Source organism: Mariniflexile sp., from assembly GCF_041583155.1.
Taxonomy (GTDB): Bacteria; Bacteroidota; Bacteroidia; order Flavobacteriales; family Flavobacteriaceae; genus Mariniflexile.
Genome location: NZ_JBFHGK010000007.1, coordinates 57,672 through 115,342 on the forward strand (window position 1 = coordinate 57,672; position 57,671 = coordinate 115,342).

At 33.4% G+C, this 57,671-nt stretch carries 51 protein-coding genes (2 of these 51 cut by a window edge); 34 read left to right on the plus strand and 17 right to left on the minus strand.

Annotation, left to right across the window (positions count from 1 at the left end; all coding sequences use genetic code 11):
* From ABYI63_RS04025 to tsaB, 25 genes are all read left to right on the plus strand, one after another.
* Window positions 1-505, plus strand: partial view of an OmpA family protein gene (locus tag ABYI63_RS04025; protein WP_372753694.1) — the 3' end only. 1,385 nt of this gene lie to the left of the window's left edge; the window shows 505 of its 1,890 coding nt (coding positions 1,386-1,890); its start codon lies beyond the left edge, outside the window; the stop codon is at window positions 503-505.
* A gap of 213 nt (window positions 506-718) precedes the next feature.
* On the plus strand, window positions 719-1,741 hold the full coding sequence (ruvB, locus tag ABYI63_RS04030; RefSeq protein WP_372753697.1) for a Holliday junction branch migration DNA helicase RuvB: 1,023 nt from the start codon (window positions 719-721) through the stop codon (window positions 1,739-1,741).
* A 48-nt stretch (window positions 1,742-1,789) separates the two neighbouring features.
* The gene (gene queG, locus ABYI63_RS04035; RefSeq protein WP_372753699.1) at window positions 1,790-2,710 is read left to right on the plus strand and encodes a tRNA epoxyqueuosine(34) reductase QueG; all 921 of its coding nucleotides are present in this window, start codon (window positions 1,790-1,792) and stop codon (window positions 2,708-2,710) included.
* Between the two features lie 185 nt (window positions 2,711-2,895).
* Window positions 2,896-4,098 (plus strand): ATP-binding protein, encoded by a 1,203-nt coding sequence (locus ABYI63_RS04040; RefSeq protein ID WP_372753701.1) that lies wholly within the window; start codon window positions 2,896-2,898, stop codon window positions 4,096-4,098.
* Between the two features lie 169 nt (window positions 4,099-4,267).
* Window positions 4,268-6,568, plus strand: coding sequence for an NADP-dependent malic enzyme (locus ABYI63_RS04045; RefSeq protein ID WP_372753703.1), 2,301 nt, complete (start codon window positions 4,268-4,270; stop codon window positions 6,566-6,568).
* A gap of 50 nt (window positions 6,569-6,618) precedes the next feature.
* A complete protein-coding gene (gene ruvA / locus ABYI63_RS04050; protein ID WP_372753705.1) occupies window positions 6,619-7,200 on the plus strand; it encodes a Holliday junction branch migration protein RuvA in 582 nt (193 codons plus the stop codon).
* 6 nt (window positions 7,201-7,206) lie between these two features.
* Complete coding sequence (sprA, locus tag ABYI63_RS04055) at window positions 7,207-14,433, plus strand: cell surface protein SprA (protein ID WP_372753707.1); 7,227 nt, start codon at window positions 7,207-7,209, stop codon at window positions 14,431-14,433.
* Window positions 14,434-14,500: 67 nt separating this feature from the next.
* A complete protein-coding gene (gene gcvH, locus ABYI63_RS04060; RefSeq protein WP_372753709.1) occupies window positions 14,501-14,881 on the plus strand; it encodes a glycine cleavage system protein GcvH in 381 nt (126 codons plus the stop codon).
* Complete coding sequence (locus ABYI63_RS04065; RefSeq protein ID WP_372753711.1) at window positions 14,853-15,248, plus strand: VanZ family protein; 396 nt, start codon at window positions 14,853-14,855, stop codon at window positions 15,246-15,248. Before gcvH ends, ABYI63_RS04065 begins: the two co-directional genes overlap by 29 nt.
* A 63-nt stretch (window positions 15,249-15,311) precedes the next feature.
* Window positions 15,312-16,034, plus strand: a complete 723-nt coding sequence (locus tag ABYI63_RS04070) for an energy transducer TonB (protein ID WP_372753713.1) — start codon at window positions 15,312-15,314, stop codon at window positions 16,032-16,034.
* Between the two features lie 131 nt (window positions 16,035-16,165).
* Window positions 16,166-18,265 carry a gliding motility protein RemB gene (locus tag ABYI63_RS04075; RefSeq protein WP_372753715.1) on the plus strand — a complete coding sequence of 700 codons (2,100 nt, stop codon included), beginning with the start codon at window positions 16,166-16,168 and terminating at the stop codon, window positions 18,263-18,265.
* Between the two features lie 149 nt (window positions 18,266-18,414).
* Entirely contained in the window at window positions 18,415-19,308 is an 894-nt protein-coding gene (gene cyoE, locus ABYI63_RS04080; protein WP_372753717.1) for a heme o synthase, read from the plus strand.
* 2 nt (window positions 19,309-19,310) lie between these two features.
* A complete protein-coding gene (locus tag ABYI63_RS04085) occupies window positions 19,311-19,892 on the plus strand; it encodes a heme-copper oxidase subunit III (protein ID WP_372753719.1) in 582 nt (193 codons plus the stop codon).
* Window positions 19,893-20,032: 140 nt separating this feature from the next.
* Window positions 20,033-21,013, plus strand: a complete 981-nt coding sequence (locus tag ABYI63_RS04090; protein WP_372753721.1) for a cytochrome c oxidase subunit 3 — start codon at window positions 20,033-20,035, stop codon at window positions 21,011-21,013.
* A gap of 21 nt (window positions 21,014-21,034) precedes the next feature.
* Window positions 21,035-21,415 (plus strand): cytochrome C oxidase subunit IV family protein, encoded by a 381-nt coding sequence (locus ABYI63_RS04095; protein WP_372753723.1) that lies wholly within the window; start codon window positions 21,035-21,037, stop codon window positions 21,413-21,415.
* Between the two features lie 85 nt (window positions 21,416-21,500).
* The gene (locus tag ABYI63_RS04100; RefSeq protein ID WP_372753725.1) at window positions 21,501-22,217 is read left to right on the plus strand and encodes a hypothetical protein; all 717 of its coding nucleotides are present in this window, start codon (window positions 21,501-21,503) and stop codon (window positions 22,215-22,217) included.
* 51 nt (window positions 22,218-22,268) lie between these two features.
* The gene (locus tag ABYI63_RS04105; protein ID WP_372753727.1) at window positions 22,269-23,012 is read left to right on the plus strand and encodes an SCO family protein; all 744 of its coding nucleotides are present in this window, start codon (window positions 22,269-22,271) and stop codon (window positions 23,010-23,012) included.
* Window positions 23,005-23,541: a DUF420 domain-containing protein gene (locus ABYI63_RS04110; RefSeq protein ID WP_372753729.1), complete on the plus strand. Its 537-nt coding sequence runs from the start codon at window positions 23,005-23,007 to the stop codon at window positions 23,539-23,541. The genes ABYI63_RS04105 and ABYI63_RS04110 overlap by 8 nt, the downstream gene beginning before the upstream one ends.
* Before the next feature lie 42 nt (window positions 23,542-23,583).
* On the plus strand, window positions 23,584-23,802 hold the full coding sequence (locus ABYI63_RS04115; protein ID WP_372753731.1) for a hypothetical protein: 219 nt from the start codon (window positions 23,584-23,586) through the stop codon (window positions 23,800-23,802).
* A gap of 77 nt (window positions 23,803-23,879) precedes the next feature.
* A complete protein-coding gene (locus tag ABYI63_RS04120; RefSeq protein ID WP_372753733.1) occupies window positions 23,880-24,581 on the plus strand; it encodes an ABC transporter ATP-binding protein in 702 nt (233 codons plus the stop codon).
* Window positions 24,574-25,803 (plus strand): ABC transporter permease, encoded by a 1,230-nt coding sequence (locus tag ABYI63_RS04125; protein WP_372753735.1) that lies wholly within the window; start codon window positions 24,574-24,576, stop codon window positions 25,801-25,803. Before ABYI63_RS04120 ends, ABYI63_RS04125 begins: the two co-directional genes overlap by 8 nt.
* A gap of 2 nt (window positions 25,804-25,805) precedes the next feature.
* Window positions 25,806-27,050, plus strand: a complete 1,245-nt coding sequence (locus ABYI63_RS04130) for an ABC transporter permease (RefSeq protein WP_372753737.1) — start codon at window positions 25,806-25,808, stop codon at window positions 27,048-27,050.
* Between the two features lie 15 nt (window positions 27,051-27,065).
* Entirely contained in the window at window positions 27,066-28,190 is a 1,125-nt protein-coding gene (locus ABYI63_RS04135; RefSeq protein ID WP_372753739.1) for an efflux RND transporter periplasmic adaptor subunit, read from the plus strand.
* Entirely contained in the window at window positions 28,168-29,544 is a 1,377-nt protein-coding gene (locus ABYI63_RS04140) for a TolC family protein (protein WP_372753741.1), read from the plus strand. Before ABYI63_RS04135 ends, ABYI63_RS04140 begins: the two co-directional genes overlap by 23 nt.
* Window position 29,545: 1 nt before the next feature.
* A complete protein-coding gene (gene tsaB / locus ABYI63_RS04145) occupies window positions 29,546-30,217 on the plus strand; it encodes a tRNA (adenosine(37)-N6)-threonylcarbamoyltransferase complex dimerization subunit type 1 TsaB (RefSeq protein ID WP_372753743.1) in 672 nt (223 codons plus the stop codon).
* 69 nt (window positions 30,218-30,286) lie between these two features.
* Here tsaB and ABYI63_RS04150 read toward each other — a convergent pair whose 3' ends face one another.
* The 3 genes from ABYI63_RS04150 to ABYI63_RS04160 all read right to left on the minus strand — a co-directional run bounded on the left by ABYI63_RS04150 (window position 30,287) and on the right by ABYI63_RS04160 (window position 32,595).
* Window positions 30,287-31,102, minus strand: a complete 816-nt coding sequence (locus tag ABYI63_RS04150; RefSeq protein ID WP_372753745.1) for a mechanosensitive ion channel family protein — start codon at window positions 31,100-31,102, stop codon at window positions 30,287-30,289.
* 151 nt (window positions 31,103-31,253) lie between these two features.
* Window positions 31,254-31,607, minus strand: a complete 354-nt coding sequence (locus ABYI63_RS04155; protein WP_372753747.1) for a DUF1304 domain-containing protein — start codon at window positions 31,605-31,607, stop codon at window positions 31,254-31,256.
* A gap of 85 nt (window positions 31,608-31,692) precedes the next feature.
* Window positions 31,693-32,595, minus strand: coding sequence for a NifU family protein (locus tag ABYI63_RS04160; protein WP_372753749.1), 903 nt, complete (start codon window positions 32,593-32,595; stop codon window positions 31,693-31,695).
* A gap of 170 nt (window positions 32,596-32,765) precedes the next feature.
* On the opposite strand from ABYI63_RS04160, the gene ABYI63_RS04165 reads away from it, so the two are divergent.
* Together ABYI63_RS04165 and ABYI63_RS04170 are read left to right on the plus strand one after the other, a co-directional pair.
* Window positions 32,766-33,767: a type IX secretion system membrane protein PorP/SprF gene (locus ABYI63_RS04165; protein WP_372753751.1), complete on the plus strand. Its 1,002-nt coding sequence runs from the start codon at window positions 32,766-32,768 to the stop codon at window positions 33,765-33,767.
* Between the two features lie 14 nt (window positions 33,768-33,781).
* Complete coding sequence (locus ABYI63_RS04170; RefSeq protein ID WP_372753753.1) at window positions 33,782-34,297, plus strand: gamma carbonic anhydrase family protein; 516 nt, start codon at window positions 33,782-33,784, stop codon at window positions 34,295-34,297.
* Window positions 34,298-34,617: 320 nt separating this feature from the next.
* On the opposite strand, the gene ABYI63_RS04175 is transcribed toward ABYI63_RS04170, so the two are convergent.
* The 9 genes from ABYI63_RS04175 to ABYI63_RS04215 form a co-directional block, all read right to left on the minus strand.
* Window positions 34,618-35,931, minus strand: a complete 1,314-nt coding sequence (locus ABYI63_RS04175) for a hypothetical protein (RefSeq protein WP_372753755.1) — start codon at window positions 35,929-35,931, stop codon at window positions 34,618-34,620.
* A gap of 383 nt (window positions 35,932-36,314) precedes the next feature.
* Window positions 36,315-37,094, minus strand: a complete 780-nt coding sequence (gene murI / locus ABYI63_RS04180; RefSeq protein WP_372753757.1) for a glutamate racemase — start codon at window positions 37,092-37,094, stop codon at window positions 36,315-36,317.
* 158 nt (window positions 37,095-37,252) lie between these two features.
* Window positions 37,253-37,759 (minus strand): OmpH family outer membrane protein, encoded by a 507-nt coding sequence (locus tag ABYI63_RS04185; protein WP_372753759.1) that lies wholly within the window; start codon window positions 37,757-37,759, stop codon window positions 37,253-37,255.
* A 29-nt stretch (window positions 37,760-37,788) separates the two neighbouring features.
* Window positions 37,789-38,844 carry an OmpH family outer membrane protein gene (locus ABYI63_RS04190; RefSeq protein ID WP_372753761.1) on the minus strand — a complete coding sequence of 352 codons (1,056 nt, stop codon included), beginning with the start codon at window positions 38,842-38,844 and terminating at the stop codon, window positions 37,789-37,791.
* A 164-nt stretch (window positions 38,845-39,008) separates the two neighbouring features.
* Window positions 39,009-41,600, minus strand: a complete 2,592-nt coding sequence (locus ABYI63_RS04195; RefSeq protein WP_372753763.1) for an outer membrane protein assembly factor — start codon at window positions 41,598-41,600, stop codon at window positions 39,009-39,011.
* Window positions 41,572-42,312, minus strand: coding sequence for an isoprenyl transferase (locus tag ABYI63_RS04200; RefSeq protein WP_372753765.1), 741 nt, complete (start codon window positions 42,310-42,312; stop codon window positions 41,572-41,574). Before ABYI63_RS04200 ends, ABYI63_RS04195 begins: the two co-directional genes overlap by 29 nt.
* A 1-nt stretch (window position 42,313) precedes the next feature.
* A complete protein-coding gene (locus ABYI63_RS04205; protein ID WP_372753767.1) occupies window positions 42,314-43,000 on the minus strand; it encodes a DUF6089 family protein in 687 nt (228 codons plus the stop codon).
* A gap of 99 nt (window positions 43,001-43,099) precedes the next feature.
* A complete protein-coding gene (locus ABYI63_RS04210) occupies window positions 43,100-43,984 on the minus strand; it encodes an NAD kinase (RefSeq protein WP_372753769.1) in 885 nt (294 codons plus the stop codon).
* Window positions 43,985-44,077: 93 nt separating this feature from the next.
* Window positions 44,078-44,737 (minus strand): acetoin utilization protein acuB, encoded by a 660-nt coding sequence (locus ABYI63_RS04215; RefSeq protein ID WP_372753771.1) that lies wholly within the window; start codon window positions 44,735-44,737, stop codon window positions 44,078-44,080.
* A gap of 89 nt (window positions 44,738-44,826) precedes the next feature.
* On the opposite strand from ABYI63_RS04215, the gene ABYI63_RS04220 reads away from it, so the two are divergent.
* From ABYI63_RS04220 to clpX, 6 genes are all read left to right on the plus strand, one after another.
* The gene (locus tag ABYI63_RS04220) at window positions 44,827-45,540 is read left to right on the plus strand and encodes a pyridoxine 5'-phosphate synthase (RefSeq protein ID WP_372753773.1); all 714 of its coding nucleotides are present in this window, start codon (window positions 44,827-44,829) and stop codon (window positions 45,538-45,540) included.
* Between the two features lie 34 nt (window positions 45,541-45,574).
* A complete protein-coding gene (locus ABYI63_RS04225; RefSeq protein ID WP_372753775.1) occupies window positions 45,575-46,336 on the plus strand; it encodes an alpha/beta fold hydrolase in 762 nt (253 codons plus the stop codon).
* Between the two features lie 36 nt (window positions 46,337-46,372).
* Window positions 46,373-46,732 (plus strand): phage holin family protein, encoded by a 360-nt coding sequence (locus tag ABYI63_RS04230; RefSeq protein ID WP_372753777.1) that lies wholly within the window; start codon window positions 46,373-46,375, stop codon window positions 46,730-46,732.
* A gap of 133 nt (window positions 46,733-46,865) precedes the next feature.
* The gene (gene tig, locus ABYI63_RS04235; RefSeq protein ID WP_372753779.1) at window positions 46,866-48,194 is read left to right on the plus strand and encodes a trigger factor; all 1,329 of its coding nucleotides are present in this window, start codon (window positions 46,866-46,868) and stop codon (window positions 48,192-48,194) included.
* A gap of 176 nt (window positions 48,195-48,370) precedes the next feature.
* Window positions 48,371-49,045, plus strand: a complete 675-nt coding sequence (gene clpP, locus ABYI63_RS04240; RefSeq protein WP_372753781.1) for an ATP-dependent Clp endopeptidase proteolytic subunit ClpP — start codon at window positions 48,371-48,373, stop codon at window positions 49,043-49,045.
* A 75-nt stretch (window positions 49,046-49,120) separates the two neighbouring features.
* Window positions 49,121-50,353 (plus strand): ATP-dependent Clp protease ATP-binding subunit ClpX, encoded by a 1,233-nt coding sequence (gene clpX, locus ABYI63_RS04245; protein WP_372753783.1) that lies wholly within the window; start codon window positions 49,121-49,123, stop codon window positions 50,351-50,353.
* A gap of 218 nt (window positions 50,354-50,571) precedes the next feature.
* On the opposite strand, the gene ABYI63_RS04250 is transcribed toward clpX, so the two are convergent.
* Window positions 50,572-52,173, minus strand: coding sequence for an OmpA family protein (locus ABYI63_RS04250; RefSeq protein WP_372753785.1), 1,602 nt, complete (start codon window positions 52,171-52,173; stop codon window positions 50,572-50,574).
* A gap of 129 nt (window positions 52,174-52,302) precedes the next feature.
* Complete coding sequence (locus tag ABYI63_RS04255) at window positions 52,303-53,832, minus strand: GH3 auxin-responsive promoter family protein (protein ID WP_372753787.1); 1,530 nt, start codon at window positions 53,830-53,832, stop codon at window positions 52,303-52,305.
* 43 nt (window positions 53,833-53,875) lie between these two features.
* Here ABYI63_RS04255 and ABYI63_RS04260 point away from each other — a divergent pair, with 43 nt between their 5' ends.
* Complete coding sequence (locus ABYI63_RS04260; protein WP_372753789.1) at window positions 53,876-54,670, plus strand: DUF2797 domain-containing protein; 795 nt, start codon at window positions 53,876-53,878, stop codon at window positions 54,668-54,670.
* Between the two features lie 59 nt (window positions 54,671-54,729).
* Here ABYI63_RS04260 and rpsU read toward each other — a convergent pair whose 3' ends face one another.
* From rpsU to ABYI63_RS04275, 3 genes are all read right to left on the minus strand, one after another.
* Window positions 54,730-54,924: a 30S ribosomal protein S21 gene (rpsU, locus tag ABYI63_RS04265; protein WP_372753791.1), complete on the minus strand. Its 195-nt coding sequence runs from the start codon at window positions 54,922-54,924 to the stop codon at window positions 54,730-54,732.
* A gap of 38 nt (window positions 54,925-54,962) precedes the next feature.
* Window positions 54,963-55,826 (minus strand): RNA polymerase sigma factor RpoD/SigA, encoded by an 864-nt coding sequence (locus tag ABYI63_RS04270; RefSeq protein WP_372753793.1) that lies wholly within the window; start codon window positions 55,824-55,826, stop codon window positions 54,963-54,965.
* Between the two features lie 112 nt (window positions 55,827-55,938).
* Window positions 55,939-57,671, minus strand: partial view of an AsmA-like C-terminal region-containing protein gene (locus ABYI63_RS04275; RefSeq protein ID WP_372753795.1) — the 3' portion only. Its footprint extends 961 nt past the window's final position; 1,733 of the gene's 2,694 nt are visible here — the last part of the coding sequence; its start codon lies beyond the right edge, outside the window; it ends in the stop codon at window positions 55,939-55,941.

Below are 57,671 nucleotides of genomic sequence, written 5' to 3' on the forward strand. Positions count from 1 at the left end.
ATATAAGATTAGAGGAACTCGAAAAGCTTATATACCTCAGGATGTAGAGTTTTCAACAGATAGCAAAGGCAAAATTCAGCATAATATCTATTTAACTTTAGAATCGTTTGATGATGCTGAAGAACGCGTAAAACAAAACGAAAAAGGCGATGTACAAGTGGAATTGGATAAAATTTATTTCGACTTTAATAGATCTAAAATTCGAAAAGACGCTGCAGTTACCTTAGATGTCTTGGTAGATTTAATGAAGAAATATCCATCAATGGAAATAGAGGTGTCCGCACATACTGATGTTAGAGGTAAGGATCAATATAATTTAGACTTATCTAAACGCCGTGCTGCTTCAACTCTAGAGTATTTAGTAAGTAAAGGAATAGACAGAAGCCGTTTAAAAAGTATTGGTTATGGTGAAATGCAGCCAATTAATAAATGTGTAAAGGTAGGAATTTGTACGAAAGAAGAATATGAAGAAAATCGTCGTTGTGAATTCACGATTTTAAATTAATTTATCACCCTTAGCCTAGTCTAAAGACAGCAATTAATTATCAAGACCTTTGTAGTGAAATAGCCATTACAAAGGTCTTTTTCTTTATATTTGTCATTCCTGTGAAATCAAAGATTTACGAATGCCTTAATTTAAAAAGCATTTTTTTGATGGAAGCAGGAATCCACTTTGAAACGAATTATCACCCTGAGCGCAGACCAAAGGTCTTTAAATATGAACGAAAATCTAGACCCTACAAACCAAAATTTCTCACCCGAAGAACTTGATGTTGAAAAAAAGTTAAGACCTTTAGCTTTTGATGATTTTACAGGGCAAGACCAAGTGTTGGAAAATCTTCAAATTTTTGTTCAGGCAGCCAATTTTCGTAATGAAGCCTTAGATCACACTTTGTTTCACGGACCACCCGGACTTGGAAAAACAACCTTGGCTCATATTCTTGCTAACGAATTAAATGTAGGCATAAAAATAACTTCAGGTCCCGTTTTAGATAAGCCAGGAGACTTGGCAGGTTTGTTAACAAATTTGGACGAACGCGATGTGTTGTTTATTGATGAAATCCATCGATTGAGCCCTATTGTAGAGGAATATTTGTACTCTGCCATGGAGGATTATAAAATTGATATTATGATAGAGTCTGGACCCAATGCTAGAACTGTTCAAATTAATTTAAATCCATTCACATTAGTTGGAGCAACCACTCGCTCTGGATTGTTAACTGCGCCCATGCGTGCACGTTTTGGAATTCAAAGCAGATTACAATATTATAATACAGAACTTTTAACAACCATTGTTCAACGAAGTGCTACTATTTTAAACGTGCCAATTTCCATGGAAGCAGCCGTAGAAATAGCTGGTAGAAGTAGAGGAACACCACGTATTGCAAACGCTTTATTGCGTCGTGTTCGCGATTTTGCTCAAATAAAAGGTAACGGAAAAATTGATATAAAAATTTCGAAATATGCCTTAGAGGCATTGAATGTGGATGCCTTTGGTTTGGATGAAATGGATAATAAAATCTTAACTACCATCATCGAAAAATTTAAAGGCGGACCTGTTGGAATTTCTACTTTGGCAACTGCAGTAAGCGAAAGTGCCGAGACCATTGAGGAAGTTTACGAACCTTTCTTAATCCAGCAAGGGTTTATTATGAGAACCCCTCGCGGTAGAGAGGTAACAGAACTTGCCTATAAACACTTAGGCAAAATAAGAGGAAATATTCAAGGCGGTTTGTTTTAAATTTTGTTTAAAACCTAATGTGAGGCTGTGCGCTAATCAAGCCATAATATGAACAATAAGTCGAATTACTCTCAAAAAATAAAAGAAGAGGCCAAACGCCTCGGTTTTTTATCATGTGGAATCAGTAAAGCGGCATTTTTAGAAGCAGAAGCGCCTCGACTGGAAAATTATCTAAACAAAAACATGCATGGCGAAATGCGATACATGGAAAATCATTTTGATAAGCGTTTAGATCCAACAAAACTGGTTGAAGGCTCAAAATCGGTTGTTTCATTACTATTAAATTATTATCCGGAAAAGACTCAAACACAGAATAGCTTTAAGCTATCCAAATACGCATATGGAACGGATTATCATTTCGTAATAAAAGATAAATTGAAATCCCTTTTACAATTTATTCAAGATGAAATTGGCGAAGTTCATGGACGTGCTTTTGTAGATTCTGCACCGGTTTTAGACAAAGCCTGGGCGGCAAAATCTGGTTTAGGTTGGATAGGGAAAAATAGCAACTTATTAACTCAGCAAGTTGGGTCTTTCTATTTTATTGCCGAATTAATTATTGATTTAGATTTAGAATATGATTCGGTTACAACCGACCATTGTGGTACTTGCACCAAATGTATTGATGCCTGCCCAACGCAAGCCATCACTGAACCTTATGTGGTTGATGGTAGTAAATGTATTTCTTATTTCACTATAGAACTAAAGGAAAGCATTCCAATAGAATACAAAGGTAAGTTTGATGACTGGATGTTTGGTTGCGATATATGTCAAGATGTTTGTCCTTGGAATCGGTTTTCAAAACCACATAACGAGCCACTTTTTAATCCGCATCCAGAATTATTAGCTATGTCTAAACAAGATTGGAATGAGATTACCGATGATGTTTTTAAAAAGTTATTCAAAGGTTCTGCTGTAAATCGCACTAAATTTTCCGGTTTAAAAAGGAATATCGATTTTTTAAAATAATCATATACTGGAAACTACTTATTAAAAGAAAATCCAAACATATAAGCAAATTGACTCAAGCAGACGTGTATTCTTTAAGTGGTTTAGGAAGTTTATTACAGGTTAAAAATAAAAATGCCATTATCGGTTTATGTTGGTGAAAATTAAATTAAATTATTTATTTTAACGAGAATAAACCAAATTGAATGATAGAGCCTGAAGTACCTGAGAATGAAAATGAAAGAATTAAAAGTTTACAATCCTATTCAATATTAGATACCCTACCCGAAATAGATTATGACAATTTAACCACTATAGCTGCTGAAATATGCGGCACACCAATTTCTCTTGTTAGCCTTATTGATGATAAACGTCAATGGTTTAAATCGCACCATGGTTTAGATGCTACCGAAACCCCAAAAGAATATGCGTTTTGTGCACATGCTATTAATCAGCCAAAGGAAGTGTTTGTAGTTCAAGATTCTCGGTTAGATAAAAGGTTTTTTGATAATCCACTGGTAACAAGTGACCCACGTGTTATTTTTTATGCGGGTGTTCCTTTGGTAAATAAAGAAGGCTTTTCTTTGGGTACTTTGTGCGTAATAGATCACAAACCTAATTCCCTTACTCAAAGTCAGATTCAATCGTTAACAGCACTAACAAATCAAGTAATGAATTTGTTAGAATTACGAAAAAACAAATTACTGTTGGAGCGTAATTTAATAGAGTTAGAAGAGAAGAATGAGGAATTAGAACGATTCGCTTTCATAGCCGCCCACGATTTAAAATCACCTCTATTAAATATATCTAGTTTAACTCAGCTATTTTTAAATGAATATGGCGAAAATGTAGATAAGGAAGGCGAAGAAATGTTGAAGTTAATCATTAATTCCTCCGATAGTCTTGCTAACTTAATAGATGGATTACTGCGTTACAGCAGAAGTGAAAGTGTTTTAAAAGAAAGAAAAACCGAAATTAATTTAATAGAATTAAAAAATGAAATAGCAGGTTTGTTTAGCTTTGAATATGCTTGTAATATAACGTTAACAACATCATTAAATAGTATTTTTCTTAACAAGACCGCAATCACCCAAATTTTGATTAATCTCATTACCAATGCCATAAAATATAATGACAAAGAATTAGTAGAAGTTCAGATTGGAGTTTTTGAAACTAATTCCCATTATGAGTTTTACGTAAAAGATAATGGGCCAGGAATAGCAGGAAAATTTCAAGAAAAGATATTCAATATTTTTGAAAAAATTGACATAACGGATAAATTCGGACGTGCGGGTAATGGAATTGGATTGGCAACTGTGAAGAAAATGGTTAAAAAATTAGGTGGCTCAATTTATGTAGAATCTACATTAGGTAAGGGAACAAAATTTATTTTTACTCTAGAAAAATAAATTTGTATTTTAAGTTTCTATAGTGTCATATTATCTCAATTTTTAAAATATTAGTAGTTTCAAAAAAAGATTGGAAACTTCCTTAGAAATATAGGAGTTTCCAGAAAAAGAATAGTGTTTACTATTATAGGATTATTATCTTTGTTCACTTAGTCAAATAATAATTCCAATGAGCGAAGAAAGTAAACGTAGAGAGGCTCTTATATACCATGCCAAACCTACTCCAGGTAAAATAAAAGTTGTTCCAACAAAAAAATATTCAACTCAGCGCGATTTAGCTTTAGCGTATTCACCAGGTGTTGCAGCACCATGTTTAGAGATTGAAAAAGATAAAAATAATGCCTACAAATATACTGCTAAAGGTAATTTAGTCGCAGTAATTTCCAATGGTACAGCAGTTTTAGGTTTAGGAAATATTGGTCCTGAAGCCTCTAAACCTGTTATGGAAGGTAAGGGTTTGTTATTTAAAATTTTTGCTGATATAGATGTCTTTGATATTGAGGTTGATACAGAGAATGTTGAAGAGTTTATTGAAACGGTTAAAAATATTGCTCCAACTTTTGGTGGTATCAATTTAGAGGATATAAAAGCACCAGAAGCATTTGAAATTGAAAGACGTTTAAAGGCAGAACTAGATATTCCTGTAATGCACGACGACCAACATGGTACTGCCATTATATCCGCGGCAGCCTTAATTAATGCAGTTGAGATAGCAAAGAAAAAACTAGATGAAGTAAAGATTGTAATTAGTGGAGCAGGGGCTGCAGCTATCTCATGTTCTCGTCTGTATCAGGCTTGTGGTGCTAAGCGAGAAAATATGGTGATGTGTGATAGTAAGGGGGTTATTCGAGATGATAGAGAAAACCTTTCTGATGAAAAGGCCGAATTTGCTACCCATAGAAAAATTGATACGCTAGAAGAAGCTATGGTTGATGCCGATGTATTTATTGGTTTGTCCATGGCTAATATTGTAACTCCAGAAATGTTATTGTCCATGGCAGAGAACCCTATTGTGTTCGCTATGGCAAATCCCGATCCAGAGATAAAATACGATTTGGCTATAAAAACACGTAAAGATATTATTATGGCAACGGGTCGCTCAGATCATCCTAACCAAGTAAATAACGTGTTAGGGTTTCCATTTATTTTTAGAGGAGCCTTAGATGTTCGTGCTACAAAAATAAATGAAGCCATGAAAATGGCGGCGGTTGAAGCTTTGGCCAAATTGGCTAAAGAGCATGTGCCAGAGCAAGTAAATATTGCATATGGAGAAACTCGATTAACATTTGGTAAAGAATACATCATTCCGAAACCTTTCGATCCGCGTTTAATTTCTGAAATTCCGCCGGCAGTTGCCAAGGCGGCGATGGAAAGTGGTGTTGCTCAAGAGCCAATCTTAGATTGGGAAAAATACAAGGACGAATTAAGAGAACGTTTAGGGAATGATAACAAGCTTCTTAGAATGTTGTTTAACCGTGCTAAATCAGATCCAAAGCGAGTTGTTTTTGCTGAAGCAGATCAATTGGCGGTTATAAAAGCGGCACAAATAGTTTATGAAGAAGGTATTGCCATTCCTATTTTGCTTGGTAGAATTGAAACCATAAAAGAACTAATGGCCGAGATCGAATTTGAAGCAGATGATGTTCTTATTATCGATCCAAAAGTTGAAGAAGAAAACGATAGAAAAAGCAAATATGCTAAAGTATATTGGGAGCAACGTAAGCGTCGTGGTGTTACTTATTATTCGGCGCAACGCCTTATGCGAGAGCGTAATTATTTCGCAGCGATGATGGTAAATGAAGGTGATGCTGATGCTTTGGTTGCTGGATACTCAAGAAACTATCCTTCAGTTGTAAAACCAATTTTGGAACTTATTGGGATGGCCGAAGGTACCTCGCGAGTGGCAACTACGAATGTAATGATGACCAAGCGCGGACCAATGTTTTTAAGTGATACTTCTATAAACATTAATCCGTCGTCAAAAGAATTGATAAAAATTGCTCAGATGACCTCTCAAATTGTTAAAATGTTTGGAATGGAACCAGTTATGGCAATGATTTCATACTCCAATTTTGGGTCTTCTTCCCATGAAAACGCCTCAAAAGTTCGCGATGCGGTAGCTTATTTACACCGTCATTATCCAGATTTGATTGTAGATGGTGAATTACAAACCGATTTTGCACTAAATGGCGAAATGCTTCAAGAACGTTTTCCGTTTTCAAAATTAGTTGGCAGAAAGGTGAATACCTTAGTGTTTCCAAATTTAGATTCGGCAAATATCACTTACAAATTATTAAAAGAGCTAAATGAGGCGGTGTCTATCGGGCCAATCATGATGGGAATGCGTAAACCAGTTCATATCCTTCAATTAGGAGCTAATGTAGATGAAATTGTAAATATGACCGCTATTGCAGTAATTGATGCTCAACAAAAAGAAAAGCAAGAATTAGAAAAGGGAAATACTAGGTAATTCTGTTGAAAATAATTTTATTACATTTGATTTTTAACCAATTGCTATAAATGATTACACATATTCAAGGTAAACTTGTAGAAAAAAAACCGACCGACGTTGTTATAGATTGTAACGGCGTCGGTTATGTTTTAAATATCTCTTTACATACTTATTCCCAAATTCCAGATCAGGAACATTTAAAATTATATACCCATCTTCAGGTTAAAGAAGACTCACATACGCTTTACGGTTTTTCATCATTAGTAGAACGCGATATTTTTAGATTGTTAATTTCAGTGAGTGGAATAGGCGCTAGTATTGCACGCACCATGTTATCTTCATTAACCCCAAAACAGGTTATCGAGGGGATAGCTTCAAGTGATGTAGCCTTAATCCAAGGAATAAAAGGAATTGGAGCTAAAACCGCACAACGCGTTATTATTGATTTGAAAGATAAAGTGTTAAAGATTTATGATGTTGATGAAGTTTCTATTGTAAAAGGCAATACCAATAAAGATGAAGCGTTATCTGCTTTGGAGGTGCTTGGTTTTATAAGAAAACAGGCGGAGCGTGTTGTGGAAAAAATTGTCGCTTCCCAACCAGATGCTAGCGTGGAAACTATTATTAAACAGGCTTTAAAAAATTTATAATAGATTGTGAATATAACTAACCCTAACTTTTATAAATCAAATAAAAAATGCATCGCTTTAATAGTTGTATTTTTGTTTTCCGTAACAGCTTGGTCTCAACAACCTGTACCTCAAGATAGCATAAAGACGGGATTTAATTTAGGCAGTATTAAAACGCCAAATCCTAATAGTATAGAATCTAAATATACTTACGATGCATTAACAGATCGTTATATTTACACTGAAAAATTAGGAGATTTTAATATTAATTACCCGGTTATATTAACACCTAAAGAGTACTATGCGCTTGTTGCTAAAGAAAGCGTAAAGGCATATTATAAAGAAAAAATAGATGCTTTTGATGGTAAAAAACAAGGTGCAGATGATGCTCAGAAAAATTTATTACCAGAGTTTTACGTAAAATCAGATTTTTTTGAATCCATTTTTGGGGGTAATACCATTGAGGTAATCCCTCAAGGATCGGTAGAAATGGACTTAGGAGTATTATTCTCAAAACAAGATAACCCAACATTTTCACCAAGAAATCGAAGTAATTTCACCTTTGATTTCGATCAAAGAATTAGTTTAAGTTTAATGGGTAAGGTTGGAACTCGTTTGCAAGTAACCGCAAACTACGATACTCAATCTACATTCGATTTTCAAAACCTTATTAAATTAGAGTACACACCAACGGAAGATGATATCATTCAAAAAATAGAGGTTGGAAATGTGAGTATGCCATTAAACAGTTCCTTAATTACTGGGGCACAAAGTTTATTCGGTGTTAAAGCGCAATTACAATTTGGTAAAACAACGGTTACAGGGGTGTTTTCCGAACAAAAATCGCAAGCAAATACAGTTGTTTCTCAAGGAGGAGGCACCTTAGAAGAGTTCGAATTGTTTATTAGAGAATACGATGAAAACCGCCATTTCTTCTTAGCGCATTATTTTAGAGATAACTATGATAAGGCACTTGCTACTTATCCGTATATTAACAATGGAGGTTTACAAATTACTAGATTGGAAGTTTGGATTACTAATAGAACAAATAAAACCGATAATGTTAGAAATGTTGTGGCATTGCAAGATTTAGGTGAGTCGAATCCAGATAAAATAGCTTCTTCAGTAACAGTAACCGCGGCCGCTTCAGCATATCCGAACAATAAAAATAATGCCTTTGATCCCACAAATATTGGTGGTTCTGGTTCTCAAATTAATGATGCTATTAGAGATATAGCAACGGTACAATCTGGTATAGCTATATCCGGAGTTAAAGAAGGTTATGATTACGCTAAATTAGAAAATGCTCGCAAATTAACAAGTGGACAAGAGTATGTACTAAACACTCAATTAGGATACATATCGTTAAACCAAAAACTGAACAATGATGAGGTTTTGGCAGTTGCCTTTCAGTATACTTTAGGAGGAAAAGTATACCAAGTAGGTGAATTTGCCAATGATGGGGTAGATGCAACAAGTGTTACAACGAATACTTCGGGAGAAGTTACATCGGTAGTTAATAGTAATTTAATTTTAAAATTATTAAAAAGTAGTATCACCAACGTAAGTCAACCTGTTTGGGATTTGATGATGAAAAACATCTACGACACCGAGGCATATAATTTAAGTTCGGATGATTTTAAACTGAATATTTTTTACAATGAAGCATCTCCGTTAAACTATATTACACCTGTTGGTACAACGGCATTTCCAGAAGCAGCAGCCAATGAAGATCCATTAGAAGAAACGCCTTTGTTGCGTGTATTTAGTTTAGATAAGTTAAATTATAATAATGACCCACAATCAAAAGGTGATGGTTTTTTTGATTATGTTGAAGGAATAACTGTTTTATCAGAAACTGGAAAAATAATTTTCCCAAGCGCGGAACCTTTTGGTGAATATCTTTTTAACAAGTTAGCATTGGGAGGTGAAGATTATGAAAATGAGGCTTCTTACAATGAAAATCAGGCCAAGTATGTTTATGATGTACTTTACAAACAAACAAAAACCAAGGCTTTAGAGGCAGTAGAGAAAAATAAATTTAAACTTAAAGGTAGCTACAAATCTACGGGAAGTGACGGTATTTCTATCGGTGCGTTCAATGTGCCTAGGGGTTCTGTTAGGGTAACTGCTGGTGGACGTGTTTTGGTTGAAGGAATTGATTATACTGTAAATTATCAGTTAGGTCGTGTTCAAATTTTAGATGAAGCTTTAAAAGCATCCGATACCCCAATTGAAGTTTCAACAGAAAATAATGCTGTATTTGGTCAGCAAACGAAACGATTTACCGGAATAAATGTTGAGCATAAATTTAATGAAAACTTTGTGTTAGGTGGTACGCTTTTAAATTTAAACGAGCGTCCTATAACTCAAAAAGCTAATTACGGTACAGAATCTATAAATAATACTATTTTTGGTTTTAATGGTAATTACTCTACTAAGGTGCCATTTTTAACTCGACTGGCAAATGCATTACCAAATATTGATACAGATGTAGAGTCCAATTTATCATTACGTGGTGAGTTTGCATATTTAGCACCAGGCGCTCCAAATGCTACAAACTTAAATGGGGAAGCGACTTCGTATATCGACGATTTTGAAGGCACTCAAAATGCCATCGACTTAAAATCACAACAATCTTGGTATTTGTCTAGCAGACCTCTAAATTTAACTTTGTCTCCAGGTGATGATAACAATGGCATTCAAAATGGCTACGGTCGTGCTATGTTAAATTGGTATAGCATCGATCCTATTTTTTATACAAGTCAGCGACCAGATGGTATTTCAGATAATGACTTATCTAGTTTATACACGAGTCGTGTTTTTATTCAAGAATTATTTCCGGATAGAGATTTAGTACAAGGCCAAAATACTGTTTTAAGCACATTAGATTTAGCATATTATCCAAATGAAAGGGGAGCTTATAATTTTGATCCTTCAACAAACAATGACGTAATAAGTAATCCAACAACTTCTTGGGCAGGTATTACAAGACAATTAACCTCTACAGATTTTGAACAACAAAATGTAGAGTATATTGAGTTCTGGCTGCAGGATCCATTTCAAGAGAATCCTTCAAACCCTGGCGGGAAGCTGGTTTTTAACTTAGGTAATATCTCTGAAGATATCATTAAGGATGGAAGAAAAATGTATGAAAACGGATTGCCTAAAGATGGAAATATAGATTTACTTCCTGTAACCTCCTGGGGTAGTGTAGTGCCTCAAAATCAGTCATTAATTTATGCCTTTGATAGTACAGGCGAGGAACGTACAAATCAAGACGTTGGATATGATGGATATGATGATGCTCAAGAAATAGCTGCTTTTGGTACTAATTTTGGAAGCGACCCCTCAAAAGATAATTATTCTTATTTTTTAAATACGGAAGGTGACATTTTCGAACGCTATAAGAAATATAATGGTGTAGAGGGAAATACACCCGATACTTTTTCAGACACAAACAGGGGCTCTAACACGCAACCGGACGTGGAGGATATAAATCGTGATAATACAATGAATACTATTGATAGTTATTACGAATATGAGTTACCAATTACCAGACAAAATTTACCATTATCCGAAGTAGATTTTAATAACCTTTCTAGTTCAAGCAACCCATTAAAAGAATATATTGTAGATTTTAAACAACAAACTCGTACGCTCGCAAATGGGCAAACACCAGAAGTTAGATGGTATTTGTTCAGAGTTCCTTTAGAAGGAAGCCTTGCAAAGGCAGTTGGTGGTATTGAAGATTTACGATCTATTCGTTTCACGCGTTTGTATCTTAAGGAGTTTTCTGAACCTACAGTGTTCCGTTTTGGAACTTTAGATTTAGTACGTAGTGATTGGAGACGTTATACACAAACGCTTCAGGTTAATAAAGATGATCCGAGTGATGATCTTACCGAATTTTCAGTAGGAGTTATTGGTACTTTAGATAACGAAGGTAGCTATGCTACACCGCCAGGAATAGAAGCTGAAGAATTGTATAATAACAATACTGTTGTAGAACAAAATGAACAATCATTGGTGGTTAATGTTTGTGAATTAGAATCACAAGACTCTAGAGGTGTTTATAAAAACATCGATATAGATATGCGTCAGTACAAACGCCTACGTATGTTCATGCATCTACAAGAAGAAGGGTCGGGTATTGATGAAAACAATAGTACCGTTGTAGGGTTTATTAGAATGGGTAATGATTTAACTGAAAATTATTATCAAATAGAGTTACCATTGGAAGTTTCTACTTCAAGCTCCAGTGAAGGGCTATGGCCAACATCTAATGAAATTAACCTTCCTATAGAAATTCTAGGACAAATTAAGGCTTTGGAAATTGCAAATCCCACATCAGCCACTGAAAAACAAAAGTTTTATAATGTGATTGATGGCAAATTAGTTGAAACGCCTGTAGATGAATTTTCAGAATATACTTTAGGACAACATAGGGTTACCATAAAAGGAAATCCGAATTTTGGCGACATAAGAACCTTAATGGTAGGCGTGAAAAATGGTGTTAAAGACGGGCTAAATGATACAGCAGCATTACCTTCTCCTGTATGTGCGGAGGTATGGTTCAATGAATTACGATTGTCCGATATGGATAACGAAGGAGGATGGGCGGCCGTAATGAGTTTGGATACGAATATAGCCGATTTCATGACGGTTAGTGCCACAGGAAGCCAAAGTACTGCGGGGTTTGGAACCATAGAACAAGGACCTAGTGAGCGCAGTTTGGAAGATGTAAAGCAATATGATGTTGTTACTAATATTAATATTGGACAATTATTCCCTAAAAAATGGGGTGTTCAGCTACCATTCAATTATGGGCAAAGTGAAGAATTAATAACACCCAAATATGATGCGTATTATAATGATTTAACTTTGGAATCTCGTTTGGACGCGGCTAGTACGGACGCACAACGTGAAACTATAAAAAATCAATCAGAGGATTATACAAAACGTCAAAGCATCAATTTCATAGGTGTTAGAAAAACTAGAACTTCCGAAGAAAAACCACGTTTTTATGATGTTGAAAATGTAACAGTAAACTACTCCTATAATAAGGTAGAACATCGTGATTTTGAGATTGAAAATTCATTAAATCAAAACATAAGTGCAGGAGCAAATTATGCTTTTAATTTCAATCCATTAACGGTTGAGCCTTTTAAAAAGAACGATTCGTTGTTTACTGGTAAGTATTGGAAACTTTTAAAGGATTTCAACTTTAACTTATTGCCTACTAGTTTTGCGCTAAATTCTGTTGTGAATAGACAGTTTACTAAACAGAAATATAGAGACGTAGATTTAACTGGAGATAACATCAGTATAGAAGAGTTGTTTCAAAGAAACTATACCTTCGATTTTCAGTATACCATTAATTACAAACTTACCGAATCATTAAGTTTCAATTTTACGGCTGCAAATAATAATATCGTTAGAAATTATTTTATTAACGATAATATTTTAAATGGTGAACAAGATAAAACTTTAGATGTTTGGGATGGATTTTTCGATTTTGGTGATCCGAATAGACAAACACAAAACCTAGGAGTTACTTATCAATTACCATTCAATAAAATGCCAACGTTCAATTTTATAAATGCAACCTACCAATATAATGGTAATTTTCAGTGGCAAAAAGGATCTGATTTATATGGTGAATTGGAGATAGACGGCGAAACTTACGATCTTGGAAATACCATTCAAAACGCCAATACACACAATATCAATACAACCTTTGATATGAATAAGTTTTACCGATATATAGGTTTGGTTAAAAAGCCACTTACCAGAGTTAGAACTCGTACTGCTATTGGTGGGCCTCCAGGTGCAAGCCAAAATAGAGGTAATCAACCAGAAGTTAAAAACCAGTCGGTTACGAAATTATTAAATGCAGGTGTTGATATTTTAACAAGTATTAAACGTGTTCAAATTAATTATTCCGAGAATAATGGTACATACTTACCGGGTTATTTGCAAACACCAGGATTTATTGGAACCTTAAAACCAACAACCGGCTTCACCTTTGGTAGTCAAAATGATATTAGGTATTTGGCCGCAGAACGTGGTTGGTTAACTTTGTACCAAGATTTTAATGAACAATTTACAACCACCAACACGAAGCAATTGGATGTATCGGCTAGTTTAGAACCCGTAAAAGATTTAAAAATAGATTTAGTTGGTAGTAGAACTCTTTATGAAAATTTCACTGAAAACTATAACGTAACGGACGGCGTTTATAATTCTTTAACACCAAGTACTTTTGGTAATTTCAATATTTCAACTGTTTTAATTAAAACGGCGTTTAATAAAAGCGATGAAACATCTTCGGATGCGTTTAACGATTTTAGAGCTAACCGCCTTATTGTTGCACAACGTTTAGCACAAGAAAAAGGTGTTGATATTAATGATGTTGATGAAGAAGGATTCCCTAAAGGTTTCGGTAAAAATAGTCAGGCCGTATTATTGCCATCATTTTTAGCAGCTTATTCGGGTCAGGATGCAAACAATGTTAAAACTTCTGCATTTCGAGATATCCCAATTCCAAACTGGGATTTAAAATACACAGGTTTTATGAAGTTTGCTTGGTTTAAAAAGCGTTTCAAGCGTTTCTCATTAACCCATGGCTATCGTTCAACTTATACTATTAATCAGTTTCAAACCAATTTAGATTATGTGAAACCAGATTTTGATGAGCTTTATGACGATCAACCTTCCGATGTATTGAATCAATCAGGAAATTATAAAAATGAAACTTTATTTAGTAATATCAACTTAACAGAAATGTTTAGCCCTTTAGTTCGTATTGATTTGGAAATGCAAAATTCGGTTAAAATACTAGCTGAAGTACAAAAGGACCGTTTACTTTCATTAAGCTTTGATAATAATTTAATGACCGAAGTGTTAGGTATGGAGTATGTTTTAGGATTGGGTTATAGAATTAAAGATTTAAGAATTAATTCAAATTTAGCAGGTCCGAGTAAACGCATAGTGAGTGATTTAAATATGAAGGCCGATATCTCAATTCGAGACAATAAAACCATTATTCGTTATTTAGATCTTGAAAACAACCAAGTAACCTCTGGGCAAACTATTTGGGCTTTAAAATACACCGCAGATTATGCCTTTAGTAAAAACCTAACAGGTATCTTTTATTTCGATTATACATTTTCGGAATATGCCATTTCAACAGCATTCCCACAAACAACCATTAGGTCTGGCTTTACCATTAGATATAATTTTGGGAATTAACACATAATATGTTTGAATTTAAAGTTTGAATAAATACATTTGCTAAGTACTAACTTAAAATAATAAAATGAACATTCCATCAGAATTAAAATATACAAAAGACCATGAATGGGTAAGTATTGAAGGTGATATAGCAACTATTGGTATTACAGATTTTGCACAAAGTGAATTAGGTGATATTGTATATGTAGAAGTAGAAACTGTTGATGAAACTTTAGATGCCGAAGAAATTTTTGGTACTGTTGAAGCTGTAAAAACGGTTTCGGATTTATTTTTACCTTTATCAGGAGAAATTATTGAATTTAATTCGGCTTTAGAAGACGAACCAGAAAAAGTAAACTCCGATCCTTACGGAGCTGGTTGGATGATAAAACTTAAATGTTCAGATTTATCACAAATAGAAGGATTAATGTCTGCTGATGACTATAAAACACTTGTTGGTGCTTAAAAAGGTATTAATTTTAATAAGCATACTTTATTCCATAGCGTTAACAGTGGTATGCTTAATTAAAATTAATAATTTGCCAAATGCAGGTGTCTCTTTTGGAGATAAAATTTTTCACGCCCTTGCATATACATTGCTGTCCTTCTTGTGGTATGTTACCTTAAAGCATCGCTTTCTTCTAACAAGAAAAAGAGCTTTAATATACGCATCCTTGTTTTCAATTATATTTGGTATAGTTATTGAGGTACTACAAGGAACTCTAACAGCATCCAGATCGGCCGATATATATGATGTTGTAGCAAATACAATAGGGGTTTTTATTACAATTTTAGTCGTATTATTAAAAAAAAATATTCCTATTAAAAATTAATAAACAACTTGTTTATTTGATAAATAAATAGTTATTTTACCAATCTTGAAAAACAAATAAATTATGGAACTTAAAAAAAATCCTAAAGCAAATGTTGGACGTAACAGTTCACTTTATTTCGCTGTTGGTTTAGCATTAATGTTATTTTTAACAAATTTCGCTATCAATTTCAAAACATATGATAAAGAAGTTATCGACATAGGTCAGATAGAAATGGGTGAAGAAATTGAAGAGGAAATTCCAATTACACAACAATTAGCAACGCCACCACCACCACCACCACCACCAGCTGCACCCGAAGTTATCGAGATTGTAGAAGATGAGGTAGAAGTTGTAGAAACTGTAATAGAATCAACAGAGTCTAATCAAGAACAAAAAATTGTAAAAGTGGAAGCAGTTAGAGTTGCTCCTGCAATTGAAGAAGATGTAGAGGTTCCTTTCGCAGTTATTGAAAATGTGCCTGTTTTCCCAGGTTGTGAAGGCGGTGATAACAATGCGAAAAGAGATTGTATGTCTAAAAAGATACAAGACTTCGTAAATAGAAAGTTTAATACTGATTTAGCTAGTGAGTTAGGTTTGTCAGGGAGACAACGAATCAACGTTATATTTAAAATTGATAAATCAGGTGAAGTTACTGGTATTCGTGCTAGAGCACCGCACCCAGGTTTAGAAAAAGAAGCTGCGCGCGTTATAGGAATGCTTCCTAAAATGCAACCAGGTAAACAACGTGGTAAAGCGGTAACTGTGCCTTATTCATTACCTATCGTTTTTCAAGTACAAGACTAAAATGCACTTGCTTTAAAGCAAAATTTATAAAAATAGAATCCCGTTACAAACTCTGTAACGGGATTTTTTTATGCTCACATTATTAAAAATGTGGTATCTTTCAAGCCTAATTTAATCCTCAAAAAACGCACATGAAACGTTTCGTTGTACTAGTCCTACTTATAGTTCAATATCAATTGTATTCACAAAGCAATCCGTATAAGGAAAAACCACCTGTGTTTTCAAGTTGCGATACGGTAACTATAGATTCATTGCAAAGGTGTTTTGATAGTAATGTATATAATCACATCCATGAAAACTTTAAGATACCCGAAAAAGTAACTAAAGAAAATTATAATGGAGATGTAATTGTGCTTTTTGAAGTAGATACAACAGGCCGGTTTAAAGTGCTTTATTCCGAAGCCATGTATGAGGAGTTGAAGAGGGAAGTGAATCGAGTGTTTACTTTATTCCCAAAAGTGAAGCCAGCAACTTACAATGGTAGAAACACATATAAGCAATATTCCGTTTCTATTAAAGTACCTTTAGTAAAACCATCGGAAGTAATTCAGAAGGAAGAGAAATTAAATGCTATTTCAAAAATTGAACAACGGTCAAAAGCAGAGTATGATAGCATAAATCAATCCATAAAAGCTTTTGAGGATAAAGCCTTTTCCAGTCAATTAAATATTCCGTTTACGCATAACGATTATGCTAAGTTTGATAGGCAAATGAATAGTGTTGGAACCAATAGTCATACTGCTTCTAAACCATTTGTTTATGAGGAGGTTTCAAAGTATTACGATTTTAAAGCAGAAAAAGATAAACTACAAAAAGAAACCAGTTCTTGGGTAGGTAGAAAACTTTGGAATGAACATTTAGTGCAATTGGAAGGTCAAGATTATTGGTTCACAGTAGACCCTATATTCGATTTAGAATTGGGTAAAGATAGCGATGCAGATTTTAATTCAACCTACAATAATACAAGAGGTTTGTTGGTTCGTGGTGGTTTGGGCAATAAGCTTAATTTTTACACATCCTTTTTTGAAAGTCAAGGACGCTTTGCAGATTATGTAAACCGATATGCGGAAAGTTTAAAAGCCTTTGGTCCCGATCCTGCGATTATTCCGGGTAGAGGTATCGCAAAACGATTTAAAGAAGATAGCTACGATTACCCTGTGGCTGAAGCTTATTTGTCATATGCACCTTCTAAATTTTTAAATATTCAATTTGGTCATGGTAAAAATTTTATAGGAGATGGCTACCGTTCATTGTTGTTGAGTGATGTTGCGAGTCCTCATACATTTTTAAAGTTAAATACGTCGTTTTGGAAAATTAAATACACTAATACATGGATGTGGTTAAAAGATGTAAGGGATGAAGTTGTAGAGGATAAAGCATTTTTAACCAAATTTATGGCCAATCATTATTTGAGCTGGAATGTGTCAAAAAAATTAAATATAGGTTTGTTCGAATCGGTGATGTGGACCAATAGCAACGGCCGAGGTTTTGATGTTAACTATTTAAATCCAGTCGTGTTTTATCGCGCTATCGAATTTGAATCTGGACAAGGTGCAGGAAACGCAATAATGGGGGCTTCTGCAAAATATAAATGGAACGATAATATTAATCTGTACAGCCAGTTTATTTTAGATGAGTTTTCTCTGAGTGATATTAAGGCAGGGGAAAAAAGCTATAAAAATAAATTCGGATATCAGTTAGGTGTTAAATATTATAATGCATTTAAGGTGGATAACTTGCTGCTTCAGTTCGAGTACAACCGTGTGCGTCCTTATACGTATTCACACAATACCATTGTGTTAAACTATGCGCATAACAATCAATCTATGGCACATTTATGGAATTCAAATTTCAGTGAAGCCATAATTATTGGTAGATACCATTATAATCGTTGGTTTGCAAACGCCAAATTAATTTTTGGAATTAGAGGTTTCGATATTAATAGTAGTACTGATTCTTATAGCTATGGCGGTGACATTTACAGAAACTATTTTGAAAGACCTTTTGATACAGGTGTAGAAATAGGGCAAGGAATTAAAACCAAAATATTTAATGGTAATTTACAAGCAGGATACTTAATAAATCCAGCTTCAAATCTAAAAATATTTACTGATATCACCGTTAGAAATTTTGATCCAGAAGTTGAAAATGCTACCATTTATAAAAATAATACGGTTTGGTTTAACTTTGGTTTAAGGACCGATTTATTTAACTGGTATTTCGATAATTAATTCATTCCACTAAATTTAGAATCTTGTAAATGAAACATTTTGAACAAGGATTTTTTGCTATAATAAATTTAGCTGTAAAAAGCGTTGTTCAAAATATTTTATAAAGTATCTTTGCACTCGCATTACAAAAACCATTAGGTAACAAAACATTGGGTAACTCAAAAACGTCATTAACAGCATCTTTAGTAATTTCAGATTTTAAAGAAATTACTAAAATGCGTCTCGCTTTAAGTGTTGTGTTTTCATCGATAGCCGGCTATTTGCTAGGTGTAGACACAGTGAATTTTAAAACCTTAATTTTATTGGCATTTGGTGGCTATTTTATGGTAGGTGCATCAAACGCATTCAATCAAATTATTGAGAAAGATTTGGATGCGCTAATGTCTAGAACCAAGAATAGACCAATTCCGTCTGGACGTATGTCGGTTACAACAGCATTTATAATTGCTAGTATATTTACACTTTTAGGAATTATTATTTTATACTCCATTAATAAGCAAACAGCCATGTTTGGTGCTATTTCAATATTTTTGTACGCTTGTGTGTATACGCCTTTAAAAACAAAAACGCCGCTAGCCGTTTTTGTAGGTGCCATCCCAGGAGCTATTCCTTTTATGTTGGGCTGGGTAGCCGCTACAGATCATTTTGGTATTGAACCAGGAACCTTATTCGCATTACAGTTTTTTTGGCAATTCCCTCATTTTTGGGCCATTGGTTGGTTTTTGTTTAAAGATTATGAAAAGGCAGGATTCTTTATGTTGCCAACAGGAAAGCAAGATAGAGGCACAGCTGTACAAACCATTATGTATACAATTTGGACCATTTTAGTCTCAATAATACCAGTGTTTGGATTTACAGGTAAATTACAACTTTCTATCGTTTCTGCTGTTATTGTATTTGGTTTAGGTTTGTGGATGTTATATTACTCGGTTCGGTTGTTTAAACTAATGACTGAAAAAGCGGCTAGACAATTAATGTTAGTTAGTGTGTCGTACATTTCATTAGTGCAAATAGTATATGTTATAGATAAATTTATTAGATAATCATGGATTTAACTCAAGGTACTTTAGAAGAAAAAAATGGCAGAGCAAAAAAGATGATGCTTTGGTTTGGTATTATTTCACTTATTATGTCCTTTGCTGGATGGACTAGTGCATTTGTAGTAAGTAGTTCTAGGCCAGATTGGTTAAAGGATTTTCAATTACCAAACGCTTTTATCATCAGCACTATCGTGATTGTGTTAAGTAGTCTGTCGTTTTTAATGGCTAAAAAAGCATTAAAAGAGACCTCAAATAAAGCAGCTATGCTGTGGCTTTTTATTACTCTTATCTTGGGTGTTGTGTTTATAGTATTTCAGTTTTCTGGATTTCAACAAATCATAGATTTAGGTTATAATTTTACAGGACCAACTAGTAATGTTACTATGTCGTACATCTATTTAATAGCTGTTGTGCATATTTTACACGTGGTTGTGGGGCTAATATGTCTTTTAGTGGTAATTTATAATCATTTTAAACAAAACTATACACCCACCAAAATGCTAGGTTTTGAACTAGCATTAACCTTTTGGCATTTTATAGATATTTTATGGGTGTATCTGTTTTTATTCTTATATTTCGTTAGATAGTTTTTTTAGATTTAAAATGACTTTTATCATAGTCTAAAACCATTTTTGTGTTTTTGGATTCTAAAATTTAATGGTTGATGTTTTATTAAATAGATAAATTGACTATTTTTGTCCAACTTTTAAAAAAATAACCAACATATATGAGTACTATAGTTGCAAACGCTGAAACACAAGGTAAAACTTGGGAAGGTGGTAACGAGCCATTAAAAGCAAGTTACGGTAAAATGATGATGTGGTTTTTCATTGTTTCTGATGCTTTAACCTTTTCAGGATTTTTAGCCGCCTACGGATTTTCAAGATTCAAATTTATTGATGCATGGCCAATTGCCGATGAGGTGTTTACGCACGTACCGTTTTTACATGGCCAGGAATTACCAATGATTTATGTAGCGTTTATGACGTTTATTTTGATCATGTCGTCCGTAACTATGGTATTGGCGGTTGATGCTGGTCATCATTTAAACAAGGCTAAAGTAACCCTATACATGTTTTTAACAATTATTGGTGGTTTAATATTCGTTGGATCGCAGGCTTGGGAATGGGCAACATTTATAAAAGGGGATTATGGTGCTGTACAAACAAAAGGAGGTAACATTCTTCAGTTTGTTGATACTGAAGGTCATCGTGTTGCTTTACGTGATTTTGTGGTTGCAGGTGAAGGTGAAAGAATACAGCACGAACGCAAAAATGGTATTTGGTTTGAAAGTGAAGGCACTTTACCAACTTATACTGTTAGTGAGGTAATAGAAGGTTTAGAAAAAAATGAAAACATTTTAGTTAGAACGCAATTGTTAACTGAAACCGGTGAAAAAACAGTGTTGTCTAGAGCTGAATCTTTAAAACAATTGAAAGCTAACGGGAAGAGCGTTGTTGAAGGAGCTAATTTACGTGTGAATGAATATGGGTCGCCATTGTTTGCCGATTTCTTTTTCTTCATCACAGGGTTTCACGGATTTCACGTACTATCAGGAGTTATCCTTAATATTATTATTTTCTTTAATGTGGTATTGGGAACTTACGAAAGACGTAAAAGTTACGAAATGGTTGAGAAAGTTGGATTATACTGGCACTTTGTAGATTTGGTGTGGGTATTTGTATTTACATTCTTCTACTTAGTTTAATTAATAAAAATATATTTTAAAATGGCACACGCACATAAATTAGAAATATTTAGAGGTTTAGTTAAGTTCAAATCCAATACTCAAAAAATTTGGGGTGTTTTAATTTTCTTAGCGATTGTAACAGCTATTGAAGTTGTATTAGGTATATACAAACCAGAAGTTTTAATGGGGAATATTTTAGGAATGAAAATTCTTAACTGGATATTTATCATTTTAACCCTAGTAAAGGCATATTATATTACTTGGGATTTCATGCACATGCGTGATGAAACTGCAGGATTAAGACGAGCCGTGGTTTGGACAGCTATTTTCTTAATCATTTATTTAATATTTATCTTATTACAAGAAGGAGGATATGTTTTCAGAGTATATGATGAAGGTTTTATAAAAAGAGATTTTTAACTAATTATTAGTTAAATAGATATATAATGGCGGTTTTTAAACCGCCTTTTTTTATTTTTGCACTTTTAATGAAAAGCGGTTTTTAATGAACTATAAAAAAGCAGGTAGGTATTTAATTTTAGGGGTTTTATTCTTTTTGCCGGTAACATTTTTATTGTTTCTATATCCTGCAACTCATAATTATACACCGCTTGATATTGTGAATCAATCGGTTTTAGATATTAAACAATTCAAATCGGATTCAGAAGTTGAAATTATTTTAAAAGACCATATAACTGTACTTGGTTTTTTAGGAAATAATCCAGTAGAAAATAATATAACAGCCTCCAATTTAAAGGAGTTGGTTTACGATAAATTTAAAGGCTTTAAAAAGTTTCAAGTGGTTATTTTAGTGCCCAATGGTACAGAAGCTGCTGTTGAAAAGCTTAAGGCCGAAATTAGTGGCTACGAAGATTTAAGGTTTTGGCATTTTGTTTTTGGAACTCCCGATGCAATCAAAAACGTTTTCAATAGCTTAGAAAGTAACAACAATCTAGATGCTAATTTAGCAACGAGTCAGGTTTTTATAATAGATAAAGATTTGAATCAAAGGGGGCGTTTGGATGATAGGGAAGATAATGAAAAAGCAAAGAATAAACCAGTACGTAAGTTGTTTGCCTATGATTGTATTGAAGTTGCTGAAATAAAGAACAAAATGAGTGACGATTTGCGTATCTTGTTTACCGAATATAGGCAAATAAGAAAAGGAGAATTTGATTCATCGAGTAGAAGAGCTAGCGATTTAAAAGAAACATCTAATTAAAAAATATTGTTGGATTTAATTTAGTCGAAATCCATTTTATACTTAATAACAATGAGCAAAAAAACCAATTATTCATATATAGGAATAGCATTCATCATCCTAGTATTTGGTATTATTTTCATTCCAAAAATTATTGATAGAGTTTCAAGTGGAGATGTTATTCGTAATGAAAGCAGAAGTGACTTTGCCAATGATAAAACAGCAACATCAGATTTAGCTTTTATAGAAATTAATAATGAACCTAAAAAAGTCCCTGCCTTTTCATTTATTAATCAAAATGGAGACATTATTACCAATAAAGATTATTTAGGGAAAGTATACGTAATTGAATTCTTTTTTACAACCTGTCCAACGATTTGTCCTCGTATGAATGCTAATCTGATTCAAATTCAAAACAGCTTCAAAGGTTTTGAAAATTTTGGCGTGGCTTCATTCACCATAAATCCAGATTACGATACGCCTGAGGTTTTAAAAAAATATGCAGATCAATACGGCGTTACCAACCCAAATTGGCATTTAATGACTGGTGATAAAGATGCTATTTATAAACTTTCAAATGAAGGCTTTAATTTATATACTGCTGAAGAAGATCAAGCTGCTGGTGGTTTTGAGCATTCTGGCAATTTTGCCTTGATTGATAAAAATGGCTTCATTCGTTCTAGAAAAGATCAATTCGGAAACCCTATTATTTATTATAGAGGTATCGCTTCAGAAGCCGAAAAAGTAGATGAAGATGGTGCTCCAGAAGAGATTAGTGCTCTTAAAGAAGATATTAAAAAATTATTAAATGAATAAAAATCAGAAAATTTTAGACGATAAAAAATACAATAAATTTATTGTGATTTTATCAATAGCAATTCCAATAGCAGTTGCTATACTGTTCGGGATTAGAATACCTAATGTGGAGCCTTTATCATTTTTACCACCGATTTATGCCACTATTAATGGTTTAACTGCTGTTATATTAATAATTGCATTTTTCGCTATTAAAAATAAAAATATAGTTCTGCATGAAAATTTAATGACTACGGCTATTTGGTGTTCGGTAGTGTTTTTGGTAATGTATGTTGCGTATCATATGACGAGTGATTCTACAAAGTTTGGAGGTGAAGGCACTATAAAGTATGTTTATTATTTTATTCTTTTTACGCACATTGTATTGTCAATAGCGGTTATCCCTTTTGTTTTAATCACTTATGTGAGAGCCATTACCAACAATATTGAAAAGCATAAAAAAATAGCGAAAATCACGTTTCCGCTGTGGTTATATGTTGCTGTTACAGGCGTAATAGTTTATATTATGATTTCTCCTTATTACGCTTAAAACAGTAACCATAGGTGTGGTTAGAAACTTTAAGATGATGTTATGAAAACAAAAATAGTCTTCCTTCTTTTAACTTTCATCTCTTGTATTGAGATGAATGCCCAATGCGCTATGTGTAGAGCCGTTTTAGAAAGTGAAGAAACCCAAACTGCAGCCCAAGGTATTAATGATGGGATTGTGTATCTTATGGCTATTCCATACATTTTGGTAGGTGGCCTAGGGTATTTAATCTATGTAAAATACAAGAAGTTAAAAAGTTAAATATTTTTTTATTTTTTTTGTAACAATTCTTTGAGTTATTAGTCTAACTTTAAAGCTGCGCGCTAATCAAACAAAGGATGTTAGAAATAAGACAATTACACAAATCCTATCCCATAGGAGATTCTAGTTTACACGTTTTAAAAGGAATCGATTTATCGGTTAAAGAAGGTGAAATGGTTGCAATCATGGGGTCGTCAGGTTCTGGGAAATCAACACTTCTTAATATTATAGGAATGCTAGATGAAGCCGATTCTGGGGAATATATTTTAGATGGCTTACCTATTAAAAACCTTACTGAAAAAAAAGCAGCTGTTTATAGAAACAAATTTTTAGGTTTCATTTTCCAATCTTTTAATCTTATTAATTATAAAAATGCGCTTGAGAATGTGGCTTTGCCATTATATTATCAAGGTATGAAACGCAAACAACGTCAGGAATTGGCGATGTTTCATTTAGAAAAAGTAGGTCTGGCTAATTGGGCGCATCACTTACCTAAAGAGTTGTCAGGAGGGCAAAACCAGCGTGTTGCCATAGCAAGAGCCTTGGCAGCCAATCCTAAACTATTATTGGCGGATGAACCAACGGGTGCATTAGATACCACAACATCACATGAAATTATGGCCTTTATTCAACAGTTAAATGATGAAGGTAAGACTATTTTAATGGTAACCCATGAAGAAGATATAGCCAATATGTGTAAGCGAATTGTGCGCTTGAGGGATGGAGTAATATTAGAAGACGTTAAGGTAACCCAAGTAAGAGCAGAACAGTATGTTTGATTTAGACTTGTGGCGAGAAATATTCCAAAGTATTAATAAAAACAGGACGCGAAGTTTGTTATCTGGTTTTACCGTGTCTTTTGCCATTTTACTATTTACAATACTTTTTGGTATCGCGAATGGACTGCAAAACACCTTTACCGAGGCGTTTGTAGATGATGCAACTAACTCCATTTTTATAAATTCAGGAAGAACTACCAAAGCCAATAAAGGCCTTCAGGCTGGAAGACAAATTCAATTTAAAAATGAAGACTTCAACTACATAAAGGATGAATTTGGCAATAAAGTTGAATATATAACCGCACGAATTTATAATAATGTCCAAGCATCATTTCGTGGAGAACAAAGTAGTTATAGTTTGCGTGGTGTACATCCAGATCATCAATATCTTGAAAAAACAAATGTGATTGAAGGCCGCTATATCAATCAGAACGATTTGCAAAATAGAACCAAAGTAGTGGTTATTGGTAGAAAAATTGAAGAAGATTTATTCCTTAAAACCACTGCATTAGGTAAATATGTAAACCTAAGTGGCATCCCATATAAAGTAGTTGGTATTTTTACAGATGATGGTGGTGATAATGAGGAACGAATAATGTACATGCCTGTTACAACCTCTCAACAAGTTTATGGTAATAACGATCACATCGATCAAATAAGCTTAACCTATAATCCTGAAATGAACTATGATCAGGCTTTGGCTTTTAGTTCTTCAATAACAAGAAAATTAAAAGAACGATTTTCTGTGGCTGAAAGTGATCAGCGCGCCGTGCGAGTACGAAATATGGCTGAAGGAACAAAAGCGGTAAGCCAAATGACTTTTGGTTTAACGGTTATTATTTTAGTAATTGGGTTCGGGACCTTAATTGCTGGAGTTGTAGGAATCAGTAATATCATGATCTTTGTGGTGAAAGAACGCACCAAAGAAATCGGTATTCGAAAAGCATTAGGAGCCTCTCCCAGATCTATTGTATCCATTATATTGATAGAATCAATTCTTATTACAGCCATTGCTGGCTATGTCGGCCTTTTAATTGGTGTAGGTGTTATAGAGCTTGTCGCACCTGTTTTAGAAGATTATTTTATTAAAGATCCAGGTGTAAGCAATAGCCTGGTTATTGGTGCAACCTTAACCTTGGTAGGAGCAGGAGCTATTGCGGGTTATTTACCAGCAAAAAAAGCCTCAAGAATTAAACCAATTGTAGCATTAAGAAACGACTAAGCATGTTTAAATTTTTATTAGAAAGAGATACGTGGCAAGAAGTTTTTGATAGCTTTAGTAAGAACAAACTAAGATCTATCCTTACAATGGTTGGAGTTTGGTGGGGTATTTTATTACTGATAGGTTTGTTGGGGTCTGCCCGAGGATTGGAAAACTCTTTTAATAGGTTATTTGGTAGTTTTGCCACTAATAGCGTGTTTGTTTGGGGGCAGAATACAAGCAAGCCGTTTAAAGGTTTTCAGGAAGGGAAGCAAGTAAGGTTATCTTTAACCGATGCAAAGAAGATTGAAGAAAACGTGGAGGGCATTGAATTTGTGCTACCTAGAAGTCAGCAAGGGGCTAATGTTACCAGAAACTTTCTGTCCGGAAGTTTCCAAATGGCAGGCGATTACCCGTTGTTAGACCAATTACAAAAGAAGAAGCTTATTCACGGACGATTTATCAATCAAAATGATATAACCGATAGTAAAAAAGTTGCAGTTATTTCCGAAGACACCTATAAACAGCTATTTGAAAAAGATGAAGAGGCCGTTGGCAAGTATATCGATATTAATGGCATCAATTTTATTGTGGTTGGAATTTTTGAAGTTGGAACCATGAATATGGGGCCCTCTACAGATATTCATATTCCCTTTACAACCTTTCAACAAATTTATAACCGAGGCGATCGTATCGGTTGGATGATGATAACCGGAAAGCCCGAATTTGATATCAAACAAATTGAAGAAGATGTTAAGCTGTTACTTAAAAACCTAAACAACATTCACCCGGAAGATACTCGTGCCTTTGGTAGTTTTAATTTAGGAAAAGAATTTAAAAAAGTAACCGGATTTTTAGTTGGTATGCAATTTCTAACTTGGTTTGTTGGGATCGCAACTTTAATTGCAGGTGTTTTTGCTATTGGAAATATATTATTAATAACCGTAAGAGAACGTACCAAAGAAATTGGTATTCGTAGAGCATTAGGAGCAACACCTTTTGAAATTAAACGTCAAATTGTATTGGAAGCGGTATTTTTAACAATGGTTGCCGGTATTTTTGGAATTATAACTGGTGGCTGGATTTTAATAGGTTTAGATGCAGCCTTTGGCCAAGGTCCAGATGCTGCGATTGTAAATGCCTCTGTATCTATTGCGGTGGTATTTATAGCCCTTATTATACTGGTAATTTTAGGGACTTTAATTGGGTTAATTCCTGCGTTTAAAGCCACAAGCATAAAACCAATAGAAGCATTAAGAGAAGAATAATCAATCAACATAACAATGAACAAAACAGTAAAAATTATTTTAATATTAGTTGTAATCATACTATTAGCATTTGTGTTAAAATATTTTAAAGACTCCAATTCAAAAGCAATTGAAGATTTTAAAGTTGAAGAACCTTTTTACACATCTATTAATACGAAAGCTGTAGCAACAGGAAAATTAAATCCAGAAGAAGAAATCGAATTAAAACCTCAAATTTCAGGTATTGTTGATGAAATTTTTGTTGAAGAAGGTGATATCGTAAAAAAAGGCGATTTAATTGCAAAAATAAGGGTGGTGCCTAACGAGCAAAGTTTGGTAAGTGCTAGCAGTAGAATAGCTTCAACCAAGTTGTCTTTTGAAAATGCAAAGGTTTTGTATGAAAGAAACAAAACGCTTTTTGATAAAGGTGTTATTTCAAAACAAGATTTTGAAAATAGTGAGTTATCCTATAAACAAGCAAAAGAAAGTTTATCACAAGCTCAAAACGATTATCAAATTATCAAACGAGGATCAATTGATAGTGGTACTTCTGCTAATACTAATATAGTTGCCCAAATTGCTGGTACTATTTTAGAAATTCCGGTTCGTGAAGGTGATCAGGTTATTCAAAGTAATAACTTTAATGCCGGTACCACGATTGCTATTATTGCCGATATGAGTTTTATGATTTTTGAAGGTAAGGTAGATGAAGCCGAAGTTGGTAAACTAAAAGAAGGTAAAGAGATAAAGATTATTTTAGGAGCCCTTAACGAAAAGTCGTTTCCTGCAACTTTAAGCTTTGTTGCACCAAGAGGTGTTGAAGAAAATGGCGCTGTTCAATTTACAGTTAAAGCAAATGTGAAACTCGATAGTACTGCAAATGTAAGAGCGGGTTACAGTGCCAATGCTGAAATTGATATTGAGAGCAGGGATAAAGTTTTAGCAATTAGAGAGGCATTATTACAGTATAATAGAATTACCGAAAAACCATTTGTTGAAATACTTGTTGGCGATGGTAAATACAAAAAACAAAATGTTATTTTGGGTTTATCTGATGGCATAAATGTAGAAATTACCGAAGGTGTTAAAGAAGGTGATAAAATAAAAGTTTGGAATAAAGCATCAAAAGACAACGAAGATGAAGATAGATCAAGACGATAAAATGACGATTTTTAATATGTGTAAACTAAAATTTAGTCTGGTTTCTTTGGCAATTTTGGTTAGTATGATTTCGTTTTCGCAAAACAAAACCTGGTCGCTCGAAGCTTGCGTAAATCATGCCATAGAAAATAATATCACCATACAGCAAGGAGAGAATGCATTACTAACAAACGAGCAGAATATTATTGCAGCTAAAGGCAATTTTTTGCCATCTGTTAGTGGTAATGCGGGTCATAACATCGGTATTGGTACCCAACGAATTGATGTTGGAGATAGACAGGTAATTGTAGATAGAACTTCCCACAGTACCAGTTTTGGTATTGGAGCTAGTCAAACAGTTTTTAATGGGTTTAGATTAATGAATTTATATGAACAATCTAAATTGAACTTAGAAACTAGTAAATTGGAATTGGCAAGAATTAAAGACGACGTATCACTGAATGTGGTAAACGCCTATTTAAATGTGTTGTTCAATAAAGAGAACTTAGAAACCGCAAAAGCACAACTTGAATTCAGTAAAAAGCAATTAGAACAGGTTAAAAGTTTGGTGGATGCTGGAGTGCAACCAAGAGCTAATATTTATGATACGGAAGCAACATTAAGTTCGGACGAGCAAAATGTAACCATTGCTGAAAATAATACCACCTTAGCGCTGTTAACCCTGTCTCAATTGTTACAAGTGCCATTTGAAGGTTTTAATGTTGAAGTTATTACAATTGAAAGTCCTTCCGAGGCACTCTTATACGATAATGTGACTCCTATTTTAAATTTTGCCTTAGAAAATAGAAATGAAATTAAGATAGCCGAAAAGAATATTGAAAATGCACAGTTGAACACTGAAATTTCAGAAAGCGGATTTTTGCCAAGTGTATCTTTAGGTTATGGTTTTAATACCAATGCGTTTTTTTCCAACTTAGATAAAAATGAGGCTGCGTTCTTAGAGCAATTAAATAATCAAAAAGGACATAGTATTAATTTAAGTGTGAATGTGCCAATATTTTCAAGGTTTCAAAATAAAACAGCAGTAGCAAGATCTAAAATACAAGAGGCAAATAGTCAACTTAATTTAGAACAAGCAAAATTAAATTTAGAATCGAACATACAACGAGCCTTTACCGATGCCAAAGCTGCTTTTAAAGCATTTCAAGCTGCAAAAAAATCATTAGCAGCCCAAGAATTATCCTTTAGCAATTCAGAAGAACGTTTTAAAATTGGTGTAATGACGTCTTTTGATTTAGACCAAGCACGTATCCGTTTGGTAAATTCACAAGCTTCGTTAATAAATGCGAAGTATGATTTTGTTTTTAAGACAAAAGTTTTAGACTTTTACATGGGAAAATCTTTAACAAATTAACGTGGCTCTTATATTAAACATAGAAACAGCAACAACCAATTGTTCAGTATCACTTTCAAGAGAAGGAAAAACAATTGTTTTAAAGGAAGATAATAGCAAAAACTATTCACATGCCGAAAGTTTGCATGTATTTATTGATGCGGTTTTAAAGGAAGCGAATATTACATCTAAGGATTTAGATGCTGTCGCAATAAGTAAAGGGCCTGGATCCTATACAGGCTTACGCATAGGTGTTTCTGCCGCTAAAGGACTTTGTTTCGCTTTAGATATACCTTTAATTTCAGTACCAACTTTAGAAGCTTTAGCACATCAGGTAGATGCTAATGAAGGTGTAATTGTAACTATGTTAGATGCTAGACGTTTGGAAGTCTATGCTGCTATTTTCGATTCAAACAAAAAGGAAATAAAAGCAACGGAAGCACAGGTTTTAGATGAAAATGCTTTTGCGGATGAATTAGCCAGAGGTAATGTTTACTTTATAGGGAATGGTGTTGAAAAAACAAAAACTTTAATTAATCACACCAATGCGGTTTTTATTGACGCTAAATTACCTTCGGCAAATGAAATGAGTTTGCTTGCCTATAAAAAATACAGAAACAAAGACTTTGAAAATGTGGCCTATTTCGAGCCTTATTATTTAAAAGACTTTGTTGCTTTAAAAAGTTCAAAATAAAAAAGACCTATCAGAAATTGAAATCTGATAGGTCTTTTAGTTTAAGATAAATACGAATAATTGGGTTGATTACCCTTTTTTCTGTATTTCAACTTGATGTGGGTATGGAATTTCAATACCTGCAGCATCAAGTGCGATTTTCGTGCTTTCGGTTACATCAAAGTAAACTGTCCAATAATCAGCAGAATTACACCAAGGTCTTACAGCAAAGTTAACAGAACTATCTGCTAATTCTAATACATTTACTGTAGGTGCAGGGGTGTCAATAACTTTTGGGTGATCGGTTAAAACCTTCATTAAAACCTCTTTAGTTTTTTTGATATCAGCGTCATAACTAACTCCAAAAACTAGGTCTACACGCCTAGTTCCTTCAGTAGTGTAGTTTACAATATTTCCATTTGATAAAGCTCCATTTGGTATGATAATTTCCTTATTGGATAGCCCGATTAATTTCGTTGTAAAAATTTCTATTTGTTTTACGCTTCCTATTTCACCTTGTGCTTCAATAACATCCCCAATTTTAAAAGGTTTGAATATCATAATTAATACACCACCAGCAAAATTAGCTAACGAACCTTGCAATGCCAAACCAATTGCTAAACCAGCAGCTGCAATTACCGCTGCAAATGAAGTCGTTGGAACCCCTAAGGTGCCTAGAAGTGTAATAATTAATAATATTTTTAAAGCCCAATTTAATAGGTTTAATAAGAATTTTTGTAGACTTTCCTCATAGTTGCTTTTGGTCATTATCTTACGGCTGGCTTTCAGTATTTTTTTAATAAGCCAAGAACCAACAATCCATATAACAATAGCTCCTATTATTTTTAAGCCATATTCCGTTCCTAAATCAATCCACTTTTCGGTTTCAATGTTTTCTAATTTCATATAATTATTTGTTTTTCTCTGTTAATTAATCTGCTATTAAATCTAGGATTTGTTCAAAAATTTAATAGGGTTAATTCTACAGTTTCATTTGTATTGAATGTATAAAATTAAAAACTTTATATAAATAAGGAAGTAAACTAACTGTTAAGTTTTAGATAAAAATACTTACGAATGCAATTAGAGCAGGTATGGCCTGGGCATAAAATATTTTTATTTGTTTTGTAGAATAAGCACCATAAATACCAGCTAAAATAACACATATAAGGAAAAAGATGGTGAATGAGATGTTATTTTGTGAAAGGGAAAAGACCAATCCTGCCGATAAAAATCCATTGTATAAACCTTGGTTGGCACCTAATATCTTGGTTTCTTCTGCAAATGATTTTGTTTTTAATCCGAACGTTTTGATGCCTTTTGGAGTAGTCCAAAAAAACATTTCTAATATCAAGAAATAGACATGTTCTAAGGCTACGAAACTTACTAATAGGATTGAAAAGGTGGTCATTTGTGGTGTGTTAGATGCTAAATTTAGTCATAAAAAAAGCGTTCCAATTACAGAACGCTTAAATTATTATTACAAGTTTATAAAATTAACCATTTATGGCTTCAACAGTTTCTACTCGGCCTTGTAACATTTCTTTTAACATGTTTTCTATACCGCTTTTTAGGGTATAGGTTGAAGATGGGCAACCACTACAAGCTCCCTGAAGCATTACGCTTACATTTTTAGTTTCGGCATCGTATGATATAAACTGAATGTTTCCACCATCGCTAGCCACCGCTGGTTTTACATATTCTTCTAAAATATTAATTATTTCTTTTGAAGTATCGTCTAATCCCTCGTAATGCGAATCTAATTGTGGTGTCGATTTTTTTAATGTTTCAGCAGCATGCGCTAAAACAACGTCTTTACCATTTTCAATATAACTTCTTATAAATTCGCGAAGTTCTATTGTAATGTCTTGCCATTCGGCAATATCGTATTTTGTAATGGACACGTAGTTTTCATCAATAAAAACACTTTTCACAAACGGAAAGTGAAATAGTTCAGTTGCCAATGGCGATAATTTGGCCTCATCGATAGAAGTAAATTCAAAAAGGGCTGTTACTATTTTCTTATTTGCCACAAACTTCATAACCGAAGGATTTGGTGTGCTTTCAGCATAAACAGTAACAGGTACTTTTTTAGCTTTGGCAGTTTCTTCTATTACAATACCGCCATCGTTTAAATAAGCTTCAATTTGTTCGGCTACTTCATCTTGTACGTCACTCCATTCAACTATGTTATAGCGTTCAACAGCTACGAAATTACCCGAAATGTAAACTTTTTTAACAAATGGTAAATAGAATAGTTGCTGAGCTAATGGCGATTGTTTAGCATCGTCGATATTATTAAATTCGAAGCTTTGATGTTTTGTAATAAACTGGTTGACTTCAAATTTTATTATGGCATTATTTGATGTTTCTTGCACGGAAACCTTGAAAGTATTCATTTTAGCTATTTTTTACAAAAATACTAAAAGAAAACTTTAGTTATCCATATATTTGAGTTTTGTTGACTGTTTCAAAAGATGCATAAAATCTAGCCATGGCTTTTATTTTTGCATAATTTTTTAATAATTAAAGCGTTTGACTAATAGCAAACGGATATGGAATGCATTTTATGAAGTTTAAAAATATTTTCATGATAGCAGTTGGTGTTTTTTTTGCCAACACCGCTATGTCTCAAGAAGGCCTACCGATATATACTGATTACCTTACCGATAATTATTATTTAATTCATCCTTCTATGGCAGGTGCTGCCAATTGTGCTAAAGTTAGGTTAACCGCGCGCCAGCAATGGTTTGGTCATGAAGATGCGCCTAAACTATTAACTTTAAGTATGAATGGTAGAATAGGAGATTCGCAATCTGCGGTTGGAGGTATTTTATATACAGATAAAAATGGTTATCATTCCCAATCAGGTGCTTATGCAACTTATGCGCATCACTTAATGTTTTCCAGAAGTGTAACCGATTTAAATATGTTATCTTTTGGTATAAGTGCCGGATTTATTCAATATAAATTAGATGAAACGTCTTTTTTGTTTGATGGTCCGGACCCAATAATTGATGGTGTTGTGCAAAACGAAACTAATTTTAATATCGATTTAGGATTTTCGTATCACTTTTTAGATTTTTATGCACATGCCACGGTAAAGAATGTTTTGGAAAACTCTGGAGTGAATAAAGATGTTAATATTACAAGTAATTTAAGACGCTATTTACTTTCTACAGGTTATGTATTCAGTAGATATGGAAGCGAATGGAGCTACGAACCTTCTGTGCTTTTTCAATATAGAGATGGGACAAAGGAAGCGTCTATTGATGTGAATGCGAAAGTTTATAAAAATGTTGAATTTGGAAAGATTTGGGGTGGTTTATCATACAGAAATAGTTTTGATGGTGCTGAATACACACAAAATGGTTCGGTAGATAGCCAACGCCTACAACAAATTACACCCATTTTAGGAGTGAATTATAACGACTTTATGTTTGCTTACAATTATACATATCAAAGTAATTCGGTGGTATTTGCCAATGGCGGGTTTCATCAATTAACCTTAGGATATAACTTTAATTGCCAACGCGAACGATATGATTGTAATTGCCCTGCAGTAAATTAGTAAATAATATAATTATGCCAATAATAAAACCAGTAAACGGAAAATCACCAGAACTACCCGAAGATTGTTACATAGCCGAAAATGCCACGATTGTTGGCGATGTAGTAGCTGGAACACAATGCAGTATTTGGTTTAACGCTGTTATTCGTGGCGATGTAAACTACATAAAAATGGGTAACAAGGTAAATGTACAAGACGGAGCCGTAATACACGCTACCTATTTAACATGCCCAACAAACATAGGTAACAATGTATCTATTGGGCATAATGCCATCGTTCACGGTTGCACCATTCACGATAATGTTTTAATTGGTATGGGAAGCATCGTAATGGATAATTGTATTGTAGAAAGTAATAGCATAATTGCTGCAGGTGCTGTAGTAACCCAAAACACGAGAGTGGAGTCTGGCAGTATTTACGCTGGTTGTCCGGCTGTAAAAATAAAAGACATTAGCCAAGAGTTAGTATCAGGGCAAATAGACCGTATTGCTAATAATTACGTGAAATATTCAAGCTGGTTTAAAGAGTAAACCAATTTCTTTAAGAAAATCAATCTTTTAACTAGTTGGGCGTTACCCCGAAAAGGGGTCGGGCTATGCGTTGCAATCTTTTTAAAACGTCATTGCGAGGAGTGAGCGACGAAGCAATCTGTCAAATTGTAGTTCTTGCAAAGTTCTTTTTACTTAAGTTTTAAAAAGGATTTCCACTGCTATCCCTAACGCAGGCGCAACTTCAAAATGATGGTTGATTTATAAAATAGTGTTTTGGTTAATACTAATATGGTACTAGCTGTAGACTAGAGCTCGCTGAGGTATTTTGCGATGTACAAATTTCTATCATATTTGCTTTTTCAAAATGTTTTTATGTTTCCGTTATCCAACCAATCTGGTATTTCAAAATTTTCAGCTCTTGGATGTTGTTTAAAAATATATCTCAATCCCTTAATTGAGTGATGAGCACTATTGATTAACTGTTTTTGTTGTTCAATATATTTATTGTCATATTCATTCTCACTTATTTTGTGAGCTGGATTTTGGCGTTGCCTTCTAATGTTTTTTAGGACACTAAATATTTTCTTTAATTCCTGGTCTTGTTCAGCTTTGAATATTCCACCAAGCCATTCTTCCAGTAGTCTTAAAGTTCCTTTTGATCTTCGTTCTTTTATTCCGTTTCCTATCTCAACATAATCATAAAGCTCAACTTTACCTTCAAAAAATTCTTTATTAATGTTGTCAGAAATCATTTTGTCTAAAAGAAGTACAAAATCATTGTAATTCTTTAAGGTAGGTGAAAAGAAAAATGTAAATTCTTTTGGTCTATTGTACTCATTGAAATTTTTCCTAAATAAAGGTTTATTAAAAATAGTTAATGAAATATCATTTAGACACATTAATTCACCGATGAATGCGGTAAATACAGAATATGAAGATGTCCAATTACCTTTAATTGTGTTTTCATAATATTCTTCCAGAACTAAACAGTTTCTATTCCTTTCTTTGCTTTTCCAAAAAACCTGATGCTCTGGAGTCAAGTCGTTTAAGTATCTTAAATAGACAACAGCTAATCTATTGTCATTTTCATCAAAGCCTAAACCAAAAGATTTTAAGAACACATTATCTTCTCCGCGAACTAAAGACTTTTGATTATCATCATATTTTGCTGAAATTCGACCAGAGTAGTCTTCGAAAACAAAATTGAATCTAGGGTCGTTTGAATACCTCTCTAATACTTCAATATCAAAAAATTTTGGAGTTAATTGAGGTTCTCCAAGAGCAAGTGCTTTTGTATAAATTGCTTCTCCAAATTCATCTAAATCCCTATTAGATTTAAGTAAATTTCGTGAAGGATAAATACAAATTGGGTAATCTGTGCTTTCAGATACTATCGAAATTTTTCCAATTTTCATTTCTTTTACTGTCCAGTCTTTTGCATCATCGAGAATTTTTAATTGAGTTTCGATTGGATAAAGACTAGAGTAAATAATGTGAGGATTTGTACTTGACTGAATTGTAACTTTATCATCTTTAACTAATTCTTTAATTATATCAATTGAGTTTTTATAATCAATCATAAGAGTACTTGAAATTTGTCTTAATGGGATTCCATTAAAGTCATTAGATTCAAGAAAGAATTCATAAATTTTTTGTTCAATTTCTTTTTTCACATAGTTTTTTTTACTGCTTGGACATAACTTGCTTATATCCCAACCTTCATTATTATATCTTGTTATTAATTCAAGATTTAATAAGTTTTATGTTAGCCTTATTCAGTAAATATAAATATTATTTATATAAGAAATCATCTAATTTATATACAATTAAATACTACTAATGATTTACTTGATTTACGGTAATCCCGCGTTAGGGATAGTAGTGGAAATCCTTTTTAAACCTTGATAGAAATGCCGTTTGTCTAGAATTTAAATTTGGCAGATTGCTTCGTCCTTCGTCCTCGCAATGACGTTTTAAAAAGATTGTAACGCATAGCCCGACCCATCACGATTTTTTTCGGGATGGGTAACGCCCAAGTAATATCTTTTTGGATACATTAAAAATTTAAGTATTCTACGTCGAATTTGTTATCCAAAAGTGATGCCATAATTGCCGGGTTGGCATTAGTGTAAAATGCTGTTTTACCTTTTATAGTTTGGGTATTTAGCAATCCGTTTTTTTCTAATACAGCTTTGGTTTGTCTGGCAACGGCCTCACCCGAATCTATTATTTTTACATGTTGAGGTAGTAATTCCAGTAATAATGGCATTAAATAGGGGTAGTGTGTGCAGCCTAAAACCAAATAATCGATATTGGCATCGAGCATGGGTTTTAAATAGCTTTTTAACAATACTTTCATGGCTTCTGAGTAAAGTTGCCCAGTTTCAATGAGTTCTACAATACCTTCGCCTATTCGTTCGATAACGGTAATGTTATTAGCAAATAAATCGGTGGTTTTATGAAATAACTCACTGGAAAGTGTGCCTTTGGTAGCTAAAATTCCAACACATTTTGTTTGGGTGTTTAATGCTGCTGGTTTTATGGCGGGTTCAATACCTATAATGGGAATGTTGTAGTTTTGGCGTAATATGTGGATGGCATTTGTAGTTGCGGTATTGCAGGCTACCACTATAATTTTACAACCTTGGTTTATTAAATAGGCCGTATTCTTAATGCTTAAATTAACTATGGCTTCTTTGCTTTTTGTTCCATAAGGAGCGTTAGCGCTGTCGGCTAAATAAATCGTGTTTTCATGGGGTAGCAGTAAATGAATTTCTTTCCAAATAGATGTACCACCTACGCCCGAATCGAAAATGCCAATGGGTTGTTTGCTCATAAGCTACATTGTTAATTTGGTTGTTTCCGAAGGCGTTGTTTACTTGATAGATTTTGAAAATAACATGAGTTCTTAACAACGCATGAACGGAACGAAACAAAAGTAAAAAAGCTGCCTTGTAAAAGACAGCTTTTTGTAAATTTTATTTAGAAGTTGTATTAGATGCCTAATTCTTTTTTAACATCGTCTAATAAGTTTTTACCATCAGCTAAAATGGTAACACCTTGTGAAGCATCCAAAACATAATCGAAACCTTGTGCACGACCAACTTTTAAAATAGCAGCTTTTGCTTTTTCCGTGATTGGTTGTAACAAATCAAGTTCTTTCTTTTGTAAATCTTTTTGAGCGTCTGCTTGAAATTGTTGAATACGTTGTTGTTTTTCTTGAATTTCTTGACCTCTTTTTGCGTTTTCTTCTTCAGATTTTGTTGCAGCTTCAGCTTCGTATTGTTTTAATAATGTTTGAAACTCTGTAACGGCAGCTTGAATATCTGTTTGGTATTTTTTACTTGAAGTTTCTAATTCTTTTTGAGCCATTTTCATTTCTGGCATAGCTGTAATTAATTCTTGCGTATTTATATGGGCAATTTTACTTTGCGCTGATGAGAAACTCACAGTTCCAATACATAATGCAGTTGCTAATAATAGAGTTTTTAATTGTTTCATTTTAAAGGGTATTAATGTGTTATAAATGGTTATTTGTTGTTTATACTGTCTTTAGCTTTTTGTCGCTCTTCTAATATTTTCTTTTTTCTTTCTTCTAATTCTTTTTTTCTTGCTTCGCGTTCCGCTAATTTCTTTTGTCTGTTTTCTTCAATTAGTTCCGCTTGTGTTTTTGGTTTTTCTTCAACTTCTGCTTCGGTTGCAGTAGTAGTTTCTTCCACTTTTGTTTCTGCTGCTTTTACTGCAGTTTTAGTTTGTGATTCAACAGGTTTGGCAGTTTCTTCTACTTTAGTTTCTGGTGCAGCTGTTTCAGTTCCAGATGTTTCTTCTTTTGCTTTTTCGCGTTCTTCTATTATTTTTTGGCGTCTTTCTTCTGCTGCTTTAACTTTAGCAGCACGAGCATCTAATTTTTCTTGACGCGCTTGTTCAATAGCACTTTCGCGTTCTTGTTTTTTCTCTTCTAATGCTTTTTGGCGGGCTTCTAATTCTAAATTAACTTCAGGAACTAATTCTTCTGCTTTCGCAGCTCTTAATTCTGCTTTGGTTTCCGCCTGAGTTCTTTTTGCGGTTCTTGTAATGCTTCGGATTATTTGGTCGCTTAAATCATGTTGTTTTGCGGAGTATAGCATTACGGCATCCGATGATTTGTCTAAAATAAAATCATACTGTTTTGTAGTTGCTAAATCTTGAACTGCAGCAAAAATTTGATCTTGAATAGGCTGCATTAATTGTCTTTTTTGAATAAATAAATCACCATTTGGTCCAAAACGTTTTTGTTGATAATCTAAAATTTCAGTTTCCTCAAAAGCGATATCTTCTTCACGTTCGTCAATAAGTTCTTTGGTTAAAAGGGCTTTTTCGTTGCTTAAATTTTTTCGTTTTTGTTCAATTGTATTTAGCTTTTCATCAATTTCTTTTTTCCACTTAATTGCTTTTTCATTTAATTGAGACGTGGCTTCCTGATATTCTGGAATATTTTCTAAAATAAATTCTGTATCTATATAACCAATTTTTACACCACGTTGTGCATGTACCGATATGCTTGCCATAAAAGCTACTGCCAATAAAAAAAGAACGTTATGTTTCATCTGTTTTTTTGTATTTAATTGTTTTAAATTCTAAAAACCGACAGATGATTCTTTTGTTTCTGCCACTTTTGGAATTATCTTTTAAAAAATTAACGAAATATAATCTTAAAAATTTTAATTCTCATTCAAATCATCAAATTGTTATTAGAAAAAATCGTGCCAAACTAAAATTGTTGTCCAATTATGAAGTGTGTTTCCCAACCATGGCTAGAGGTTTCACCATACGATTCAATAGGGTCGAAACCATGACCAAAGTCGATACCTAACAATCCAAATGCAGGCATAAAGATGCGAATACCTAAACCTGCTGAACGTTTAATATCAAAAGGATTATAATCTCTAAAACTATTATATGAAGCACCACCTTCTAAAAAGCTTAGTGCATAAATTTTTGCCGATGCTTTTAAGGTAATTGGGTAACGAAGTTCTAAGGAGAACTTGTTATAAATAGTACCACCATCGTTATCTGATAACGATTGGTTAGGGTAACCACGCAATGCGATAGCTTCTCTACCATCCAAACTGTAAGTTCCTAAACCATCACCACCTAAAAAGTAACGTTCAAAAGGAATTACACCTCTGTCATTGTTGTAAGCACCTAAGAAACCAAACTCTACACTAGGTTTTAATACAAGGTCTTTAACGATTTCTGTGTACCAGTCTCCTTTAAATTTTACTTTGTAAAACTCTAACCATTTGTAACGCTCCTGGTCTATTTCTGCAGCTCTGGCATAATCATCAGAATCGGTTAGGTCTAAATCGTCGTATTCATCTTTTAATCCTGAATAATCTACACCGTCAAATAAAGAATATGGGAGCGATAATTTTGCCGTTACATTAAAGTTAGATCCTCCTGTGGGATATACAGGATCTACACTCGTGTTATTTCTACTTAAACCAACTGTGTATGATAAATTGTTTGCATAACCATCACCAAAGGTGAATAATCCGGTATTATAATTGTTTAAATCGTAACGTTGGTAACCGATAGCTTGTGATAATACGAAGAAATCATCGGGAACTGATAACCGTTTTGCTAAACCAAAAGTAATACCTGTTATATTGAAACTTCTCGATTTATCGGCATTTCCAGTTGTGTAATCATACAAAAATTGTTTTGTATGAGATAAAGATGTTGAAAATTGTACAGGACGTTTTCCTCCCAACCATGGTTCAGAAAAAGAGAAACTATATGTTTGGTAAAAACGGCTAGCTTGTAAACGCAATGCTAGTTTTTGCCCGTCACCCATAGGTATTGGTTTGTAGGCGTCTTTTTTGAAGATGTCTTTAATAGAAAAGTTGTTGAAAGATAAACCTAAGGTACCAATGAAGCCACCACCACCATAACCACCTTGTAATTCTATTTGACTAGATCCCGTTTCTTTAACGGAGTATTCCATGTCAATAGTACCTTCATTTGGGTTTGGATTATTAAAGTTAGGTGATATTTCCTGAGCGTCAAAGAAACCTAATTGCCCAAGCTCTCTAACTGTACGAACTACATTGGCTTTGCTATAAAGTTGCCCTGGTCTTGTTCTTATCTCACGGTAGATAACGTGATCGTTTGTTTTATCGTTTCCAACTACTGTTACGCTATTAAAATAGGCAGGCTTCCCTTCCGAGATTCTAATTTCCATATCAATAACGTTGTTAGCTGCACCAACTTCTACTGGGTTAATACTTGAAAACAAATAGCCATTGTTTTGGTAAAGGTTCGTTATATCGTCTCCGTCTGGTTTTGAATTGTCTGCAATACGTTTTTGTAACAAAACGCCGTTGTATGTGTCTCCTTTATTAATACGAATCATACGGCTTAATTGCTGGTTGGTATAAACGGTGTTTCCAATGAAAGCAATATCTCCAAAGCTGTATTTTTCTCCTTCTAAAACTTCAATTCGAAGAGAGATTGTTTTTTTATCGTCGTTAACGATTAAGCTGTCTGATACAATTCGTGCGTCTCTATAACCATTTTCTTTGTATTTATCAATCACTTTACCTAAATCGGCTTGGTAGGCAGAATCAACAAATTTTGAGCGTTTTAAAATTCTTAGACGGTTAATCTTTTTAGTGCTTTTCATACTTTTTGCAAGAATTTTGTCGCTTAAAACATCGTTTCCTACAAAGTCTATGTCTTTTATTTTTACTTTTTCACCTTTGTCTATATTTAAAACCATATTAACTCTAGCAGTTGGTGTAGAGTCTTTTACTTCAATGGTGTTAATATGTATTTTGGTGTTGTAAAAACCTTCTTTCTTGTATTTAGTTGTTAAGAAATTTTTAGTGGTAGTAACAAGGTTCTCTGTTACTTTAACGCCTTTGTTTAATTTGTTATCCTTGATAATTCCTTCTATCTTACCTTTTTTAACGCCATTTACTTTTAATTCGTTAAGTTGGGGTAAATCGGATAGCCTAATTTCTAAGGATGCTACATTCCCTTCAATACTAGTAACATAGACTTCTATGTCGTTAAATAATTTTGAATTCCAAAGTTTTTTAATTGCATTTCCAATATCTTCACCAGGTATGGTGATTTCTTTTCCTTTGCTTAAGCCAGAATAGGTGATGATTGTTTGCTCACTGAAAGAGGTGTTTCCTTGTACTGTTACCTCTCCTAATGTGTATTTTTTACCGTCGCCAGTTGGTAAATTTTGTGATTGAATCGTAATGCTGAGAGTAAAAATAAATAATACTGTGCAGTGTTTAAAAAATGTTGTCAAAAGTAAATTATTAGCTAAGTTGTTCACTTGTTTTCCCAAATCGTCGTTCTCTTTTTTGATATTCTATAATAGCCTCATACAGATGCTGCTTTGTAAAATCCGGCCATAATACACTGGTAAAATACAGTTCGGCATATGCGATTTGCCAAAGTAAAAAGTTGCTTACACGTTGCTCTCCACTGGTTCTAATAAGCAAATCTACGTCTGGTAAATTGTGCGTGTAAAGATGCTCATTAATAATTGATTCATCAATTTTTTCCAGCGAAATTATATTATTTTTAACTTTCAAGCTAATCTCTTTAACAGTATTTAGCAATTCTTCTCGCGATCCATAGCTTAAAGCTAAGGTTAATGTCATCCTGGTGTTTCCTTTGGTTTGTTCTATAACTTCTATGAGTTCCTTGTAAACCTTTTTAGGTAAGCTGTTTAGGTTGCCAATGGCAGCTAGTTTTATGTTGTTTTTTTGAAGTGTACTTATTTCTTTTTTTAATGAAGACACCAAAAGTTTCATTAAAGTTTCTACCTCAAGTTTTGGTCTATTCCAGTTTTCAGTTGAAAAGGCGTACAGCGTTAAGTTTTCTACGCCAAGTTCGGCACAAGCTTCTACGGTTTGTTTAACCGATTTAGTTCCGTTTTCATGACCAAAGGCCCGAAGCATGCCTTGTTGTTTAGCCCAACGGCCATTACCATCCATAATAATGGCAATATGCTTAGGTAAGTTTTTGGTTAGAACAGTTTCTTTTAAATCCATTTTAATTGATACAATAACATGGGTTTTCGCCAAAAGTATAAGTTAATGTTATACCCGAAAACACATACCAGTCGTTATTATTTATATTTCCAAAGCGGTATTGCTGCCGATTTACATCGTCTGGAATACTGCCGTCTATTTCATCTGAAAAGGTATAACGAGCACCTACTTCTATACCTAAAATAAAGTTTCCTAAAAAGTTAGATTTAAATCCTAAAGCCATAGGAATTCCATAGGCCCAACTAGAAGTGTTTTCACTTGTTTGTAAACCATTTAGGAAATAATGATTATCGTGTTTTGCCACGCTTAGGCCTGTGTAAAGATATGGCGTTGCAATTTTTCTGCCAGCATGTAAATTGAAATCTACAAAAGTGAATTCCATACCGGCTGAAATTTCCAGAAGATTGGAATCGAAACTATAATCTCTTTGAATTCTTCTAGGGTCTTCCGATTGATTATCGGATGCTTCTAAATCTGAATATATTAATGAAATACGCCATGAGTGTCTTTTACTTCTGTTCCATTTGTACATAATTCCAAGAGCTGGACTATCAGGAGCTATGTAATCTGTAGCGCCAACATCTCCAATAAAATTACTACCACCTACAAATACACCTAATTCGTTAATTTGAGAGTGGCTAAATTGAATGGTTAAAATGCTTAATATCAAGATGGTTAAATGCCTCATAAATATTCAAAAGTTTGCAAATATAAGAAATAAGATTAGCCTAATGCCATTTGAGCTAATAGTATTAGTTTAAAAACAGTATTTATGCTAAATTATTGTTTAATTGCGCTTATCTTCTCCCCAAAGTAGTTTTTTGCGAAGTGTATCTAAAAAACTCTCATCAAGGAGGTCAATCATCTTAATTTTGAAATCGGCTTTTTTAATTTTTATGATCGTGCCATTTTCTAGAGTAGCAATTCTAGAATCTAATGAAATTAAATGGCTTTCTTCACGTCCTTCAACTTTTAATTGAATTTCGGTTGAATCCGGAATAATTAATGGCCTTGCACTTAAATTATGAGGAGCAATGGGAGCCAGTACAAAACTATTTGTATCTGGAGTAATAACAGGTCCGCCACAACTTAATGAATAACCAGTAGAGCCTGTTGGAGTTGAAACAATTAAACCATCACTCCAGTACGATGTTAAGTATTCACCGTTTAAATGGGTTTCAACCGTAATCATGGAAGTTGTGTTTTTTCTGCTTACAGCAATTTCATTTAATGCGAAATTCAGGGATGAAATTTCTTTGTTGTTTGGGGTTGTTTCAACAGAAAGTAAACTGCGTTCAGATATCTTGTATTTCCCGTCAATAATATTTTGAATGGCCTTTTCTATTTGATTTACTTGGATGGTAGCTAAAAACCCTAATCGGCCGGTGTTAATTCCAATTATAGGAATGTTCATGTCTTTTACAAAAATGATAGCACGTAAAATAGTACCATCGCCACCCACACTAACTAAAAAATCGAAGGACTTATCAAGTGTATCAAAGGTTTTAAACGATTTGTAATCGTCAAAATTTGGAGCTTCTTTCTTTATCAGATTGAAAAATTCGCTTTCAATATAAGCGTCAGCATTCTTTTTTAATAAGTAGTCAAATAAACGCTCTACCGACGTTGTAGTTGTTTCATTATAAAATCGTCCAAAAACGGCAACCTTCATGTGTTAATTTTTATTGTTTTTAATAGAGCACATGGTAAAACCATATAATCATTCTATTTGTAACCATCGGTTAGCAACGGATGGTGCAAAAAATCAGATACTTAAATATTTACTTAAATAATCCGACCGGTCTTTTAGGCTTTCTAAATAACCGTCTTCTTCGTGTCCGGATATAATATTATAACTATATCGGCGGAAGGTTTGTATAATTTCGTTTAATCCTATGTTTCCTACTTTTAGGGTTATTTGCACTAAATCCATATCCATATTAGATATAAATGCGCCTAAAAGTTTGCCGTTGTTAGATTCTACTATTTGGCTAATTTCACTAAAAGAATAATCGTTAATTCCTTTTTCAACAATTAAAATGCCTCCGGGGTCTGAGAAAAAGGGCGATTCGTTGAATACATTAATAACATCACTTAGTTCATAATAGCCTAAATAGTCGTTTTTACTATTTAAAACAGGCATGATATTAGTTGACTTTTTGGCAAAAGCTTCTAATACATCTAACCATACGGTAGTGTCTCTTATAAAAAAATCTTCTATAGCATATTTATAATCATCAACTGTTTTGTTGCTTTCAAATAGGCGAACATCAGTTTCAGAAAAACTCCCAAGATATACGTTGTTGTCATCTTTTATAGGAATATGCGAATAGGTTAACTGGCTAAAAAGCTCTTGCAAATCACTAATTTTGCTGCTACTGTTTAGCGGTTTTATGTCGTTTATAATGTATTTAGATAAATTCATTACTCTATATTATATGATTGCAAATTAATCAAAAAAAAAGCATTTAAGCCTTTTCTACTTTGTATTTTTGCTTTTTAAAATAGTGATACATGACAAAGTTAAGTGTAAATATTAACAAGATAGCAACTTTAAGGAACTCTAGAGGCGGTGATGTGCCTAATGTTGTGCAGTTTGCGAAAGATGTACAACGATTTGGTGCAGAAGGGGTAACTATACATCCGAGGCCAGATGAACGGCACATACGCTACCAAGATGCACACGACCTAAAACCAGTAGTTTATACAGAATACAATATTGAAGGAAATCCAGTAAAATCCTTTCTAGATTTGGTTTTGCAAGTGAAACCAACTCAAGTAACGTTGGTTCCGGATGCAGAAGATGCTATTACAAGTAATGCTGGATGGGATACTTTGAAACATAAAGATTTTTTGGTAGATGTGATAAAAGAATTTCAACAAAATGGAATTAGAACATCTATTTTTGTAGATCCCATTTTAAATCAAATTGAAGGCGCTAAGGCTACAGGAACCGATAGAATTGAATTGTATACTGAAGAGTTTGCACATCAATTTAGTTTAGGAAATAAGGATGCGATAATACCATATACCGCTTGCGCTGATTTGGCAAATAGTTTAGGTTTAGGGGTTAATGCAGGTCATGATTTGTCTCTGGACAACATTAAGTTTTTTAAAGAACATATTCCAAATTTATTAGAAGTATCTATTGGGCATGCACTTGTTGCCGAAAGTTTATATTTGGGAGTAGAAAATGTTATTCAAATGTATCTTCATAAACTTAAATAATTCAATTTCGTTAATCAAAATTCGTTAGTTAATAATGCTTTTATATTCAAATATTATTGGAGAAGGTGCGCCATTTGTTATACTTCATGGCTTTTTAGGAATGAGTGACAACTGGAAAACACTTGGGGTACAATTTAGTGAAGAACATTTTCAGGTTCATATGCTCGATCAGCGGAATCATGGTCAAAGCTTCCATAGTGATGCGTTTAGTTATGAGGATATGGTGGAAGATTTAAAGCATTACTGCGAGGAACATAAACTCCAAGATATTATTTTGCTAGGACATTCCATGGGAGGTAAAACAGCTATGTTGTTTGCTGCAAAATACCCTGAAATGGTTTCAAAATTAATTATTGCAGATATTTCTCCGCGTTTTTATCCTGTACACCATGATGGTATATTGGATGGTTTAAGTGCATTGAATTTTGATGTAATTAAAAGTAGAGGGGAGGCCGATGAGGTTTTAAGTAAGTATATATCCGATTTTGGTACCCGACAATTTTTACTTAAAAACCTTTATTGGGTAGAAAAGGGTAAACTTGGATTACGTATGAATTTGGAAGTTTTAAAAGAAGAGGTTGCCGAAGTAGGAGAGCCTTTGCCATCGCAGGCTACTTTTGATAAGGAAACTTTATTTTTGCGTGGCGACCGTTCGGAGTATATTGGGGCAGACGACGAGCGTATTATTTTAAATCATTTCCCGAAAGCAGAAATAATTACCATTTCTAACGCCGGGCATTGGTTGCATGCCGAAAACCCGAAGGACTTTTTTGATGCTGTTATGCAGTTTGTTTAATTATTAATTTTGTATTTTTATTAAAAACAGGACATTATGAGCGTAATTCTAAGATTACTTTTAACGGCATTTGCTGTATTTATTTTAGCATATTTTTTACCAGGGGTTACTTTGTCTGGTGATGTGTATGTAAATGCCATTATCGTGGCCCTAGTTTTAGCAATTCTAAATATATTGGTAAAACCGATATTGGTAATTTTAACATTGCCAATTACCATAGTTACTTTTGGCTTGTTTCTGTTGGTAATTAATGCATTAATTATTTTATTGGTAGATAAGTTGATTGATGGTTTTGAGGTAAGTAGCCTCTGGACAGCCATCCTATTTAGTATACTGCTTTCTGTACTGCAGTCAATTATGTATTCACTTTTAAATGAAGATAAAAAACCGCTTTAAATCAAGCGATTAAAAACTTTGTCGGGTTGCAAAAATGTTATATTTTTGCAACCCGATTTTAGTTAATAAAATTAGGGACTGAAAATTAATAGTATTTGTTAAATGCCTTAAAAAAGGCTTTATATCATTTAAAATGAATATTACAAGAGAAAACGTTGATGCATTAAATGCTGTAGTAAAAGTAGATATCGCTAAAGAAGATTATAGCGATAAAGTGGAGAAAATCTTATTAGATTACCGAAAAACAGCAAACATTCCAGGTTTTAGAAAGGGGCATGTGCCGATGGGAATGGTGAAAAAACAATATGGGAAAGCCGTTTTGGTTGATGAAGTTAATAAGCTATTACAAGACGCATTAAACAAATATCTTACCGAAGAAAAATTAGATGTTTTAGGGCAACCATTACCAAAACCACAAGATGGAATTAACTGGGATGCTGATACACTGTCGTTTGAATTTGAATTAGGTTTAGCTCCAGAATTTGAAGTTTCTTTGAAAGGAAAAGAACCTATCATACAATACAATATTGTTGCCGATGATAAAATGATTGATGAGCAAATTGAGCGCATTCAAAAACAATATGGGAAATTAATTTCGCAAACTGAAGTAGAAAAAGATAGCGAAATATCTGGTGTTTTTAAAAATGAAGAACGTGAAATTGAAAACAAAGTAACTTTAACCTTAGATAAATTTAAAGAGGAAGCTACAAGAAACTTGTTTTTAGGAGCTAAAGCCGGCGATGTTATTACATTACAAACAAAAGGGTTGTATGACGATGAGCACGAATTAATGCACGCTTTAAAATTACCTCACGATGATATCCATGGCTTGGATATTGAGGTTACTTTTACAATTTCAGAAATTAACGCACGCGAATTAGCAGATTTAGACCAAGAATTATTTGATAAATTATTTGGTAAAGGTGCTGTCTCTTCAGTTACTGAGTTAAAAGAAAAGATTAAAGAAGATGCTGAAAAACAATTTGCACAACAAGCAGATCAAAAATTCTTAAATGATGTAACGGAATATTTAGTTGAAAATACTAAGTTCGATTTACCTGCTGAATTTTTACAAAAATGGATGCAAACAGCCGGCGAACAACCATTAGATAGCGAACAAGCTAAAGATGAATACGAAAAATCCGAAAAAAGTTTGCGCTATCAATTAATTGAAGGAAAGTTAATTACAGATAATAACATTCAAATTACAATGGATGATATTAAAAATCATTCAAGAGAAATGATAAAAGCACAAATGGCACAATTTGGTCAGTTGAATCCTTCTGACGAAGAATTAGATAGTATTGCGGCCCGTATTTTATCAAATCAAGAAGAAGCACGTCGTATTTCTGAGCAATTGGTAAGTCAAAAATTATTATCCCTTTACAAAGAAAAAGCTAACATTGAAGTAAAAGAATTAAGCTACGAAAACTTTGTTAAAGAAGTTTATGGACATAAATAATCAGGTGTCCTTAAAGAATAATTCATTATATTTAGGCGCTATAATTCAAGAATTGTAGCGCCTAATTTGTTGAGTACATTTAGCTTCAAAAAGAAAATTGATTTTTAAATCAACTTTTATGAAATCACTCAATTGGATATTAAGAATTTAACATAAAACAACAACAAGTAATAATTATGGATTACGCAAAAGAATTTGAAAAATTCGCGATAAAAGATCAAGGAATAAGCAGCACATACTACAATAAAATTATTAGTAGCATGTATCCAACAAGTTTAACCCCAAACATTATTGAAGAGCGCCAAATGAATATCGCTATTTTTGATGTGTTTTCGCGTTTAATGATGGATCGAATCATTTTTATGGGCACAGCCATTAATGATCAGGTAGCTAATATTATTCAAGCACAGTTACTGTTTTTAGAAAGCACCGATGCTAATAAAGACATTCAAATTTATATTAATTCCCCAGGAGGAAGCGTATATGCAGGTTTAGGAATTTATGATACGATGCAGTTTATTAAGCCAGACGTAGCAACTATTTGTACAGGTATGGCTGCCTCTATGGGAGCAGTGTTACTTTGCGCAGGTGCTAAAGGAAAACGTAGTGGTTTAACGCATTCTCGAGTAATGATTCATCAACCATTAGGTGGAGCGCAAGGTCAGGCTAGTGATATTGAAATTACAGCACGTGAAATTTTAATTTTGAAAGAAGAATTATATAAAATTATAAGTAAACATTCTGGACAAGATTACGACAAAGTTTACGCGGATAGTGATAGAGATTACTGGATGAAAGCTGATAAGGCTAAAGAATACGGTATGATTGATGAAATTTTAGCACGTAATTAAATAAAAAATTCGTAATTTTAAAGAATTGTTATTGAAGGGGTTATGATTATCAATTCCCTAAAAACATAAAAATTAATGGCAAAAGAAGAATTGGAATGTTCGTTTTGTGGTCGTAAAAAACCAGAAACGAATTTATTGATAGCAGGATTAGATGCTCATATCTGTGATAGATGTATAGAGCAAGCTCATGGTATAGTATTAGAAGAATCAAAACAAAATGATAGTACTGATTTATCAACTGAACTAAAGCTGCGTAAACCACAACAAATTAAAGCTTTTTTAGATGAGTATATTATAGGGCAAAACATGACTAAAAAAGTGATGTCCGTAGCAGTGTATAATCATTATAAAAGATTGTTACAACCAGTAACAAAAGATGATATTGAAATTCAAAAGAGCAATATCATTATGGTGGGCCAAACAGGAACAGGAAAAACCTTAGTAGCAAAAACCATAGCAAAAATGCTTAATGTGCCTTTAGCGATTGTAGATGCAACAGTTTTAACCGAAGCAGGTTACGTTGGTGAAGATGTAGAAAGTATTTTAACCAGACTATTACAAGCGGCCGACTATAATTTAGAAAAAGCAGAAAAAGGCATTGTTTTTATTGATGAAATTGATAAAATTGCTCGTAAAAGTGATAACCCATCTATAACTAGAGATGTTTCTGGTGAAGGGGTACAACAAGCGCTTTTGAAACTTTTAGAGGGTACCGTTGTAAATGTGCCACCAAAAGGCGGGCGTAAACATCCAGATCAAAAATTTATTGAAGTTAATACTGAAAATATATTATTCATTGCGGGTGGAGCTTTTGATGGTATTGAACGTCATATTTCAAAACGTTTGAATATGCAAGCAGTTGGTTATAGTGCTTCAAAATCAGAAGATGTTGTAGATCAAGATAATTTGCTGCAATACATTATTCCAAAAGATTTAAAGGATTTTGGTTTAATTCCTGAGATTATTGGAAGATTACCGGTACTTACTTACATGGACCCGTTAGATGCTAAAACCTTAAGGGCGATACTTACGCAACCTAAAAATGCGATTATTAAGCAATATCAAAAATTGTTTTCTATGGATGATATCGAGTTTACCATTACAGATGGAGCTTTAGATCATATTGTAGATAAAGCCATTGAATATAAATTGGGTGCAAGAGGGCTTCGTTCACTTTGTGAAGAAATTCTAACAGATGCAATGTTTGAAATGCCTAGTAATAACGATAAAAAATTAAACGTTACTAAATCGTATGTTGAAGATAAGTTGGTTAAAACTACTTTGAAAAAACTTAAAGCGGTATCTTAATATTTAAAACATACAGTTTAATCATAAAAAAAATCACGCTAATTAGCGTGATTTTTTGTTTTTATGGATGTTAATTAATAGAGGACATTATGAGGATTTATTCATTCTATTGATATTACTTTGTTAAAAATAAATTAATTTTTACCCTCACCATATTTTAAGATTGCCTTTTAGACGATAAGATGAAATATTCGTTCAAACACTTTCAATGCATGTATTTAGTCGATTATTACAAATTCAACACGGCGGTTGGTTTGTAAATCCTCCTCACTACAATTGGTTTTGCAATCAATTAAAGGTTTGGACTCTCCAAATCCTTTCGATGTTAATCGGTCTTTACTAATACCATTATTAATTAAATAGGTAACTGCCGATGCCGCACGTTTATTTGATAAATTTAAATTATAAGATTCCTTACCTACATTATCCGTGTGAGCATTAATAGCTAACTTCATATCTGGGTTTTCTTCAAGTACCTTGATGATTTTATTTAGGGAAATATGTGATTCTTCTTTAACACTGTATTTTGCAAAATCGAAATAAATATTTTCAATAATTATTCTAAGTTCTTCTTCTACTTTAGCAATTACAGGTTCGGTTGTTGTAAGTGTTAGATTTTTAATATAAGTGGTGTTGTAATTTCTATCCGCAAAAAATTCAAAGTAACCTTGTTTAAAGCCATCCTTTTCCGTGGAAATTTGGTAGGATTCAAAAGGAACAACATCAAATTTGTAAGTAGCATCTTCTTTGCTACGTGTTCTTGTAATTTCCAGACCTTCTTCGTCTTTTAAAATCACGATGGTATTAGGTAGTTTTATATTAGTTTCTGAATCTAAAACTATGCCCTTAATCGTTTGGGTGATTTCTTCGTTTGTAGCTGTATAAATATCAAAACTGCCTTTTCCATTTTGTCTGTTTGATGAGACATAGCCATCTTTTTTATTCGCTAAAAAGTAAGCTACTTCATCATAACTTGAGTTGATGGTGTTCCCCATGTTTCTAGGGGTTTTATAGCTGTTGGACAAAATTTTACTAACAAATAAATCATAACCACCAATATTTTCGTGACCTTCAGAAGAAAAATAGAGATACTTACCGTCTCTAGATAGTGATGGGTATTTTTCATTGAGTGGTGTATTAATCGTATTACCTAAGTTTATAGGGTCACTTAAACTACCATCAGCATTTATTTCGGAAACAAAAATGTCAAATCCTCCAATAGAACCTTCCATGTTCGACGAAAAATAGAGTTTGTTACCATCTGGGCTTACGAACGGTGTTTCAATGGAAATTCCATCTTTGTTAAAGTGTATGAGTTCCTGATTAATCCAGTTCCCATGTGAGTCCGGTTCTAAATGTGCTTTATAAAGTTTGTATTCCAGTGAGTTGTTGCTACTGCTTCTGGTAAAATATACGGTATGTTGATCTGGTGAAAATGCAAGTAAATCCTCACTGTCATTCGTGTTTAAAATTCTAGAAAAAAGCAGTGGCAAGCTTAATTGACCATTTGAGGAGATATCTAAACAAAATAAATCTTTATAAGCTTCATTGGTGTTTGGATCGATTTTAGCTAGTGCACCTAATTTTTTTGATGATACCATTATAAGTTTGTTTCTAAAGAAACCAGAGCCAAATTCCGAGTATTTACTGTTAATCCCGGCATCTAATAGTTCGAAATTAAAACCATTAGCACCAATGGCTTCCGATTTTGAAATTGGCTTGTCATTAGTAACATTTCTAGATGCCAACATATTTATAGGTCCTTGAGAAAATAAGGTACACCAAAAAAGGCAAATGAAAATTGAGAGGGAAGTTTTCATTTAAGAGGGATTAAGAATTAATTAGATTCTAAATATATTACTGAAGTCCCCTTTTTTGAAAATTTCTTAGACCAATAACTTGTTTATTCGTTAATTGATTGTTTGTTAGGCGGTTAAATTAGTTTGCGTTTAGGGATTAGGTTGGTATTGGTTGAGAGTTATTAAATCATCCATATACAAGCGTGTGTTGGAAAGTCGTGGAACTTTGTGCTGCCCTCCTAATTTGTTGTTTAATTTTAACCAATCATAAAATAGATTTTTACGAGCTATATTTATTTTAGGTTTGTTAAGAGTGATATTATTATAACGTTTTGCTTCGTAATCTGAATTCAATGATTTTAAGGCATTGTCAAATAATTCATTAAAATAATGGATGTCCCTTGGTGGCGTTTTAAATTCAATTAACCATTCGTGTGCGCCTTTTTCTTTACCCTCCATAAAAATAGGAGCTGCAGTGTACTCTACAATTTCAGATTTAGTACGCATGCAGACATTTTTTAATGCTTCTTCAGCATTTTCTATTATGAGTTCTTCGCCAAAGACATTTATAAAATGTTTCGTTCTGCCCGAAATTTTAATTCGGTAAGGGTTAAGCGAAGTGAATTTAACGGTGTCTCCAATTTTATAGCGCCATAGTCCTGCATTGGTTGTAATAATAACGGCATAATTTTTATTCAATTTTACTTCACTTAGTGGAATGGCTTGTTCGGCTTCGGTAGCATAAATATCCATAGGGATGAATTCATAAAAGATGCCATAATCCAGCATTAATAATAATTCGTTAGAGTCATTTCTATCCTGAATAGCAAAAAAACCTTCTGAGGCATTATAGATTTCGTAAAATTTAAAATCCTTTTTAGGAAGTATTTTTTTGTATTGGTCTATATAAGGCGTGAAGCTTACTCCTCCATGAAAATAGACTTCTAAATTCGGCCAAACATCATGTAGGTTCTGTTTGCCTGTTGTTTCTAACACGTTGTTGAGTAATACCAGCATCCAGGAAGGTACGCCTGCCAGACTGGTAACATTTTCATACATGGTCTCATTTACAATAGCCTGCATTTTATGTTCCCAATCACTCATTAAGGATACTCTATTGCTTGGAGTACTACTAAATTCGGCCCAAAAAGGCATATTATCAATTAATATAGCTGATAAATCGCCGAAAACAGTTCCATTTTCTCTGTACAATTCTTTGCTTCCCCCTAATCGCAAGCTTTTGCCTGTAAATAATTGGGAGTCTTCATTGTTATTTAGGTACATGCATAATAAATCTTTGCCGGCTGCGTAATGGCAATCTTCAAGTGATTCTTCACTTACGGGAATGAATTTACTTTTAGCACGCGTAGTTCCACTAGATTTTGCAAACCATCTAATAGGTGTAGGCCAAAATAAATTGTTTTCGCCTTTCATGGAGCGTTCAATAACTTCCTGCCAACCATCGTAGTTTTTGATGGGAACACGTTCAGCAAATGTTCTGTAACTTTTTATGGAAGCAAAATCGTATTCTCTACCAATTTTTGTGTCTTTAGCGATATCTAAAAGTTCCAATAGTAATTCGTTTTGTACTTCGTTTGGGTATTTTAAAAACAATTCAATTTGGTGAAAACGCTTTTTTAAGAACCAAGAAGCAATGGAATTTACTATAGGGATTGGCATAATTGTTTTATCTTTATTTTTTTTAAAAATAATACTTTTTTTTATGACCTACCAAGGTGTTTTAACAAAAATGGAAACTGAATTTTCGAGTCCGATTGAATACTATTTGGTGTTTGAAAACGACTTTTTAAATATGAATCAATTGTTGGGTAAAACCATTAGTATTCAATTTGTTAAATACCAATGTTTGAATTGTGGTTTAGATAAACCTATTTACAGACAGGGCTTTTGTAAAAGTTGTTTTTTTGAAATTCCACAGGCCGCAGATTGGATAATGCGTCCAGAATTAAGCACAGCACATCTAGATAAAGAGGATCGTGATTTAGTTTATGAAAAGAAAGTACAACTGCAACCTCACATTGTTTATTTAGCAAATTCTAGTAATGTGAAAGTAGGTGTTACTAGAAAAAGTCAGGTGCCAACGCGTTGGATCGATCAAGGGGCTCATGAAGCTATTGAGATCGTTGAGGTACCAAACCGTTATTTAGCAGGTATTACAGAGGTGGCTTTGAAGGATCATGTTGGAGATAAAACCAATTGGCGAACAATGCTAAAGAATGATATTGTAGATGAAAATTTGGTAGAATGGCGAGAACGGTTGAAGCAGTATATCCCAGATGAAGCAAAAGAGTATTTCATAGAAAGCAATACAGAAACGAATTTAAATTTTCCTGTGGAAAAATACCCTGTAAAGCCCACTAGTTTAAACCTAATTAAATCTCATAGTTATACGGGAACATTAACTGGTATAAAAGGACAGTATCTTATTTTTGAAGATGATACTGTTTTTAATGTTAGGGCTAATGAGGGGTTAGTAGTGGCTATTTCTATTGCATAAATAAAAATCCCATTCGCTTTTTAATGCAAATGGGACTTATTGTATAATGTTTAAATCTACTAAATATCTTCTTGATCTCTCAAATTTTGGATATAAGCAGCTTTTTGCACTTGTCTGCGTCGTTTAACAGAAGGCTTAGTGAAAAACTGTGCCTCTCTTAAATTTTGCATCACTTTAATATTTCGGTGCTTTCTTTTATATCTTTTTAGGGCGCGTTCTATATTTTCGCCATCTTTAATAATAATTTTTAACATGTACTTCTTTTTGAATTTATTGATTTGAATACTCAGGATTATCCTAAATACGTTTTTAATACTTTGCTTTTTGAAGTGTGACGTAATCTTCGAATGCCTTTTTCTTTTATTTGTCTAACGCGTTCGCGTGTTAATCCAAAGGCTTCTCCAATTTCCTCAAGACTCATGGAATACTTTGTGTTGATACCGTAATATTGACGAATTACCTCCGCTTCTTTTTCTGATAGCATATCCAATGCTCGGTTCACTTCTGTGTTTAAAGACTCAGACATTAATTTTACATCTGGCCTTGGCGATTCATTAGCGTTTACAACATCATAAAGTGTTGAGCTTTCGCCTTCTTTTAATGGAGCATCCATAGATATATGTCTGCTAGAAATTTTCATAGATTGTTTTACGTCGCTAACCGTAAGATCTAAGTTTTTAGCAATCTCTTCCGGACTTGGTGGTCTTTCATGAGTTTGTTCTAAAAATGAATAGGCTTTATTTATTTTATTGATGGAGCCAATTTTGTTCAAAGGTAACCTAACTATTCGAGATTGTTCTGCTAAGGCTTGTAAAATGGCTTGACGAATCCACCAAACAGCGTATGATATAAACTTGAAACCTCTAGTTTCATCAAAACGTTTTGCTGCTTTTACCAAACCAGCATTACCTTCATTTATTAAATCGGGTAGGGTTAAGCCTTGATTTTGATATTGTTTTGCTACCGAAACTACAAAACGTAAGTTGGCCGTTGTTAGTTTATCCAAAGCTTGTTGGTCTCCTTCTCGAATTTTTTGGGCTAATTCAACTTCTTCGTCTGCGGTAATTAATTGAATTTTGCTAATATCTTGAAGATACTTGTCAAGTGATTTAGATTCTCTGTTGGTAACTTGTTTTGTAATTTTTAATTGCCTCATATATTGTTATTAAGTTATAGGTTTCACTACCTACAACTTAACTTTTTTATTGAGATAACCTAATAATTACTGCATTTTATTATAAAAAATGCATAAATCAGCTTAAAATAGCTTATTTTACTGTGTCTTTCGCTTTTTTCTTACTATTTAATAGACCTCCAAGTGCGTTTTTAACAGCATCTTTGGTGGTGGTAGTAGTTTTAGTAGAATCTGTTGCAGTTGTTTTATTACCACTAACAATACTGCCAAGTACATCTTTTACAGAATTGGTTTGGGCTGTGGAAGCAGAATCTTTTTTAGCCTTATTACCTGCAATTAAATCACTAAGCATATTTGTTGCTTTGTCTTTGCCTTGATTGATTAGTTTTTGCTTTTGTATTTCAACCAATTGTTTTGTTAAGTTAGTTACTCCACTTGTTAAATCTGTTTTTACAGATGGGTTAGTGTAAGAACCGGTAATATTTGCTGTAATAGGAATGGTGATGTTTTTTGCAGATGCATCATCAATTTTAGCAATTAAATTAGTGATATCCGATCCTAAATATTTTGCGGGCACATTAAATATGGCATTGTAACCCATAGTTTGATCGAAACCATGTGACCCTGCTATTTCAATATCGATATCTTGGTATTTGATTTTAAACGGTTTTACGCTTACTTTTCCATTATTAAATTCGAATTTCGTTTTTAAATCGTTTAAATTTATTTTTTTGAAATCGATAAAATTTAAAGAATTTCCAAGTTTACTTAGTATTTCTGTATTAGCCGGGTTTACAGTTGATGATAAAATTTCGGCTAGGGCATTACCTGATAAACTATTTAAATTAGGTGTGAAATCTTCGGTAAGATTTCCATTTAGATTTAAAGTTGTATTTAGCTTTCCTTGAATAACTTTAGCTAAGGGCGCTAATTTTTGAAATAACTCCATGCCTTCGAATGATTTAGCGATATCAAAGCTGTTAATGCCTAAATCCATATTAAAGGTAGGTACTTCATTTTTTGTTGAAACAACACCAGATAGTGCTAATTTGCCATCAAATAAATTGGTAGTAAAGTTTTGCAGTTTTACTTCTTCGTCTTTAATTACTAAAGCTCCTTTGGCATTCTTAAGTTGTAAATTATCATAAATGACGGTGTTAGCTTGCGCATTTATTGTGCAATCTAAGTAAGCTGGAATTTTTATAGATGCCGTTTTTGCATTCGTTGTGGTTGTTGCCTTTTTGTTTGTTTCAGCTTTTGGTTCTTCAGGAACATCATCTGTCATAAAATCGTTTACCGCAAAAGTGTTCGAATTCAAATTAAAATTGCCCTGTAGCGTTTTGTTGCTAAACATAAACCCTAGTAAATTCTTAATTGTTCCTGTAGCATTTAAATCACTTTTGCCAGTTGTTGCTTTAAATGTATTTAATGAAATAGTTTCTGGGTTAAAGGTTAGTGCTGCTTCAGAGATTGCTAATGGATTTTTAAAGCCTTCAGAATAATTAAAGTTGGTTAAACTAGAATTACCGCTAATTTTTATGCGTTGATATGCATTTTTTTCAACCGCTTCCATATCAAAAGAGGTGTTAACTGTTGCTTTTAAAATACCTGTTAATGGTGTTTTGAAATCTACAGGATATACTTTGGCAATGTTTTCTAAATTTATAACACCATCAATATTGGCGTTAATCAACATATTTCCGATAATGTTTTTAATTGTGGCCGATGATTTAAAAACATCCTCATCAATTTTAAAATCTAAAGTATTTATAGCAACATAAGTGTCTTTTAATTTTCCAGTTTTGTTTTTTATTTCGGTATCAATAACGATGTTTTCAACACGTTTAGGTAAATCAGGATATTTAA

Coding starts and splice junctions, on each gene's coding strand:
- ABYI63_RS04165 (WP_372753751.1), top strand. CDS start 32,766: ATGAAGTTTAAAAATATTTTCATGATAGCAGTTGGTGTTTTTTTTGCC.
- gcvH (WP_372753709.1), top strand. CDS start 14,501: ATGAACATTCCATCAGAATTAAAATATACAAAAGACCATGAATGGGTA.
- tig (WP_372753779.1), top strand. CDS start 46,866: ATGAATATTACAAGAGAAAACGTTGATGCATTAAATGCTGTAGTAAAA.
- ABYI63_RS04040 (WP_372753701.1), top strand. CDS start 2,896: ATGATAGAGCCTGAAGTACCTGAGAATGAAAATGAAAGAATTAAAAGT.
- ABYI63_RS04110 (WP_372753729.1), top strand. CDS start 23,005: ATGAATAAAAATCAGAAAATTTTAGACGATAAAAAATACAATAAATTT.
- clpX (WP_372753783.1), top strand. CDS start 49,121: ATGGCAAAAGAAGAATTGGAATGTTCGTTTTGTGGTCGTAAAAAACCA.
- ABYI63_RS04250 (WP_372753785.1), bottom strand. CDS start 52,173: ATGAAAACTTCCCTCTCAATTTTCATTTGCCTTTTTTGGTGTACCTTA.
- ABYI63_RS04130 (WP_372753737.1), top strand. CDS start 25,806: ATGTTTAAATTTTTATTAGAAAGAGATACGTGGCAAGAAGTTTTTGAT.
- ABYI63_RS04255 (WP_372753787.1), bottom strand. CDS start 53,832: ATGCCAATCCCTATAGTAAATTCCATTGCTTCTTGGTTCTTAAAAAAG.
- ABYI63_RS04155 (WP_372753747.1), bottom strand. CDS start 31,607: ATGACCACCTTTTCAATCCTATTAGTAAGTTTCGTAGCCTTAGAACAT.
- ABYI63_RS04230 (WP_372753777.1), top strand. CDS start 46,373: ATGAGCGTAATTCTAAGATTACTTTTAACGGCATTTGCTGTATTTATT.
- ABYI63_RS04210 (WP_372753769.1), bottom strand. CDS start 43,984: ATGAAGGTTGCCGTTTTTGGACGATTTTATAATGAAACAACTACAACG.
- ABYI63_RS04095 (WP_372753723.1), top strand. CDS start 21,035: ATGGCACACGCACATAAATTAGAAATATTTAGAGGTTTAGTTAAGTTC.
- ABYI63_RS04070 (WP_372753713.1), top strand. CDS start 15,312: ATGGAACTTAAAAAAAATCCTAAAGCAAATGTTGGACGTAACAGTTCA.
- ABYI63_RS04170 (WP_372753753.1), top strand. CDS start 33,782: ATGCCAATAATAAAACCAGTAAACGGAAAATCACCAGAACTACCCGAA.
- clpP (WP_372753781.1), top strand. CDS start 48,371: ATGGATTACGCAAAAGAATTTGAAAAATTCGCGATAAAAGATCAAGGA.
- ABYI63_RS04140 (WP_372753741.1), top strand. CDS start 28,168: ATGAAGATAGATCAAGACGATAAAATGACGATTTTTAATATGTGTAAA.
- ABYI63_RS04205 (WP_372753767.1), bottom strand. CDS start 43,000: ATGAGGCATTTAACCATCTTGATATTAAGCATTTTAACCATTCAATTT.
- ABYI63_RS04215 (WP_372753771.1), bottom strand. CDS start 44,737: ATGAATTTATCTAAATACATTATAAACGACATAAAACCGCTAAACAGT.
- ABYI63_RS04100 (WP_372753725.1), top strand. CDS start 21,501: ATGAACTATAAAAAAGCAGGTAGGTATTTAATTTTAGGGGTTTTATTC.
- ABYI63_RS04120 (WP_372753733.1), top strand. CDS start 23,880: ATGTTAGAAATAAGACAATTACACAAATCCTATCCCATAGGAGATTCT.
- ABYI63_RS04270 (WP_372753793.1), bottom strand. CDS start 55,826: ATGAGGCAATTAAAAATTACAAAACAAGTTACCAACAGAGAATCTAAA.
- ABYI63_RS04045 (WP_372753703.1), top strand. CDS start 4,268: ATGAGCGAAGAAAGTAAACGTAGAGAGGCTCTTATATACCATGCCAAA.
- ABYI63_RS04225 (WP_372753775.1), top strand. CDS start 45,575: ATGCTTTTATATTCAAATATTATTGGAGAAGGTGCGCCATTTGTTATA.
- murI (WP_372753757.1), bottom strand. CDS start 37,094: ATGAGCAAACAACCCATTGGCATTTTCGATTCGGGCGTAGGTGGTACA.
- ruvB (WP_372753697.1), top strand. CDS start 719: ATGAACGAAAATCTAGACCCTACAAACCAAAATTTCTCACCCGAAGAA.
- ABYI63_RS04185 (WP_372753759.1), bottom strand. CDS start 37,759: ATGAAACAATTAAAAACTCTATTATTAGCAACTGCATTATGTATTGGA.
- ruvA (WP_372753705.1), top strand. CDS start 6,619: ATGATTACACATATTCAAGGTAAACTTGTAGAAAAAAAACCGACCGAC.
- rpsU (WP_372753791.1), bottom strand. CDS start 54,924: ATGTTAAAAATTATTATTAAAGATGGCGAAAATATAGAACGCGCCCTA.
- ABYI63_RS04200 (WP_372753765.1), bottom strand. CDS start 42,312: ATGGATTTAAAAGAAACTGTTCTAACCAAAAACTTACCTAAGCATATT.
- ABYI63_RS04090 (WP_372753721.1), top strand. CDS start 20,033: ATGAGTACTATAGTTGCAAACGCTGAAACACAAGGTAAAACTTGGGAA.
- ABYI63_RS04135 (WP_372753739.1), top strand. CDS start 27,066: ATGAACAAAACAGTAAAAATTATTTTAATATTAGTTGTAATCATACTA.
- ABYI63_RS04115 (WP_372753731.1), top strand. CDS start 23,584: ATGAAAACAAAAATAGTCTTCCTTCTTTTAACTTTCATCTCTTGTATT.
- ABYI63_RS04075 (WP_372753715.1), top strand. CDS start 16,166: ATGAAACGTTTCGTTGTACTAGTCCTACTTATAGTTCAATATCAATTG.
- ABYI63_RS04125 (WP_372753735.1), top strand. CDS start 24,574: ATGTTTGATTTAGACTTGTGGCGAGAAATATTCCAAAGTATTAATAAA.
- ABYI63_RS04150 (WP_372753745.1), bottom strand. CDS start 31,102: ATGAAATTAGAAAACATTGAAACCGAAAAGTGGATTGATTTAGGAACG.
- queG (WP_372753699.1), top strand. CDS start 1,790: ATGAACAATAAGTCGAATTACTCTCAAAAAATAAAAGAAGAGGCCAAA.
- ABYI63_RS04065 (WP_372753711.1), top strand. CDS start 14,853: ATGACTATAAAACACTTGTTGGTGCTTAAAAAGGTATTAATTTTAATA.
- ABYI63_RS04260 (WP_372753789.1), top strand. CDS start 53,876: ATGACCTACCAAGGTGTTTTAACAAAAATGGAAACTGAATTTTCGAGT.
- ABYI63_RS04105 (WP_372753727.1), top strand. CDS start 22,269: ATGAGCAAAAAAACCAATTATTCATATATAGGAATAGCATTCATCATC.
- ABYI63_RS04220 (WP_372753773.1), top strand. CDS start 44,827: ATGACAAAGTTAAGTGTAAATATTAACAAGATAGCAACTTTAAGGAAC.
- ABYI63_RS04160 (WP_372753749.1), bottom strand. CDS start 32,595: ATGAATACTTTCAAGGTTTCCGTGCAAGAAACATCAAATAATGCCATA.
- ABYI63_RS04190 (WP_372753761.1), bottom strand. CDS start 38,844: ATGAAACATAACGTTCTTTTTTTATTGGCAGTAGCTTTTATGGCAAGC.
- ABYI63_RS04085 (WP_372753719.1), top strand. CDS start 19,311: ATGGATTTAACTCAAGGTACTTTAGAAGAAAAAAATGGCAGAGCAAAA.